Below are 57,671 nucleotides of genomic sequence, written 5' to 3' on the forward strand. Positions count from 1 at the left end.
CAGATTCGTACTGCCGAAGCTTGAACTCCCGCTCCTTACGGTCGGAAATATCCTGCTGAATGGCGACGTACGCCTCGGTTTCACCATTGTCGTCAGTTAATGGTGCAATCGTTTGGTGCGCATAGTACACATCACCTGATTTCCGTTGGTCTTGAATCTCTTCCTCCCAGACGTCTCCACTGGAGATTGTCGACCACAATCGCTCGTAGTACTCATCGGACATTTCGCCAGATTTGAGTATACGCGGAGTCTGGCCAACAATCTCCTCGCTTTCGTAGCCGGTGGCCCGCTCGAAGGCTGGGTTTACGTACGTGATAGTGCCATCCGGATCGGTCATATAGATCGAGTGGCCAGCCGATTCGACCGCTCGCTGGAACCGACGAAGCATCTGGTGGTATTCGACGCGTTCGGTCATGTTCTCTTGGAACCCGATGTAGTTTGTGACCTCGCCCGTACTGTCGGTAACTGGTGCAATTGTCACGCGATTCCAGAACTCCGTTCCATCTTTGCGGTAGTTCTGCAGTTCCACAGTCACGGGTTCTTCAGCGTCGATGGCCTCACGCATCTCGGCGACTGGGCTAGGATCGGTGTTCTCACCTTGGAGAAATCGAGTGTTTTGACCGACTACATGTTCTTGCTGATAGCCGGTCAATTCTGAGAACTTGTCGTTCGCGTAGACGAGCGGATTGTCCGGTTGGTTGGCATCAGCTATCGTGATGCCGATGGGCGCTTCGTCGATGGCCCGCTTCGTGAGGCGCAGTTCTTTCTGTTGACTAACATCCCGACAAATGAGAATGACTGCCGGTGCTTCGGCCCACATCACTCTGGCTGCGGTAATCTCAACTGGGATCTGTACTCCATTGGCAGCGATGAGTTTCCCGTTACAGTGGTCGAGAGTCCGAGAACCGGACTGTACTGCATCAAGGAAATAACTGATAGAAGTATCGTCGCCTGAGAGGAGAACGTCCGCTACAGAGTCGTTCGATATCTGACTGCGGTCGCCGCCGTAGATATCAGTTACTCCACTGTCGTTGAGATACGCTATTTCGCCGTCCTGAACGATGGCAATGGTATCGTGTGCAGCGTTGAGGAGTGTTTTGGCTCGTGCTTCCGTATCGACGACATCACGCTGGTTGCGGTAGTATCTGACTGCATCGGTGATGAGTGTCGCAAGGTGATCCCACGGATTCTCGTGCCGTTCTTTGACGATATAATCGGTGACGCCAGCAGAAATAGCACGACTGGCGACCGCTTCGCTCCCCTCGCTTGTAAATAGCATAAACGGAAGTGTCGGGGCCTGTGCACGCACCGCTTCAAGAAACGTGACGCTATCCGCATCTGGCAGGTCGTGATCGCTGACAATGCAATCAATCTGTGTCTCCCTTCCCAATATATCAATAGCTTCTCCGGCCGACACTGCAGATACGACCCGGATATCGCCGTGATCTGGAAGCACACGTTCACAGGCGGTGGCAAATTCCTTGTCGGCTGTAACTATCAAGACGCGAATTAGATCCACGATTCTATACACTACCAAACCTCTGTCTCTCAATCAAGTTGGCTATTCTCTCTTTGGTATCTCTGAACGTGTCATAGAACCATCCTCACGAGATTTGTTCCATCGATATTCGACTGAAGCACCAGTTCGGTAAGCACGCACACTGAGCAGTTGATTCGCTTGATCAAGCTTGAAATAAGACAACTTCGGTAGTAACGACTTATTATATATCTGGTAATCGGCCAGCAATGCCCTTACGAATTATTCAGTACCTGTCAGTACCGGCGCGACCGATACAGAGGATGGTTGTAACACCCAAGTTACGTTCAACTCGCCTGAGCCAACCCTAAGTCACATTTGCATAGTTACAACCACCACAAGCAGCAATTCATTTATATCACATTGAAATACTGAAGGCTAGCAATCAGCAGGATAGAAACAATCAACACAGCTTTCAGCAGCCATGATGGGACATCTTTCCGGATTCTGAAGGCCCAGTCCATACAGTTCAATGATACTTTCGGTAATTATATTTCACGAAAGAGTTCTTCGCTACGGGGACAAGAAAGTACGCCACCCCTCCAATCAGTCCTGTCACGACCCCACTAAAGACGGCTAGAAACCCCGGTTCCAGCTCGCCGACCGGTCCCGCCGTCGTACGCTGTGCAGCCTCAGTCATGTCCCTGTAGCCGCCCGCTCGTGGGTGGTTCTCGACCGGCGTGGATCCAGTGTACAGCGGACGGTCTTACTCATGCTCTCAGCCCCTGAACGAGATCGTCAACGAGCGACCCACCGACGTGTGGGCTGATATCCCAGCCGCGTTCGTTGTTCGTGTACTCACACCACTGTGCGAGTGTTTCAAACGGCGTCTCGGCGAGTACGACTTTCTCGGCGTCGCCATTGGTCGCAACAACGGCCGTCGCGAACTCGTAGCTGTCCCAGTAGTGGGCTACGCCTTCACCGTCGACGCCCAAGAACAGGGGGCGACCCTGGGTGAGGAGTTCGTGAGCGGGACGGTCAGTACAAAACGGATATTTATTAGCGCTGTTACGACGAAAACCGAGTGTCAAGAAGATATTTATTCTGCGGACCACCCACCGCTATTATGACTTCTAGAAGTGGATCTTGGTTCCACGGCTACGTATCATGGTATCTTCGAGCTGTTATTTGGTTCGTACAAACTGCCATCGTGGGGGCGGTTTTGCTAGTCATTCTCGGGACGGAAGGATTACTCGGAACAGTCGGGACTGTTTTGGCTGGACTTCTCACCGCACTCCTCCTTTTCAGACAGGTAGATATGCACATTCAACAGGAGATGAAAAACTGAGCTTACCGACACCGCGGTCCATATGTATGTGTGCTGAACGTTAATATCAGTAAGTTGAACCCCACTCCTATCTAGCAAACGCACTGACCGTGCTTGAAGCGGGTATTCCGTTACTGAACTGTCGACACAAGCCCAGAGTGGCGGCGACCTTTCTGGAACGACTCGACCCAGGCGAGGCACAGGCCGTAGCCGTTGCAGAGACCGTCGATGGGACCGTCATCACTGACGACGGCGATGCTCGCACAATCGCGACCCAACGAGACATCAGGTTAGCCGGATCGATCGGCCTCCTCGTCCGTTTTGTCGAGAGCACTCTGATTTCTGCGGCGAGTGCAGATACGCATCTCAAATGCTGGATCGACGAAGCCGGGTTCCACTCGCCTGCCCGCGAGTTTGAGACATTCCTCTCGAACTGGGACCGGTTTCGTTCCAGCAGCTCCTGAACGACGCCAGCCAATAGTCTAATCCGCCGTGGACTGGTGTTGCTGAACACGCTCAGCAATGGCAGACTGGAACGCAGATAGCGAGGCGACAAACTCGCCATCCACGAATAGATCCACATATGCCTCGCGGGCCACATTGGCGACGAGCCGGTCACGTATTGTGTCGACAGTCACCGAGTGTCCATCTGCCTGCAGCTCAGCAATCGTCTGCTCGATTCGCTTGTCAGTCGCATACTCCGCTGCTAAATCCACCGCTGCCTGTGGTTCGGGAGCAGTCACTGTGTTTTGTTCTCGACACCATTCGGCGGCACGCCCACCGGATTTGTCTCGGATCAGCACACCAGCGGCGTGCCCCTCTCGCCACTCTGACTCAGGGAATCCAACTTGGTCTTCATACCGAGCGAAATCAGCGTGTACAGCGGCCAGCTCCTTTTCAATGGCTGGTAGCGTCGGCAACCCCAACTGCTTGAATACGCCAGCCGCCGCATCCGGCGGGAGAAACTGGTCCTTACGATCGGACCAGATGTCGATGCCGACGAACGCCGGGACTGTGTGCCAGTCGTACTCGACCCCCTTATTTCGAGTGGCAATCCCGCAAAACGTCACATCACTTGGGTCGTCCGTAGCCGCTGCAAGTGCGTCACGGTCCAGTCGCTCGTTGATTAGTTCGGCTGCCAGACGGAACTGCGGTGGGACAGTGGCGGGTGTATCGAAAGATTGCTGGGCTGTAGCGAACGTGACCAGCCCCGACGCCGTCACTTGAAACCGGAACTTCCCACCGGTGGGGAGTTCTTGCACCCAGACGTGTCCAGAGAACTCAACCTCGTCAAGCGCGGGCGTCTCGGGACACTGCTTCACGTTGCAACCCACACAGGCTACGATAGTAAAGGAGGTGGGCTACTCCGATGCAATTGGACGCCCTGCGGTTCTCCGCGTCCAGTAGTGGTCTCACATAGGACCGTCCGTGAGGTCGGCCAGAGGGCAGTACTGCTCAACTCTGGAATTACACCAGTGATCGGTTCTCTCCGCTCGCAACTGTCTCATCAAAACGCACGTAGCGATACATGTTGAGTGGATCGTTGAGGCTCGCCTCGATAACCTGCTTCTGACTGTCGGCTAACTCCGCAACTGGAACGAGGGTCAGTGGGATGTTGCGTCAGGAAGTATCCGCTCGCCATGCCATCGAGCGTGACCCTCAATACTGACCCCGATTCCAGTATCGTGGATTCGAACACTGAGTGAGCAGCCTGATATCGAAGCCTATGAGATCGGTAATCAGACCTAATGCTGGGATGTACAACGCTCAAACGTACTTTTGAGCGTTCGTAGCTACAGGTGAACCACTCACCGCGGGTTACATAGACCCGACTCAAAATAGGTCGATAACAGCACTAAGAGCAAAACCGACCCCCAGTGCAAGCGTTGAGTAAAGGGCATATCTGCTGGTAGCGCGAAAAACACCGGAAAGCATTATGCCGATTGAACAACCGAAGAGGAGACCATGAATTACCGTCTCCTCACTGCCGACCGGCGCTGATGATGCGACGACGTCAACGAGGATTATGCCAGCGAAGCCGAGCAAAAAGAGGGTCCCATCTCGCCGTATGTTCCGTTCTTGCCGCTGAATCATACAGTACTGTTGAAATGATACTTGAATAGGCTTTGTCACTCTTTTTGCTAAGCTCGCTCGCTTACTGAGCAGTTGTTTCAGGGAAGTACCCGAGCAATAACCTCTGTGGCTTCATGGATGCACTCGGCTACGGGGTAGGGATCGCTGGGATCACCCTGTTACTGCGCGGCGTGTATCGCTTGGTGACTGGGGAAGCCGACGCACGAGTTGATGAGCGGTAAAGTGTCCGTTTGCGGCTATAGCTTCGACCCGGCTGCAGGTTCGGCCACGACCAATTCTGGCCAACATGATGATTTGCGGCCTGTGAGCTACCGAGGAAACAGATAGCAAGCCGATTTGAGTCATTCTGGTTGATCACAAGAGTTCCGAATTTTCGGTCGTTTCTGGGACACCGAGAAGATATTTATTCAAATGAGCAGTCATTTCCCATATGAATCGTCGAGCGCTCCTTGCGGGACTGGGCTCAGTAGTTTCTCTTTCATGTGCTGGCTGCAGTGCACCTTCATCTGATTCACAGACAACTTCTCACCATAGGGATACACCTACCCCTGAGACAGAAACGACGGGCTCTGAGTTCGATCCCGCGGTTGAGCCAACGCTCCGACTTGGGGCTGCATCCGGGCTTACATTCGAGGTATCGCCAAGTCGAGAGTACGAATATCTCGAAGAGAACAACAGTGTCCGGATTACATGGGACGCAGGAGACAGCAGTACAATGCCATTTGCACGGTGGGGAACGCATCGAGCTGTTGACCATGCATCAGACCGACTACAGACTCTCCTAGACGAGAAGTCGCTTACCGGAACGGGCATTAGTGTTGGCCAGGGGCGCTTCGAGTTATCGGACATCGACGTGCCCGCTGATGAGGAGCCACCAACAGACGCAGAATTCAAACGTGCCGTGCCACTTGGCCCCATGGTCTTTCATCAACATCACTATTCACGTGATGGGCTACTCTTATCAGAACCCGATATCAATTTTCAAAAGATCGTTGCGAATACGCCTCGGGTTATGGAGATCACCGTGCTGTTCCCCGAGCAAGAATACACTGCCATCTTGCCTGTCGTATGCGATAGAGGATGGATACGGGATGAATGAAGAGGCGTTATTGCGGTACTCGACGGTGTAACCCGCAATAAGAGAGTCACTGATACGCAATGCAGCCACAACTTGTTCGGCAGGGTTAACCAACACGTCCGGGCGGACATGACCGGTTGTTGGTTAATGCTTTACCACCGTTCGCTTCGTATCCTCGGTACCTGGGCTGGGCCATCGGAGGAATCGGTGTCTAATCCCGTCAACGTACCTTGCTAAACGGCGGCTTGCGAATCGTGAGTTTACCTGCTGGGTCGACGATAATCGATGTCTTGTGTCGGCCATAGTCGTCGTCCTTCGTGACTGTCCATTGCGTCGATGCACTGGATCCGTTCGCAAGCTCAGCAGTAATGCGATACTCACCCCGTCGGTATGTAACACTATCCTGCAAGATACCCGAAGTAGGGCCGAGAGTGTATTCAGTGGAAAATGCCTCAGCAGGAGTGAACGCGCCGAGAAAATCCACTATCACCGATAGTTCATGGGCGTTTGTATCCAGATTATACACTCGATAGCCTGTCGATGAGCCCTCACCGGGTTGTTCGACGTTCTCACCCGGTTCCTCGGCCGAAAACACATCTTTGTAATCCCGGTGTCGACTGTCGAGATCCTCAATTCGAACCGTCAGCCTATCGCCTACGAAGTAGACTGCCGGGCCTTGTCCGTGATCGGCGTGGCCCCCATCAGCGTAATTAGCGTACCCAGTACACGCTGCAAGGGCGTAGTGACCGCCACGAGCGCCAGTATCGTACACACCCGTACAATCGACCGAGACGGTCTCTGCATCGGATTCGTGGAGCGAGTTGTACACTCTCGCATATTCGAACTCTCGAACGTACGAAGAGATGGTTTCAGGACTCAGGCTGTCGGGGCGGTCAGGATACGACTTCGGACCATCTGGAGTTTCGCCAAAGGTTCCGGAGTCGTCATATGAAACGGGCGTCCTAGCATTTTTATCCGTGATTGGGGAGGTACATCCCGCAAGGTACGTGCTGAACGTGACGAGTCCTGTCTGGAGTACCGTTCGCCGGGAGGGCACAGTGGTTCGGTAGAATTCGGTTCCGGTGATAAGTTTTCTGTCGGTGAATACACGCCACCTGTGCTGATTATAGAGGCTTGGTCTATCGCGGTACCAATCGCAGGGACTACCCACGTTATTGTGTGAAGAACTCCACATCGAAGTCGGGCCCCAAGCTGATTATCAGAGACTTACTTGTCTTGCCAGTCGGATTCCATTGAGTGGTGTGTGGATCGCTCTGTTGCTCCGTCTCGGTGGACTCGAACATGACTGTTACCTCATATTCACCGGGAGGAACGACATCGGTGAGCGTCGAACGATAGGACGTTGTTGGTGGTTGTCTGGTTCGCGTCTGATAGACGGTTTGCGGGTCCGAAAGTAGTCCTCCCTCGCTCTGAATAGAGATCTCTTTCCACACTTCCTGGCCGATCTGATTAGCAATCTGGATGTTGCCACTCTCAGACGAAGAGAACGAACACCCAGAAAGTGGAACAACTCCAGCAGCAGCGACGATAACGGACCGCCGTTTCATTACGAGCCGTTACTCGGCTGGGGCCTAAGTGAGTAATCGTTCCAACCCGTCTGTGACCGACTCGCACTACTCGCTCACAAGCCAGTGTAACCTCCGACCGACCACGCCAGACCCGCTACTCAACACAGCACTATCTACAATAATTGTCTCGGGAATATCGGCAAGAACTGTCCCGGTTCCAAGGACTATGACGGAACAGCAGCAGGTCGGAGACATGCGATTCGAAGCCCTCCTGCTGGCGGTCCTCCTGATACTGGCCGGCTGTGGCGGATTCACCGATGGGACGACAACTCTGACACCCGACGGGACGGAAGAAAGGCCGGTCCGGTACGGAGTCGCGGTCCAGAGCGACTACGCCGACGAGCGGACGTTCAGTATCCGCATCCGGGCCGACGAAACGACACTGCTGAACCGCTCCAAGCGGCTCGCAGCCGGCCAGCGGTGGCACGTCGTCAATCTGAGTTCCGAAAACTACGGCAAACGGGAGTACGAACTCCAGCTCCTCGTCGACGGTGAGGTCCGTTCGAGGTCCACGTTCAGCTTCCAGGAGTCAGGGAACGTTGAGCGACGGAGTGGCGCCACGCTGCTGGTACAGGGACCGTCGTCCGGTGAGACCCACACCTGCGGTGGAAACGTCACCTGCTATCGGGCTGTGGTCGAGAGGGCGGTCAGTACGAAATCGATGGGGAGTTCAAAAAAGAGCGAATGATGACGTTGTTCGACGATTCGGACGCTGTCGTCCCCTGATCAGAACGAGATGAACTCCTTGAGGCCGTGAAGTGACCAACGGAACGTAGCTGGCACATATACTAAAACGGTCAGTGCAGGCGGTTCATGACTCAGCTATGTCGCCGATAGCTCCAGCCATGCCAAGAAGCATGAGTCCATACCCAGCAAGTCCAGCGGGGATTGATGCTTGGAGAAGCAAATACCCAGTAAATGCGCCAAGGCCTCCGATAATAGCCCCTCGCTTTCTCGCCGACCGGGTGGTCTTGCCACGAGACAGAGCGAGCCACTGTTGTTTGTGTGCCAAAAGCATCGACGTTACTGCACCGTAGAGTGGAAGAAGCGAGACCATGATCAGGTGGTCCGATGTGGCGAACTCTGCTGCAAGAACTGTGATTACTACTCCAACAGTTAGTGAAATGGTGTATCGGAGGGCGGGACGCATAGACTAAATTACAACTACCAGAAATAAGTACGGCACGAAATCTGAACACAAAATTCGCACGCTTACCGAGCAGTCGAAGCGGTCAGAGAGTTCCTGTTGGGTGTATTGCCGGCCGGGGTTGGCGTAGAGCAACTCAGCGGTGCGGAAGAAGGTCTCTGTCTTCGCTTCGAATTCCGCCCCGAACTCCGACGGCACCTGCGCCATGCCGCCCCGTTGGATAATTGGACAAATAAAGGGATAAACTATGGCTTGGCGACGATACTGGGGTCCCTTGATTGCTGTCGACCCCCAGTAGCGGCTCTATATCGCTGAGCGTTGCTGAATAGAGTCGGCGTGTTTTCAACTACTGCTATTACAGCAACTCCAGAGAGGCTATCCACAAGATTATTGCCGAGGAGGTTGGTGTCGCTCCTACAACTGCTTGGTCTCATCTCCGGACAATCGAAGCACGAGTGTTTGAAACGCTAGTACGATAATTATCCTATTCACCTCAGCCAGCCAGTAGTGGCAAGGCGGTAGTGAGCGAAACGAAAATCCCGTGAACAAGCGCTGGAACGACGATATTCTCTGTTTTGGCATAGATCCAACCAGCAATCATGCCGAAGCCACCTTGGGCCATATAGAAGAGTAGGTCACCGAGAGCAAGGGCGGCGGGGTCAGCATGAGACATTCCAAAGAGTATACCACCAGCAGCGATAGCTGGCCAGAGACCGATAACGTCTTCCAGTGACCGTTGGATGATACCATGGAAAATCACCTCCTCGGCTGGGCCGACAAGCACTAACAACGTCACTACCCGGGCGATTCGGACACGCTCTGGAAGTGTTAGTAGCATCGTGCGCTCCAGTCCAAGGACATTCTGAATCAGAACGAGAGAACCGACCAGCCAGACGAACGCCAGCACGACGCCCAGAAGGATATACGCCCACTCCCAATTCCTCGGACGGCGCACACCCATCCATTCGAGTGGGGATGAAATATCGAACACCCGCACGGCTAGCAGTGTGAGTACGACAGCGAGGAATCCACGGAGGAGTTGGGCGCTCACGTCACGGACGACTGGGAACTCGCCAAGCAGGAGCGGTCCTGCCCTCGGGGAGTGACCGAGTAAGATGGCAACGAACTCCAGATATATCCACACGGCAACGGTTATAATTACGGCCACGCCAAGACGAGAGCTGACAGTGCCACGGTTTTTTCGAGTGGACTGTGTGGTACTCATTTCGTCGATTACTATCCACACAACTGACAAAACAGGAGCCGCAGCACTTCTGGGGGAGAAGCCAGACCGAATATTTAACAAGCACTATTGTGGGGACAGTAATACCGAGTACCGGGCAGGCGGGATGAATCGACTCAAACCGTGCACAGAGTCTCTATTCTTGAAATGTTGCGTGGGTGTTTATTGAATACGTGTCTGGAGTAAGACACAATGCACCTCAAACTGTCACAGGATAAATCTCAATGGTGTGTATAATAATGCAGTTGTACGATGCGGTAAAACACCTCCTCTTTCTGCTCCCATTTCACCCGTAAGTTCACACACCTACCGAGCAATAAATGACGGTCAGAAAACGGAGTGGGAGAAGTGGCTAACCAGCACTCATGGCATTACCCACCATTTGTTGGTTAGCGCTTTATCCACCAATACCGTCGCTACCACGTGCTGGTACTCTGCTTGCGACGGCGTCGGGTGCAACGTCAACCCAGCAAGTGCCAACTCGCTAAGAACCTCCAGCGGCACACCCTCTGAACCACATAACACCGCGTCGAGCGTCCAAGCGTCGTACTGAGTTCGATACGGAAGCATTGGCTGTTGAGGCTGCAGTAATTGCTGTTCTTGGGACTCAAATCATTTCATTCGAAACAGCGTGGAGTATGGATTGGATATTTGAGCTGGCCTTTGTTGTAACAATAATATTTTACGCGATTCGAACAGCCTCTCTGATGGCTGATGACCCCAAGCAGAGTGCTCTTAGACTTACTATCCTCTGGAGTCCAATCAGCATGCAGTTCTGTGTAATTGGTGTGATTGCTGGTCTTGCAGTCGATATTACCCAAGATCACCCATTGTTAAAGGTGCAGGCAGAAAAGAAATTTAGACATCAAATTAAAACATGACCAAGAAAAAGCCAGAAGAAAAAATAGAAGAGGAGTTTACGAAGTTTTTCTTTGGAGTGTTTATTCCTGCAATTATTTGTTACACCATCTTGCAGATTCTATTTATGACGCGTCTGGATCAGCCATTGCAACAAGCTGGCTTTCCACCGATGGTGCTACAAGATGGACCCGGTGCAAGATCGTCCGGTCATGGCCGATTCTTCCTTCTCATTATTCTCTCATCCTCGGTCACACTCCCGTTTTACCTTCTGTATCACCGGTTTTTCTACTCAGAGACATAGATATTGATACACTCGGTCGGTACAGCGTGTTCCTGCCACTAATATGAGTAGTGATAGAATCACACTGAATTTAAGATTGGAACATCGCTATCCAACCTAATGGGAGATTTCCAAGAACAGACCGTGGAGATATACTCTTGGGAAGACGCTCAAGATAAACTATTCAAAGGGGCATGGCAGTCTAACCTGAACCGCTATCGGCCATCTCACGCCTTTCGTGGCCTCTCAGAAGAATATGATACTCTTCCGACATCTTTGATTCGTTTAGGTCAGCAAAACTCGGATGGTATATTTGATGCCAGTCATGGAGCAGATGTAGAGTCGGATATACTCCGAAACTTCATCAAATATGCGGAAGACCGGTCACTCTCTGACAAATCTATCTGGCATCAACTTTCCGTCGCACAACATTATGGCCTACCCACAAGGATTCTTGACTGGACGTACTCGCCACTAGTCGCATTACATTTTGCCACAGAAAACATGAGTAAATTGGATGAAGATGGCTTGATTTGGCGTGTTGATATCGACGAAGCACATGCGTTACTCAATGACACCTGGACTAAGGAGAAATCTGGACATGTATTCACCATTGATGAACTGACTGAGGTTGCCAGTAATTTCGATGACCCCAACGCCATATTTGAGCAAAACGAGACAGATGGTCCGCTGTTCTTTGAGCCACCGTCTCTTGACGGACGAATCGTAAATCAATTTGCTCTGTTTTCTGTGCTGCCAGACCCCACACAACGATTTGACCAATGGCTTGCAGATCACAGGAATATTTTCAAACGCTATCGAATTCCGGCATCCGTAAAAATGGAGATCCGAGATAAATTAGATGCCTCCAACATTACTGAACGGGTCCTCTTTCCAGGATTAGACGGATTAGCAGAGTGGCTCCAACGTTACTACACGCCGATCCGAGAGACAGAGACACAACCACCCTAAATTACAGTTACGACACTGGAGCGAACACGGTACCTACATATCGGTCCCTTCGGACCAGCGGGTATGAGCGAGTGGGTCGTCGACGCCCGTGGGGGCGTCTGCCACCAGTGCGACAGCGAGTATCAGCGCCTTGCACAGCACTGGTCGCGGAGCAAGCGCTGTTCGTATCGTGATGTGAGTGATGCCCAGCACGAGGCGATTCGGGGCTGTCTGGTAGGTGACGGGAATCTCAGCAACCCGAACGATGGGCCGCCAGCGCTACGGATATCCTCAATGCGGCGGCCCCATCTCACATGGGTTCGTGACCAGCTCGGCTGGATTGTCCGCGGGATTACTCGCGACGATACTGGTGCCTACCGGCTCCGGACACTCTCACATCCAGCTCTTGGGCGCTACTGGACATGGATGGACAGCCCACCGTCGGACTGGACGCTAACGAAACCGATTGCACGTATCTGGTATGCCTGTGACGGTGGGTTAGAGTGGCCCGGAAGTTCAACGCAGCCACGGGCCACCTGGACGATCACCGACGACGGGAAGCGACAGGCGTGCGAGCAGGCGCTTGCCGAGCAGGGCTACGAGGTCATGGTGTGGGATCGGCGCTGGCATTGCCATTCGCGGAGAACGAGCGGTTTCTGCAGTGGCTTGGAGACCCGACGCCGGGCAGTGCATACGAGTGGGCGTTGGAACGCGAAGAGTACGAGCGGCGGCGTGAGGAAGTGTAGGCCGGGAATGGTGGCGTAAATTATATCACTGGATAGGCAGTGCGTACGACGGTTCCAAGCATCTGCGGGGAGGTGACTTTCACTTCCCTGTGTACCAGATTTCTGAGCTACAGCGTTGTCGCTGATAACGCTTTACGCCGGGCTGTGTTTCAATAAACTGTCTCGTTATATCACCAAACTACAAGATTATTGGAACGCTCTTCGTGGGCTGTGGCGACAGTCCTGACAGCATGGGACTCCTATCGGCATATAATCTGACCCTCACTCAGTTTAATTTTCAACCCAACTGGACGAGGATGTTGGCGCAGATACCGATACTATAGACGAACATGGTGAAGAGGATGACTGTGGACCAACTGAGGAAGTTGCCTTCACGAACGTTCTCGATATGGGTTCGGACCTGTGCTTCGATGAGGAAGAGGAGATTACGAGTGCCAATTGCCATTACGGCCGCTGGAAGAACGAAGAATAAGACGAAAAGAACGATTTCGGGCTGGCCTGCGTTCGGAGCAACTGTCTCAAGAGCACTGTTAAAGTCCAGAACTCCAATTCCTACATCAATACTGTTCCCGATAATGGTCAGGAATGAGGACGAGAGCAATTTATTCAGTGTTTCCGTAGCGACACTCTCAAACAATAGTAGAAGTCCCACTATTGAGATGAAGAGGATAGACCCATTTCCCAAGTAGTCTCTGGCGTGATTCCACGCTTCCTGTCGCTGCTGATCGCTTGGCGGCCTTACCCGAGATTCCTCTTCTGAATCGTGTGTTGTAAACGGCGGTGTATCTCGGTTCCAAATATCAACGTAGGTGTCCCGACTCCAGAATACGAGACGGACGGCGGAAACGAGCAGAAGGGAAAAGAGGACTACGCCATAGGTTAGAACAACGAGGAGGCCGACTATCCAGATGTGGCCGAGAAGCCATGGGAGTGAATTGGAGAGTATAGGGAACGTGCTCCCCATCTTAGCAGCGTAGACAAGACACATTCCAAGTGTACCAATAGTGAAAGTTATAATGATGAGGGTAATCCAGAACCCGAGCCACTTCTCCAAGAATAGGATGAATGCAGAGGGGATAAAATCGGCTCCTTTCCGTTTGGCTCCCTGAATGTCGTATCTGAAGTCCTGAATAATACGCTGAATTGCTTGTCGGGAGATGGATGAAACGTCTCCTCGCCCTTCTTCATCAGCCTCTGTCATAACCGTTGTATCTCCCTATATTGGTAAGTAACTTGGGCAGTCAGGTCAGTCTAAATGACACGACGACGTTTGAAGACCTCGATCAGAAGAAAACCTATCAACTCGGAGTTTGAGTTCACCGTATTCTCAGTCGTCTGTGGTTGCTTTTTCCTCAATAGCCATCTCGTACTGTTTGCTGAGGGTTTCTGCTTCCTCTGGGTTTATCATTACTTCATATCCTGAATCTTCTAATGTCACGATTACCTGCTTTGCACTGGTCTTTGAGAGATTAATTTCTGTACCATCTGGTAGCTGAATTTCTGCTTTATTTGATTCTTCCTTTGTATCACTATCTCCTTCAAAGACCTTCCTCTGATACTTATTGTACGCGTGAATCATAATTAGCGCCTGAGCAATTCCGTCTATATTTTCCAGTACAATTTCAAATAGAGCAACACCAACCTGCGACTTTTGTATCCTAAAGCGGTAACTCACTTCTCTATCTTTGATTAGATTATCAACAAAACCTGCCTGTGAACCCTCTACTGACAAGGTAATCAAATCGTCCGTTGACTCAAATTCATCCTCCGTGACATTCTCGTATTTAACTCCTTCAATACTCAGACCCCCGAACTCGCCATCATTAATTCGCTCTACTGCGTCTTGATGCCCTTCATAGATGCCAGCAAGAGCAGATAAGAAGGCAGAATTTCCATGACTAATGACGCGGGCGTCTACCCATTCTCCCACTGGTTCTGAAGAATGGTGGAACGTCAGTGGGATAACGTTGCTCTCGTCCCTAATCTGCCCTGCCCACTTCTCAAGAGCTTCTTTTGGCACTTCATGCCCATGTCGATCTTCCGTTGTAGATGAAATAATACCGGGAACGAACTCAATAAACTCTTTATTAGCCATGTTTGGCCCTATGTGTTCGAAATCACAAATAGGTGTTTGAGATGTTAGCATCTATTAGTGGATGCTGACTTCTCGGGTTCTTCATTCTACTTTTCCCGACTGGACTATGCTGACTTCACTCTCTCTAATCATCACTCTGAACTCTCTAGTGTCAGACTTCAAGGAGCTGTTTCACTGGGAGTCAATGAGCCATTCTCTACTTGTATTGAGACCGCCCATTCTCCATAGTAGCACATCAGGGAATTAGGTCATAACCAGCTTGCAGTCCGGCCATAGTTAGTTTCACTCCAACCTGTGTACCGATACCAGCACCATACTGTTTTGCTCGCCCAACGAGATCGCGGAGTCGGGATTCATCCGTGTTTGCGTCTTCTATTTCATTCTGGAATTCACGAATGAGTTCTTTCAATTCCTCTGCTTCCTCATTATCAAGCATCGCCTGATCAACTTGGTCGATGATTTGAGTGTACTCTATTGACTGAGAGACCTCTGTTTCCTGATTTACATCCGTATTCTGTTGAATAACGATAGGACGCATCTCTGTGGCTTCATCGACCTGCTCAAAATCAGCAACATCTATATCGAATAGATCCGCAATTTGTTCCGTTCGAAGCTTGATTTCACGTAGATCCTCATTAGCGGTCTCGACACTGTGCATACGCGTAATTGATGCCGTTGTCCCTTCTACGCCCTCAATTTTGTGCAGACGTTCGTTCTCTGGATACTCTTCTTGGAATTCTTCAAGAATTTGGTTAAACCGATCAGCTATCGTTTCTGAGGAAGTTGGTTCTTTCATCTTCAGCGTCTCAGCAGCCTGGTCATGAACACGCTTCAGGGAACGTACCAGGTATGAATCGATCATAACTCAGCATACCAGCCCTTGTGAATAAATCCCCGTACAGTATTGATCAACTGGCGTCTGACGAGTTGCGTTCAAATACCTGCTTGGTCTCTGACGGTTCGGTCGGAAGTCGAAGGTCGTGCGGGTCGTCCTCGATGGCCTGCATCATCTCACCATCGGTCAGTTGCTTCCCCTCAATCAGTTCCTCGCCCATCTCCCTTGCCCGAATGGTGTCCGCCAAGATGTTAAAGAGTGAGCCGCGAAGTTGACGTAGAACGTCCGCCTCGCCGATTCGGGCGAGCCTGACTTTGGCAAGAAATCATGCTTTATTTTCCGAGTATACCCCCACTCTCACCACTGCACGTTGGTTAGCTAGTCCCCACTCCGGAAGTACAAGCTCATTTTAATAGCCAGTCTCCCGTATTCGGTTGTATATAGCCGCAACAGAGGCCCAGACGGTCGAATTGCATGATGGGACTGAACTCGCCGTCCAGTACCTTGGTGCAACCGGCGACGACACTGCGGAGTTCGAAGTCGAACCCAAGGCCGAGGACGATACGCGCCGCTGGCGGCTAGAAATCCAACGCACAGGCGGCTACGAGATCGTCGAGGCGTGGGAGCACGGCGTTGCAGCTGACCTCGACGCCCCTGACTGGGTGCACGAACTCGTCGACCGGGCGGTCTGAGGTGGCTGTTCGAAATTGCTTATCACGCTCTGGCCAGTCGTTGCCAATCTGGGTTCTTTGGGCAGTCGTAGTGATGAAACGCCTGTTCAGTGCATTTGCGAGTTGAGTATGTTGTGTGGGTAGTGGCAGAAAGGTTGGTGCACACTCACCGTTGGGACTAGACGAACGCCGTGTCGAATTGTAACAATGAGTCAAAATCATTAATGCATAGACATGAAATTGGGTGAATATGTCAGAAAATATTTCTGTGAGTTCAGGGATAACAGACCTCATCCATCGACTTCTGTATGGCTCAGAGGATACGCGGCTACGGGCCACTTGGCGGGTCGTTATTCCGGTATTCGCCGCTCTTGTAACCTATCTGGGCGGCCGGATCGTAATGAGGATAGCATTCCAATCAGTTATTGGGAACGTTTCTAGAACGAGTGTCGTCCTTCAGACGCTGACTCCGCTCATCCTAACAGCTACACTCATGATTGCAAGCGGACTCGTTGCACTCGCCGTCGCCTCACGGCTTGATAACCGTCCACTCACCAGTTATGGATTCGCTTGGTCTACACAGTGGGTAGTGGACTTCCTCGTCGGAACAATAATTGGCGTAAGCGCTTTGATCTGTACAGTTCTCTATCAGGTAGCGAGAGGATATGCAACTCTTCGCACAGACCTGACTGGCGTTGGAGTTGATTCGATACCCCTCGGAGTTCTTGTCGTCGTTGCGCTGCTGGTGTTCTCTCTCTCAAATAACGTATTCGAAGAGATTGTATTTAGGACAATATTCATTCAGAATGCCGCAGAGGGTCTCGTAAAACGGTCTGTAGGGAAAAGAACAGCAGTCATGCTTGCACTCGTTGCAAGCACTCCGATATTCGGGATTTGGCATTTATTAGGTGGTGGATTGTCTGCCGTGCTCACTAGCCTTGTCGGAGGTTTTCTATTCGGAACAGCCTACATATTGAGCGGACAACTGTCGTTGCCAATTGGCGTCCACTTCGGAGGGGTGGCACTCTTAATACTGACTCAACAGCCCTTCTCGCAGAATCCAGAGTTGACGCTCCCCTCGCTTTTCGTTGTAGAAATTGCAAATATATCGCTTGCGCAATCCATCGAGATATGGGTTGTGCGGGCAGCAGTCGGTATCGTCCTTATTTGTGCGTGGGTGTATTATTCCGCTGGTGAAATTGCGATTGCTGAGGAGGTACGTCCGTAGTCGGTCACACGACAAACGTCTATGTTAGTGCACAGTTGCTGTGCCTGTTCTCTGTCTTGACAATCGCTGTTACAGCAGTTTTCAATATATCTCTCCAGCGCTCTGACCGGTTGCTTTAGCGGAAATAAATCGCAGAGTAGACACCCTGTACTGATCGAATAACCGGTTCTGACTAACCAACAGTTGGCCGGTGCTGCCACCGCGTGTTAGTTAGCGATCTCTCCCCCGGAAGTCTAAGGGGGGTTTACATACCAGTCGCTCGTCAGCTACAAACACATACTCGCGCCATCATGGGGCCTGTTTGGGGCAGGCCCAGTCATGACTCTGCGGTCAGTACACACTATTCAGCGACCGACTGTTTCAAACAGTGCTGAATTTGAAGATACGGAGTTCCACAGAGCCAGAAAAGAGTGGTTTGTGGGTCTCAACACTCCACAGAAGAGTCGACGTACTCTGCCATCTGTCTGATAGCCATGATAACAGCGATGTCCGGGGCTCCGCCTGCTTCTTCATATATTTGATTTGTCAACTCCCGTGCCTTCTCAGCGTCCGTCGTCGGTCTTTGACCACGACGTGCTACAGACCCCATCTCTCCCCTTGGGAGATCGGGAGACTTCGCCGGCACCTGGAAATCTGGAATTCCATCGATATTTCTTATTTCGCCGTCAACCTCCATCTCATGAATAATCTTGTCCCGGCGGCGGAATTCACTCATCCGACTGGCTAACCGGTCAAGATACTCCTCGCTGCAGGAATTGTGAAGCACAACATTGTCTGCATTATGAAACTGCAGAAGATTCACTTCATCCACAGTTTTCTGAGACTTCAACAATACCTGCCTACGAGAGTTGGACTCGATATCGTAAACTGTCGGGTCGTAGAGCAGAAGAACTCGTTTCGGATCTATCGGGCAGTATAGTTGAAGCCCATGTTCAGCAAACCCAGAGACAACTCTATCCGATTTGAATTGTGGATTGTCTGTGATAATTGGTGTATCCGAGATAACGAATTCTTTATCGGCGACGTTTCGAAGCATAACCGGCTCTAAATCCTCAAGTATTTGGTATCCGAAAATTCCTAAAACAATCATTTCGAGATGGATACCCAGCGTCGTCGCATCAACCAGAGTATCCTCCTTCTCCTCCGGCGTCAATTCGGAGGTCCATTCAATGTGATCATCGTATCTGTCGCTGACTAGGTCGTCTCTAACCCCTTCTCGCAGTAGTTTGTCTCCTTCGTTAATGCTTTTTCGCGTGGACTTCGAGCGGGTTCTCTGAGTAGTGATGAACGACAACAGAAGCAGACGTTCTTGGGGAGTTAAATCTGGAAGATAACCACCGTTTCGAAGCGTCTCTAACGGATCTTTATGCAGGCCTTCTAGTTTGTGGAGTTCTCTTTCGACGTGAGTAGGATTGCCGTACAGGTAGTCCTCGGAACACACCTTGCTGATGGAGGTTTTGACCTGAATTGCTCCCTCCTCGATGTGGTAGACGCTGACTTTCTCGTTTTCGGCCCATCCACGGAGGAAATGCTGTGGAACGTAGTGTTGGTTCTTGTACTCTGGCATTTAATTGGCCGTTGTATTTTCGGTAGTGACTCCAGCGTCCTCTCTGCCTAGGTTACGTGGCCCTTCAATATGGTCTTGGCCATAATCTGTTTTAACGGTTCGTTCAGAAACAAGGATAGAAGCGCTTTGTTGAAATCCTACGTTCCGTGTGCAGACACACTAAACAGCGTTTCTAAGCTAAGAGCGGGGGAAGAATGTGACTTGTGGCGGTGTGCTTCAGGCTTCCGAAGTCATTGAGCTGTTCGGAGACAGTCATGGACGCATTCGATGTGAGGATTTTGTAGAAAATGAATGGCAGTTGTTCTGGAAATGGTGGCAGAAGGTGATGAAAGAGTTGCTATCGAACACGAGGGTGAACTCGCACACATCGGAGGGTACGTTACTATTTGAATAATCCACACTCGCCCGCCTAAACATCTAATTTCAGAACCTCTCTGAATAGAGAACCCATATTACAAAATACTGTTAAGTCCACTTCTGCAAGTCGCTATTGTGCCAACTCTCCGCGAATACAAGGACGACCCGGGATACTACATTTACGCTCGCCCACCGGAAGTAGGTAATATCACCTACGGGATCGACCCGGCTGCATATCCCATTTTCAGCGAGCTTGAGTACGAACACGGCAGCCAAGTTTCGTGGCGGGTAATCGGCGCTTTGAAAGCCTCAGAGTTGATCGAAACCGGCGACAGTGGCAGCACAGGTGATACACTGAACGCCAGCCAAGTCGAGGGAAAGCCTTTAGAAGAGGATTTCGGCCAGTTTTACGAGCTCCTACTGGACCGATTCACATTTTCTGTTGACGAGCAAGATTCAATCGCATCGAAACTCGGTATCGACCCAACCGATGCGGAATCTCACTTCACTGACCGATTAAAGAGAGTCCTACCAGAACTCAAGACAACACATATCCTCAATGCAGAGCATCCCGATGAAACAGCCATAGCCGGGTTTATACCGGAATTTTTCGAGCCTCATACTGATGCTGAGTACGATCTGGCAATCGTAGTTGAGGACCACCGCAGGAAGGTCCCAGACCCCACCGGGATTGAACACATCGTGTATCAGCAGTCTACTGGGTATCATGTCGAAGTCGGGACTTCATCTGAAATAACAACTGAGATTCGTTCTGAGGGTATCCAGCATGTCTCCAAGTTTGACCCACTTATTCAAGATGAACTCGGGTTCGACGACCCAGCCCCAGTCGAGACGAGCATCACCTTCTCTCAGGGGTAAGCGGTAAGCACTCTCCCGGTGCTGAACGAGTCCGTCCATTGGTATCTATCTTGTAGCGAGCAACCATGAGCAAAATTCTGGCTCCAGCTGGTATATAGAAGTTAGTGCTACTCGGGACTCGCACGCACCGTGGTTTGATATATCAGTCGGCAGGCCTACTGACCAGCCAATTCACCGCAATAGTTCTGAAATCAGCCGTCCTGGGGACTGTTCTACGACACCCTCATGACTAACCAACACTGGACCACTTCTGCCACCGAGTGTTGGTTAGTGAATCACCACCCCGGAAGTACAAGCGATGTTTCTCACCTATTCTGACACCACCTGAATATGGCATCAAAAGCGACTCACATAGCCGGCCTGCACATCGGGGCCATCTCAATATTCAAGATCAAGACGTGTCAAATACACTTATTCCTGTCATACTCGCTCCCTTCCGGAAGTCCAAGGGGGGTTTACATACCAGTCACTCATCAGCTATGAATACACACTAGCGCCGTCGTGGGACCTGCCACTAACAGGTCCCGGCGCGGGGTCGCGGTCAGTCAGTTTGAACGTAGGAACCACCGCAACCCATGCAAAGAACGCACGCAACTCAGCAAAAAAGTAGAGGTATCGCTACCCAGCTCAGGCCGTCGCAACGACGTGTTGATGTTCGGCCTGCGAGGGCATCGGCTGGAGCGTCAGGTCCGCAAGCGCCAGCTCCCGAAGCACTTCCGGCGGGACGCCCTCGGTGTCTCGAAGCACGGCATCAAGCGTCCACGCGTCGTGTTCCGAGCACACCGGCGGCATCGTTTCGACCAGCACGATCGGGACGGTCTCGCGGAGCGCACGGGCGGCGCGTTTCACGCGCTTGCGGTTCTCAACCGTACAGCGGACGGTCTCGCTCATGCCTCAACACCTCGAACGAGATCGTCGACGAGCGAGCCGCCGACGTGTGGGCCGACGGACCAGCCGCGTTCGTCCTTCGTGTATTCACACCACTGTGCGAGTGTTTCAAACGGCGTCTCGGACAGTTCGACCTTCTCGGCGTTGTCGTCGGTTGCGACAACGGCCACGGCGAACTCGTAGCTGTCCCAGTAGTGGGCTGCGCCTTCACCGTCGACGCCCAAGAAGAGCGGGCGACCCTGGGTGAGCAGTTCGCGGGCGGTGCGTTCCTCTGGATGCGCGTCAGTCGTGCCGACAGATTTACTAGTCGGCGATGCAGACTTACTCATGGTTCTCGACGGAACCGACGCGCCTACGCTGCTGATGACAGCGTGGGCAACTCGCGTTCTCGAAGACACGAAATCGCCCAGCGGCGCGTCTGTTCCTATCTAAACGGTTGCGCCTCCGCAACAATAAAACTATTGTCTAGGCGCAATGATTGGGTAACAGAAGATGAGTACCAAAGGCCCCGATCCCAAGGTCAGCGACTCCGAATTACTTCAGGCCGTTATGGATACTAACGAACCGTTTGCCACTGCCAAGCAGATTGCAGAACAGGTTGGACTCTCGTCTTGGAGGGTTCGGCAGCGGATGAGTAAGTTAGCAGAATCTGGCGATATTCAGAAGTCTCAGCTCGGAGATGGCCCATATATTTACTGGCGCGACGGGTCGTTCAATTCCGAATCGGAGACCTGACGTCGGCCATCATCAGTCAACCACCACGCTCTGGTCGATCCAAACTTTCCAGATTCAACGAGCCGTATCTCTTCGAGTTGCTTCATCCGTTGATCAATCGCCTGTCTGCTGAGATCAACGCAGTCTGCGATTTCAGTGGTTCCGAGCGCCGGTTTGTAGGCCAAAGCAAGCACGCGAAGGAGTTCTTCGTCACTGACCTCTTGCTCAGGGCCTGGCTTGTCGCCAGCCATCAATATGTTTCATATCTGAGGGTGCATACTTATAGAAATTGTCTACTAATAGTTGCATCTACGCAAGTATTATGTCCAACGGGAGTCACGTATCCAGATATGCGCGACTCACCGGGCCAGGTTGATTCATTGAAAATGGACCACCGGAGCCATGACTCCGTTGGCCCGGTCGCGCACGGCATCATGACCGAGACAATCAGACTACAAAACGATACCGCACAGGACCAACAGGAGCGTCGCCTCCAAGCCGCGAAACGCCTTGTAACGAACGCTGACACCGACGCCGCTGTCATCGAGTACTGCCGGGCTGTCCTCGATCCGCCAAGCTACGAGCGCAGTCACACCCAGGCGAAATTAGACGCCTGCGCAGCCCGACTTGCACTAGCTCAGACTGAGCACACAGCCAGACGCACCCGCGAAGCCAGACAGTTGCTAACTGCCGTCAGCGGGAGCCCACCATGAGCACGCACTACCCGGGCCACCCGCATCTGGTCACCCAACCACTCGAAAACTCCACGGTGTCGATCACGACTGGAGCCCTTCCACCAGCGGGAGTGTCCCACTACTGGTGAACCCACTACCACGCTGGCCGAGGCGACAGTGCATCCAGACAGCTAGTCACCGCCGGCGCGGTGCCACGACACAAATTCACTAGACGGGGCAGGGTTGCCACGAGCCAACTGCCACGTCCAGCAAGCGCCAGCTACGTCAGCAAGAGCCCGTGCTGTGGTCAGCCCCGCTCGGTTCGATTCCGGGGACGGGTCCTGTGGTCACGATGCCACGAAAACCAACCTCCGACGAAGCCACCGAGAGTACAGCAACCGACCAAGCGCTTGCCGATGCCCTCGACATGGACCTCGGACAAGATGACACGGATATCGATGAACTACAGTCCCTCGTCACCCAACTCGACGACGAAGTGTCACCCCCTGTTTCGAGTGTTCTTGAATTGCTGATCGGGACTATCGATGACCTCCAAGAGCGTGTTACAGAACTAGAGAAAGACCTCGAACAGACCCATGACGTTGCCACCACTGCGGTCGGCGACGCCGCCACGAACGAACAGCGTCTCGAAGACCTCGAAGCCCAACAGGAGGCCACCCACGATGTCGCCAAGAGTGCTATCGCCAAAGCACAGCAACTCGAAGCCGACCCCGACCACCAGGAAGACGCCGAAGGACTGCCCGAGGGAATCGAACCTAGTAGTTCGCCGCTGGATTTCTTCGCGAACTGCCGGCAGTCGAAGGTCAAGACAATGTTCGTCGAGCGGTCGAACCGCCAGAACACCTACCGCGCCATCACTGTCGCCAAGCGCTGGCCGGAATTTGCCACGAAGCGAACCGACGGCAGCGGCGTGTTCATGACCAAAGCCGACCTGCAAACAGCCCTGACCGCCGAACTCGGAAAGGAACCACACCGCCAGACAATCAAGCGGGTCTGGGAGACGCTGGTCGAGATCGGCGGCGACGATATCGTCGAGAAGACTAGACAGGTTGGACGGGACCAGACACAGACGGAGATCCTCGCGATAGATATGGAGACCGCTGAAGGGTTGCTTGAGAAACGCTATATCGGCCTCGATCTGCTGGAGCACAGCGACCACAAAGCCACGACGGGTGGCGTCACACCCGTTGTGGTGGAGTCGCCGCCCTAACCCTGTGACACACGCCGACTGAGGCGAGCATCGGCACTGAACAACGCTGATGGACGCGGTGGCACGTGCCCTGCCGCTGCCGACGCCGCTGTCTGCTAGCTGCAGGAACCGGGAGGCCCCATCTTTGCAGGCGTGTAGTGAGTAATCGTAACACGAATGCAGCGGCCAGCGCTATTCGAACCCTCACAACGGGTGTGACGGCAACATCTCATCACACTCCATCTTGACAATGCCATGTAACCGTTCTCATCTTCGCCATCTCGAACATAGAGCCACTCCGTGACCTACTGTAACTGTGACTCATTATGACTTCCAAGAGTGTGCGGTACCATCAATAATATCTTGATACTAATTCAGGCGTCATAACGGCTGGAATAACCATCGTTAGTTATAATTCCAAAGCTGGTAACGTAGCGGTTGTAAATGAAGCATGATGATCAAAGTCGCACGACCCGTCGAAATATCTTGAGAGCCACCGGCGGGTCTATTCTTGGGACTGCAACAATAGACAATATTGGTCGCGTCAGTGCTCAAAGCGCTAATGCGTCCGTTACGCTAAATTCGCAGGATTCCAGCGGCGATACCATCGTTCTCGAATCATTGAATACCGATATTGATGCGCGATTATACATCACACCAGTCAGTGGTGAAGATGATAATCTCATTCACAAGTCACTTTACCTCAGTTCGGGTACATCGTTCACTAACCGCACCATACAACTTGATCGGCCGATAGAAGATTCTACGGAGGTTTCTGCGGTAATTCAGGCTGGGGAGGACTACAGTGAGGTGATTGCTGATGACACCGCACTCATTGCAATTGGTGAGTCGCTCGAGGCGGCACGTGCCAGCATGATTCGGGGTGGCGAGATGGAGATGATCGATGCTGACCCTGACGCTGGGTTCCACTATCCCTATGTACTGTTTAAACCCGACACGGAGCAGGATACAAGCCGGCCGTTATTCGTTGAACCACATAACAGTAGGCCGATCGCATCTCGTGAGGAACTCACTGAGCAACTCTCTCAGCGAGCTGAGTCGTATCTACGGCCAGCAATCACTCTCTCGCTCCCAGGACTCGTCCCAGGCTTCCCACGGACGCCCGAAGACGGCGGTGATTACGTTCAATCGCTAGCACTCGAGATGCTTGACAGTGAGGAGAAACGCGCAGAGATTGCCACTGATGCGTTCCCACCCGAGACATTGCACCGTGTCGATCAGCAGTTACTGAATATGATCAAAGATGCACGGGAGCGGCTCGGAAGCGAACCATATCCGATCGATGAAGGAATCCATATGAACGGGTTCTCCGCATCTGGATCGTTTAGTACTCGATTTGCATTGCTCTATCCGGAGCGCGTCGGATCAATGTCACTCGGTGGTGGCGGCGCACGGCCACTTCCACTTGACTCTAAAGATGGTACCACACTTCCATACCCGCTTGGAACCGCAGATTATGCAGATTGGGTTAACGGCTCATTCGACCGTGAGGCGTGGACAGCAATTGACCAGTATATATACCTCGGTAAAGAGGATCAGCCGCTCCCTGAAACAGATCCACGGAGCTATTATCCAATCTCTGTTCGCTATCAGGATCGGGCTGAAGCTGTATATGGGCGAAATCGCGTGACTGAGCGGCTCCCGGTTACCCGTACAGTGTACAATGAGACTGGGGCAAACACGACGTTCAGGGTCTATGAGGGTGTTGGACACACAATCACGGGCGAGATTCTGCGTGACATAACACAGTTCCACCGACGAACATCAAACGCTCAGCACGCTCTCTTCGAACTGACACTGCAGCGGTCTGCTAATGAAGTCACGGTTGGCACACCTGTCACTGTCATCGTCCAACTTAAGAACCGGCTGTCGGCGAACGCCACGGCTGCAACAACGTTCTCTGTCGATGGGACTGAAATCGACACACGAGAACGTGATGTTGGGCCGAACAACACAGCGGAACTCACATTCGACCACACGTTTGACAACCCAGGCTCATACACGCTTACGATCAATGGCCGTGAGGTCGGTTCCGGACCAGTGTCAGTCATCAAGTCCACGCCGACTGAGGCATCCACCGACGCGAGCCGTGAGACCGGTTCTGTACCAGTGTCTGCCACTGAGTCCACGCCAACCGAGGCATCCACCGACGCGAGTGGCCCCGGCTTTGGCGTTGGAACGGCATTAGCTGGCGTTACCGGCCTGAGCTACTTCCTTCTGAATGAAAAAACGACTAATTGAATTGTCAGGCTCGATATCGTCGACTGCGTAACGGTGCGAGCGGGGGTGAAGAGGAATTGTGCATCGCGTACGCACTCCATCGGCGCGACTGAGACGGTTGGAGTGGTTTACCATCCCGAGATCGACGCGCCTGGAGACTGATGCGGAGGATGAAAATACACTTTTGCGGGTGATTAGCTGCACTGTGGAACCAGAACCGGACAAAAACCTACTACCGGCTCGGAATTGCGTTGGACGCGGTGGCACATGCCCTGCCGACGCCGCTGTCTGTTAGCTGCAGGAACCGGGAGCGACCCCCTGTTGTCGGGCGTGTAGTGAGTGGTTGTAACACGAACGGAGCGACCACAGCGATTCCAGCCCTCACAACGGGTGTGACGGCAAAAGTCCAGCAAGCTCTGGCGATTGCTTCATTAGAATGGATTGTTCGGCGTCTCTAGCCGCGTTATATCATTGACCGCGTCAAAGTCATCATCGAACGAATACAGATATTCAATCCCTTCTCGCTGCATGTACGCGACAATAGTTGCGTCACCGAGGGAGAGTCGATCGTACGTTTCAAACAGACCGAGGGCGTTGGTAAAATCCTTCTGTGCTGCGTGGAGGATCTCAAACCCCGCAGACCGATTGAGCCGCTCGTACGTCTCGACAGCCGTCTGCTGGTGCTTTCGATTGTGTATCCAATTGAGTGTTTCAAGAGCGACGTAGTTTGTTACATGTCCTGTCGGTAGTTCACCGTGATCCATCCCACGAACGACCTCCATGGCGGTACCGTGGTGCTGATCATCGGCATCTGCCATCCCTATGAGGACACCTGTATCCACAGCTGCAACTGCCATCAGTTATCTCCCGTAAAGCCAGACTTGTCCTCATGACCAGCGATGTCATGCGTTTCTTTGCCGTCGCCACCCATCGAGACGGGCTCAAAATCATCGAAGGCACCGTAGTGTTGCTTGACAACCTCGACGACGAGCGTCCCATCATCGTCAGTGTCCCAGCGGAGCTTATCACCCGGCTCTATATCGAGCCGACGGCGTAGCGATGCTGGAATGGTAACCATTCCTCGGTCACTAACTTTGGTCTCTTCAGGAGCATCGTCTGTTGCCATACTCAATTATACCGCCGCGTAGGCCATACATGTTGCGCCACATGTGCCTCTGAATGAGTCACGAAAACTAGCCAATCAGTCACGCCAGAAAATGCTCATCACCTGCAGTGGCGGTCGAAAAAGTGTGCCGGTGACATTGCTTGCCGATTGCCGCCGTATTATATGTTCGTCGACGGACTGCTGTTCTGTACTCATGTTCGGAAACCCCTCACCCAATTGGGGCTCACAAAACGAGGGGCGAGTCTCCCCCCATCAGACTAGGATTGCTCTAGCGGCTCGACCCATTCGGGAGCAGCGTCGTGGGTGCCACCGTAGATCGAGTTCTCGGGATACTGGTCATCGTCAACCTCGACAGCAACGATCACGTTGCCGCCGGAGCGCGAGATACCAGAGACGATTCCAATGACCTCGTCGAGTGGGCTGTTGCCGTCTGTCCAGTCAACCCGGACGCGGTCACCACGGTCGAAGTCGTACTCCTCGAAGGAAGGTGTAGTACTCATGATCTCCTCCGGCTACAAGGAGACACAAAACCGCTGGCCAGCCAGAGTGCTGGTGCTTTTCGCCGACATAAAAGGAGGACCGGGTTCCGGGTCCGGAAACCCGATGGCTGGACAACAGTCTCTTTTCTTGACGCAGTCGACTCAATCTCGGTCGTTGGCGGCAAAGTCGATGGTCAGCTGTGCCTGACCCTCAGCGGCGAGTGGGAAGACGGCCCCCGCATCATCGAAACCGGTGTCCTCGACATCGATGAAAGCGATGAACACCTGTTGGAGAATACAGTGCCCCGGATAGAGGACGGGACGAGTGTCGTTTTGGATCGGCTACTGCCGAGTTAGCCATAGTACATATGGTTTATTCACTCATTTTAGGATGTGAAAACATATCGATAAGTCTGCGTTCTGAGCACCAGTGACTGATCCTCGTCCAAATTCGGTCATCCAATCGATACGGACTTATCTCGAATACATTGCTTGTCTTGATAGAGAGCTATCACAAGCATCTTTACTGGTAGCTAATTTGTGCTGATATGATCAACCACCCTCAAGATTTCCTCCCTGCGGTAACACTGGTCGTTGTCATCCTCTTGGCCGGTTGTGCTGGGGTGCCTACCACAGACCAACAGGCCCCGACTCCCGAATCGACGGTGGAGAACTTTTCCTATCCACGGGGGTGGTCTCAGGAGGGGATTACTGCCTCAAACGTCTCTACTGCACTGCAAACGCACTCTGCGACAGTGAAGAATACCTCTCGGAAAAGCCGGTTGGTTACTATCAGCGGAGGCACGAACCGCACGATAGTGCGAACGCTCGATGCCGATGCTGGCACCGCCGAAATACGGTTTGTCGATACGAGGTTCGATACGGACTCACACACATATTACAACGCTAATGGTGTGTACAAGTATGATCGGATAACAGGTGAACTGGACCAGCGTCCCGGCGAGGATTGGGAACGAGACCGTGTCGCCTCGCACGAGGGACTTCGACGGCCCTTGCTGAGTCTCGAAGTAAACGCGACAGAGACTGTCAGCGTTGAGGGGACGACAGCTGTCAGGTACACTGTGACTGGTCTCAGAGACCCTGACTCAGTCCCATCCAATACCGCAACCGGGCACATCATCGTTGCCGAGGAAGGATACATCGCAGAATTCAACATCACGAGAGGAAACGATGAGTTCACTCGGCAGACGATATACGACGTTTCTGGGTTCGGAAACACGACGGTAACCCGGCCAGCGTGGATGCCCGAGGAGTAGCTTCAGTGCCACTGTTGAACCTGTTGGTCAGACGCTGTTCTCGGTGAAATAGCCGTTCAGTGAGTCTGCGAACCTACCTTTTCCTGCCTCGGGCGTGGTTCGCTTGTGTCCGGATGCTCACTGTACCACCTGTATTGACTGAGTCTAAGACCTGAGATCGGTCGGGCCTGAGTAGCAGGGCGTGTCTCAGAGATTGTCCAGCGTCATTTGTTTCATTGGGCCGCCAATATCGGTGTGCCCATCATTGAACTGCTCAAGATTGAGCGAGCCGGATCGCAGAGTATTTATTCTCTCTCTGTCATTTGAATCCAACTCAAAGCCGTAGACAGCTTCTTTAAGATAATACCCGAGTGACTCGCTCAAGTATGGGGGAACCGCGTTGCCTATCTGTTGTCGTACAGAGACCAGACCACCGTCGAAGCGGTACCAGTCGGGGAACGTTTGGAGTCGAGCCCCTTCGCGTGGTGTGAGCCCACGATCTTGGAACGGATGGATACAGCGAGCGCTCGAGGGCTTCGACATATTTGAGGTGATGGCAACTGCGGGCTCCCGAGAGTCCAGCCTGGAGTAGGAGTTATGATATCCTGAGGAAGGAGCCAACTCGTCTGGAATCTCACTCCGGTTACCGCCATCGGAGATGTGCGAAATCATCTCAACCATATCATCGGTGTGGTTGGCTGCCTGATGGAGTGTCAACTCTTCATTCCCGTTCCGAAGGTCTTGCTGGAGAACCGTTTCCGGATCTGAATCGTACGCTGTCGCTTCTTTTCCAGCGCCTACGTGCGGAAGATCGCCGATCCCGTCCATCACCCCGGGAGTCTCAACGGGATCAATCTCGAACCCATCGATTGAGTGAGCTGGAGCGCTACCCTTGAATGCGAGTACGATTAGACGTCGGCGGTGCTGCGGGACCCCGAAGTCCGATGCAGTCACGACGTGTGGTGTCACCTCGTAACCGATGTTGTTGAACGATTCCTTAACAGCGTCTAGGAATCGACCGTCGTCGGTGTTCTCCATTCCACGGACGTTCTCGAAAAGCGCTGCCTCGGGTTGAAGTTCGTTTACCCACTGGATGAAATAAGTGAAGAGATGGTTCCGATCATCGGAGCCATCGGGACTAACGACTTCTGAGAATCCCTGGCATGGCGGCCCACCGGCAACCAAGTCAACCGTGTCATGTCCCACGAGGTCTGTAATCTCAGAAGTATCAACATCGCGGATATCCATCGTCATCTCTTCGGCCTTGACTTCGTCGCGGTTGCGTGCGAACGTTGACCGCGCATCGTCGTCGACTTCGACAGCGTGCACGAGGTCGAATCCGGCTTTCTCAAGGCCCAGCGACAGCCCACCAGCACCGGCAAACAAATCGACGTAACTCAGTCCCTGAGAGCTCATCTACTACGGCATTGTGCCAGATTGTATTTAATCGTTCGTAGTCGCCAGATAGATGACTCTGCTATTCGTAGATAGATACCATTTCGTAATCTTAAACCGAATAGTGAGCCTCACCGATACTATCGCTACATGGCCATGACGGACGACAATCACTCGACGACTCTGCTGTCAATATGAACTACGAACGCTCGGACGAGGAGCAGGCGGCAATCGAAGCGTTCCTTTCCGACTACTTCCCGGAGCTGTACGACGACGAGGTCCAGACAACACTGACTGAGAGTGCATCGGAACCAAGGGAGATATCCGATGCCGAAGACGCGGAAATTAGGACCCTCCTCAAATCAGTAGATGAGGAATTCGGCACCTCGAAGGGAACGCTGGGCTTGGCAATCGACTTTCTGATGATTGCCGAGCAGCTCTCACGCGAAGACGACCGGCTGTCTGGGTTCCAACCCGATATTGACCGCGAGACTATCCTAAACTGGTACGAAAACACCGCGAAGACGACACTCACACCGAAGTACGACGGAACTCGCTACGGGATTCGACCAGTTCACAATGACGTAATCGAACTGTTCCGATCGGATTTACTCCGAACGAACTTCCCTAGCTCACCCGGACACCATACCGGCGAGTGGGAGCGGTACGATCACATGCTGGAGTCGAGTTTCCGACTCTCCAGTGAAGGCCGTCACGAGGCTGTCCAGCAAGTCTTCGATCTCGGCCTGGACCGGCTGGCCGCGCGGGACTTCGACAAGCGTGACCCACCCTTCCCGAACCCGTTTGTCGAGGTTTTGAACCACTACCAGCGGTCGCACCCAGACGAAGAGGGAGGACTCACCTACCAAGCGATGGCGTACGGCTACGTCCGTACCAACTGGTCGCACCTCTCGTTCCGGGCCAGCAAGGTCCGAACTGGGTCAGCTCGACAGCACCGTCAAGGCGACATCGACGGCTACTACGGACCCGACCTGATGCTGTCCGTGGAGGTGAAAGACCGCCATATTGACGATTCGACCGTCTACAAGGAGTTCGAGGCGATGATGGATCTCGCGGAACGGACCAACGTCGTAGTTGTTGGCATCTGCACCTCCGTGACTGAGAACGCAGCGGCCACGCTTGAAGAAGCCGGCGTCGAAATCGTCACCGACCAAGACCTCGAGGACGAACTGCAGGTCTGGGACTATCACAAACAGAACCGGGCAATCCAGGGGATGGTCCATTTCCTAAGCAGCATCGAAGAGGATCCTGCAGCTGTACAGCGGCTACTTCGGTTCATCCAGAGTGTTGATCCAGAGAATCCGGCGCTAGCGCATCTTTCGGATTGATTTATACCAAAGGCAGTAAACCTGAGTGAGATTCGAAATTGAATCAGGGACTGATTTAGTAGCCAGTAAATTCAAAAATCAAGCACGGGCTGTTCAACAGTCCATTATTAGGAATTTCCATTTATCTCTTTGGCAAGAAGGGAGACATACGTTTCACCAGCAATGTTAAAATACTGTAACATTGAGAAAGAGATAATGAATATCGCGAATGACGCAGTTGTGGTAATGAACATTTGCTCCGATTGCTCAATGCTGAACTGAATTCCAGATGACAGAATTAGAATTACTATACCAAAATTTGATATTCTTAAGTTTTGCATAAACTCATGAACTGTCTTTTGCCACGCCGTTCTTCGGCTAAGATCTAAGTCCAACAGTATAAGATCATAAAGATGGTCGGCATTGCTCGGCTTTATTTCGATGGGGTAAGACGAGAGTTCCTGTTCAAAGTCAACATTAAGTTCTGATTCTACTCCATTCTCAATTTCCCATTCATGGCCAAGTTTGGATTGAAGTCGCCTGTTCACCTTACTCCAAAGTGGTAAATATGCCTCCTCTCGATAAACGCGATATAATAGTCGATTGAAATCGGCTGGGGTCTTGAAATACGTAGCTCGAATCTGATCAATGAATATTCCGGCAACAAAAAATACCAATATTCCTATTACGATATTGACGTTGTCGGTAGCTGGTGCTATATTTGCACCCAGATACAAGGAGAGAATTATGGGGCTCAGAAGGAATCCGCCAGGGATTGCATATACAAGGATTTGGCCAATATCGAACCCGAATGGACTACTTTCACTCATTTTTGACCTAGTTAGTATGTTTCTCACTATCCAAGACGAGATTTATAGTAGGCTGTGGTAAGTGTCTCACGTTCAACTGTTCACTCGGCTCTCGCTGGTTTCGGTCTGCGGTTTCGTGTACGGCCCCGTGGATTTTAGTGACGAGTCTGCCGTGACGAGATATCAACAGACCTCTTGACGTAATCAACGACTTCTTGTACGCTTTCGATATTCAAAGACGGCGATGAAAAGTTTCTCTGGGTAGGTCTTTAGGTATCTGTCCACTTTCTCTATTTGACGTTATATTTGGTAGAGAATTACCCCTCCTTACTGGGTTCTTGCCCTTTAGGAAGTTATTGAAAACATCCGTTTTGGAAATCGCGTCAAGCTAATCGTCATATGTATTTATTTCGCCATTCAAATACTTTTCTCCACGTTCTGTAATATCGTAGACCCCATTTCCAATCGGTCGCAATAGAGCGTAGTCAGCCAATTTTCGACATCGACGCGAGACCGTTGCATTCGAAACCTTAACTGATTCAGTGATGTCTCCGACAGAGGCTGCACCATTCTCGCTCAAGAATTCCATAATGCGGTCGTCCCAGATTGTCATCCACGCCCCAGATTTTCGCATTGATTTCTACTCTGACGCCATCTTTCGTATTTGTCTTGCTATTTACTCTGAAGCAATACTATTCCAGATATGGCTAAGCGTTACATTCTTGTAATTCTGACTTGGATATGTTATTGGGAGCCACTTGCTGTTCACGAGCTAGATGCTCTACACCATAGAAAACGAGCCTGTGCTGGAACAAAGACCCTGACAACGTGGTTCCTGAGGACCCGAATGACAGAAACCACTCACGCGGGCCGTTTGGCCCGTACTGGCGAATTCGCATGGTACAGTGTAAAAAACATGATTTCATGTCATAAGACGGGGGTCAGGCCATGAACGGCCTCAGCGACGAGGCGCGAGCGTTTGCAGCCGATTTGCTACCGCTGCTCAGCCGGGCTGACGCGCCGTTACCGGAGTTATTCCATGCAGTACTGCTTGAAGCCGAGCAAGACCCAGAGTATGACTACGACGGGACAACAGAGTATACTCCGGAAGGCGTTAGGCAAACCGCCGATGGGCCAGATCTTTTCACAATTGCCGTTGATGACGACCTCTCACAGGAACTGACCAGCGACCCTGATGCTGTTGATAAGTCTCGGGCAGCGCTCAGGTTGCGGTTCGACGGTGTGGAGATGCGGTCCGACTGAGAGGAGAATACGACAATGTGCCATATGTGATATTATCGGGCTATTACGAGACATTCGGGGGTGGTCTAGCTAATATACCTGTTCTGCCCTCCGGTGTTATACAGTCTTGCGACTATTTCTGTTCCGGCACCAGCGAAACCTATACCTAACTGAATGTCTCCTCATATAAGAAGTCGATAAGCGCCGATGCAAGAGTGAAGACATTCGCAGTCACAAAAATAGTCTGCGTTCTCTAGCCCCAGAATCTGTAGAAATTAAACTGCGTCATTTTTCGCCGCCGTCTCTTCGTTGTACTCCGGTTCATAGACTTTAGAGCGAAGATCGCCTTGAAAATAATCCGTTGTATTCTCAGTAAGCGTCTCATTTGAATAGCTGACATATCTGTCCAAGGCCCTACTGAAACTTGTGCCTCAACTTCTCCGTTCTCCAACAATCACCTATGCTGACCGTCCATCAAGAATCAAATAGTGGCTGTGAACAGTTCTGTGACACGCTGTGTTTTCACAGTAACCGTACGCTCTGCCGATACGACAGCTACCGTTCCCACGGGAAGGAGCCATGACGCTCGCGATAGGCTTCGATCTGGTCCAGAAACTCCTGCTCCTGGAAGTCAGGCTCGTCGCCGTGGATATCCTCCGGTGAGACACCGTCGGGAAGATGCTCATAGCCTGTGGCCTCCTCCGTGTCATCCTCCTGTTCGGGCTCGTGTCGGTGCTGTCCACACTCCCTGCAAATCCAGATCAGCCGGTCAAGATGTGAATGGCACTCGAACCCGTCGAGCCCGTGTGACTCGTGTCCCGTTATGGCGCCACACTGCCGACAGTGGAACTCGACCCCAACTGTCCCCAACTCTGATCTCGCCTGATGGCGCTGCACGATGCCGGGAACAAGCCAGTACGTGCCGTTGTCCTGCTGGAACTCGTCTCTGAGCCGCTGGAACTCCGAGCGGTCGGTGACCGACGACCCGTCCTCAAGATAGACTCGTGGCTGGACATCGGACTCGTCCCAATCGGTCTGCTCGTCGGCTGTCTCTAAGAGCATCTGTCCGCGGTCCTCATCAATCATGGTTTCGGTCGGAAGCTCAGGCCACCCTTTGGTGAGATTGGTGGCTGGCTCACTGCCGAACGCTGCACGGCACTTCACCGTTCCGTGAGAGGTGTCCTCGCCGCTCGCGATACTATCAGAGATGGAGAAGGCCGCAGCGCCGAGGGCTCGTGCGTGGAAGGTAGTGTTCGCCTCGACGAGCGCGAGCACGACTCGGCCGAATGTCCACTCTTCGAGTGGGCTGTCATCTTGGTCGTCGGTAGGCGTCTCTGAGACGCTTGTGTGAGCGCAGAACGGACACTGGCGTTCATCCCGAGGGATATCTTTCCCACAGGTCGCACAGGTTCGAGAAGCATCTTCCGTCCCGCTTGGGTACCTACGGGATTCGAGGACACGTTCCCGCCCGTTCCCCCTCGATTTAGGGTCCGAACTTGCTGCACCACGGATGTCTGCGGGGTCAAACTCGGGGTTCCGATCCGTCACACACATAGTTGCGTTCATCATCGTATTTAAACCTCCAGCTTAGAGGTGGCGCAAAATAGACCGAGGCCGTCTAGGACGTAACTGCCGTACGGCCGTGTCCTGTTGAGGAACTCATTGACCCGCTTCTGATGGGACGCCGTCCTGATTCAGAAGCGCCTGTGGGGACGCTGCATGGGCAAGACCGATTAGTAGTGGTTCAACTGCTGCGAGCGTGAGTGGATGGCCATACGGACTGGTATCAGCTCCGGAATGCCAAGCATGGACCCATAGATACGTCGGCTGGGACAGTTGGCGAGATTCGGATTCGAACAGCGCATCTGCCCAGTGCTGTTTTCGCTCATCATCGCCCAGCAGCGACATCGAGAGTTCACCAATGTGCCAGTAATCACCATCACCCCAGCGGGCGAAGCTCCGTGTCGCAGGTCGATCCTGTGCGATTTCAGTAAAATTCGAACTCAGCTCTCGCTTCTTGCCGTAGGCTTCTGCCTTCCCGATGTATTGAGGACTGATATCAGCCGGCGTCGCTTCGTCTACTGGGGCCGTGAGCTGGTACATGATGTACAACAGCCCATCATACCCGTCGTCTCGAATACCAGTCTCATCAACGCACTTGCGGCCTTCACGACGAATCCGATCATCAATTGTATCTGATCGTGCGAGGCGTCCAGTATCGGTCAATCGAACCCGACCGGACTCATCCGCATCGAACAGGTGAATTGGGTCGTTCATCTCAGGGTCACGGAGATCAGAAAGCAGGTAGTTCTCTAACCAGTTGTTCCACAGTTCCAGTTTTGAGGCTGATGGCTCCTGTTCTCTCTGATCGGGTGACCTTACCCGCTCTAAGGTGGGATCCTCCTCTGTAATCCAGTCGGGACCGGCCTTCCCGATTTCGTAGAGGGTCCGATTGGGAACGAACTCCCGGTTCGCGAAGACACGATCATACTGCTCCATCGATTCGACAAGACCAACGAGCTTTGCTTCCAGTTCCTGTCGATAGGTCGGATGTCCGTACGGGCCGCGTGTGTTCTCATCGAGTTCGTATATCCACGCATAGAGCGAGCCTGATGCCTGTTCGTAGACAGTTGCCATATGGTCGTACTTCGAGAAGCTTCCCCAAGAGCCGTCGTCAGCCCACGCTTCCAGTGGTAGTGACTCCCGAATCTTCCGGGAGTGCTGCCCGAGTCGCGAACTGATATCGGTCGACTCACCGATGTATACGGGAATGACATCGCCGGGATCCGTTCCGTCACCATCGAGCAAATAGAGCAGATACAGATATTCGCCATCATTCTTGCCCCATTTGTAGCTCCCGAGCTCATCGCTCGTAGTAAGACCGTCGTCCGTTTCTGCAAGAAGCGGAACTGGGTCTGGCGTCTCTGACTCAGCAATGTCTATGATGAGCGTGTCAGCAAGCCACTGCTCCCATCTGGCGACGTGTGCGACCATCTATCTTGGCCAGAACAGGCCGTCAGAAAAACGTGTTTCGTCAGTCTGACGACTAACTTGCCGCCGCGACCGTAGAACGCATCCACGGCGCTATATCCTCGGAACAGGCCGATGAGGACCACCACTCACGGTATCCGAAACCGCTAGTAGTCTTTCGGCTCGTCTGTCTCGAGTGACTGGAGTAGGTCTTGGGTTGTATCGATGAGTGTCGACAGTCGGTCTTGATCGAACGACGTGATCTGTCCTGTCTCGGTATCGTAGGTGATCACGCCTGTCTTTTCGAGGACTGGCAAATGCAAGTGGTGCAACGCTTGCTCCGGGCTACTGGCGGACTGTGTCGAGATACTCGGTTCCTCTGGGAGTTCATCAGCAAGTGCCGCACGGTCCATTGGGATATCGCTCGGTGACAATTCCTCAATGATCTGGATTCGAGTCTCGTGTCGAAACATCTCGAACCCATAGATAGCATCCTGCGTAGACGTATTGGCTGTCATTTGACCCCCACCTTCGTGAGCGTTGCTGCCCGACTGTTTTGACTGGGAGCGACCAGCCCAAGACAGGGTAACTGGCTAGGGTGGTCGGCCCGCTGGTCGTCCTTCGCCCTATGAATAATATGGCTGTTCGACTGCATCTCGTCGCGTATCGACTGTGTCTGTGACTGCACAGGTACTTGGAGCGGGTGTCAATGAATGAGTGTTAGTACGGCAGTATCGTTACAATCATTACTATTTGAATGGTCGGCCAGTATGCCGTATAATTCAGGCCGCGTCTGCGATGGCCACTGCACCTACAAGCCGAACACTGGCCCACCATGGACTTTCCAGAGAATATTCACATCATGCCGTTTGGGTTTGAGAAGGACCGAATCGTCGAGACAGCGCTCGATTCGAACGCCGATAAGGTCGTCTTGTTAGACTGGCTCGATGGAATTGAACGCCCACCATATCATGCGGATGTCCGCACGGCTCTCGCCGAGAGTCCTATCGAAACAACGGAAATCGAGTGCAATATTTTCGACCTGTACGAGACAATCTCCGTCATCGCCGATCTGATCGTCAGTGAACACGCAGCCGGCAACAGGGTCTACGTCAACCTAGCTACGGGAAGCAAGATCACCGCAATCGGTGGAATGATCGCCTGTATGGTGACCGGCAAGGCTGCACCGTACTACGTTCGCGCCGAGGAGTATGCGGCCGGTGACGAACCCGTCGGCCATGGCGTCGAGACGAAAATGGATCTCCCACAGTACCCCATCGCAAAGCCAGACCCACAGCGGATTACAGTCCTTGGATATCTGGTTGCGGAACAGGACAATCTACGCGAAGGGCTCAGTTACTCCGTTCGCAAGAAGGATCTCATCGAGTTTGGTGAACAGGAGGAACTGCCGTTTGCAGTCCATTACGATGGCGATTCCTACAATGGCTACTATCGTCGGCTGGAAAATCACATTCTCGACCCGCTATTGGAGAAGGAGTATATTGAGATTGAGGAGCGAGGCCGCCAGAAGATTGTCAAGCCAACCGAACTCGGTCGGAAATCGTACGTGGCGTTTCAGTATGTAGATGGTGGGGACTGATTTCGGTGACTGCGTAATTAGAGCTCTTGATAGAGGTAGTATGGGCCAAAAGCCAGTGGAAAGATAACTATTGAAGCAAGCTCACCATTGGAGAGAGATGCCTCGGGTACTGCCTTTGTATACACATACGCTGCGATGGGAATGAGCACCCAACCAACCCACATAATCGTGCTTGAAAACGCATACTCGGTAAATATCCCAGTGTAGAGTAGAAGCGTACCGAGCCCTATGCCTGCCAAGTACGAAGCTCCCCTCGTCAACCGTACCCGAGTAATGACATCGTCGCAGAATTCGGCTGGGGAGAGAACTTCTCCTTGGCTTTGTGTTGCATGCGTTTGTACGGAATCAGCCGCTTGGTTGTTTTGAACCATTTCGACAAGATCCTCTCCATCAACCAATTCCACGTCAAGCTCTTCACCTCGATCTCTTGCCGGGTCTGTGAACGATCCGGTCGTTACAATCGCGACGATATCGGCATTTTCCTGCTTTTTCAGCGCATAATATTGTTGCACATCAGCCGTTCCAACCCGGTTATGAGAACTGTATCTCTTCGCCTGTATGACCATCTTCTGTGAGACGGGATCATCTCTTTCAGCGATGACATCGACCCCACGATCATTGCTTTGCTGGGTAACAGTTGTTTCCCACCCATCCTTTTCCCAGAGATCTGCTACAAAATATTCAAACTTTTTTGGATCCATCGCCAGCAAGTTCTCTTGTATAACTGGTTCAGAAACACCCATTATCATACATGGTTCTTTGGAGGTACTTCTAATATTTTATCGTCAGTACCTGATATGTAATATGCCACAGATTCTTGCGTAGGTTCGTCTCCTGTGTCTCTGTAATCGAGACCATCTTAGCTGCTGATTATGTCATAGTCGTTATCTCACACGAGTCTGGAGAAAAGCTTAGAGAACGGGGTCGCGTCGGCGAATATAACGACCGAAACGGTCTAATCTACCTATATCCCGAGGTTATAGATATTGATAACCGAGACAAAATTATACGGTACCATGATATGTATGTCTATATTGAATGACTGAGGAATATGTTATCGGCGATCAGGTCTCATTCTATGGCGGTCGTGGGACGATCGTTGAGGTGGTTAATCGTTCGCCAGAACCCTCATTTCAGGTCCTGACCGATGAAGGGACCACCCGCGAAATATCGCCAGACCTCCCGATGTTTCGAAAGGTAAGTGAGACAGAGGCAGGCGAAATGGTAGATTTTCTCGGTGGAGAAGCGACTGTTATTGGGCGAGAGGAACGGTCTACAGATGTCGATCTGCTATACCTACGGACAGCTAATGGCGAATTTAAGAAAGTACCAGCGGATTCAAAAGGATTGCATCCTGGTCGATCAATCTCTGATAGACTGGCTGGTGGCGAATTCAATGATCCAGCCCGTTTCAGTCTCCGTGAACGTGCCGCTCGGTTAAGTCTCGCCTATGGATCGGATCGATTCCTGTCACTCTCTGGGAGCCGGATTAGAATTGAACCGTATCAGGTGGACGCAGCACACGAAGTCCTGACTGCTTATGAACCCCGGTATCTGATCGCTGATGAAGTCGGACTCGGCAAGACAATTGAGGCAGGCATCATCATTGAAGAGTTGTTGGCCCGAGGGCGAGCAGAGCGCGTACTGATCGTGACCCCGGCATCGCTACGTGATCAGTGGCAAGCAGAGATGCAGGACAAGTTCGGCCGGGAATATGTGGCATATGACAGAGGTATTGTCGACTCACTCAGGCAGGCACGACCCATGCAGAACGTATGGGAGACGGAAGACCGTATTGTGACCTCAATCGATTTCGCTAAGCAGGACGACATGCTTGCGGCACTTGAGCAACTTGATACTCCTTGGGATGTAGTTGTATTCGATGAGGCACATCACCTGACCGCACGCGAGGGGAGTGACGGGATTAGCCGGGCCGATCGGTATCGTGTTGGTGAGGCAGTTGGTGATAATACCGATGCGCTCTTGCTCCTGACCGGGACGCCGCACAAGGGAAAACCCGATCAGTTCTATCACCTGCTTCGATTACTTGACCCATACCGATTTAACGGTCCACAGGATGTCAAACCAGAGAAAATTGAGGACCTGATGATACGCCGGACAAAGAGCGACGATAGCATGATTGATGCTGACGGGGAACCGATGTTTCCTCCACGCGAAATTCAGACATTGGGTGTAGACCTCACCCCGGCAGAGCGAAGATTGTACGACGACCTCACAGAATACATTTCCGCAATATACACTGCGAGCGCCGATTCCGACCAACACGCAGCCGGGTTTACGATGGTGATCTATCAGAAGCGACTCGTCTCGAGTATTCAGTCGATACGGGAATCGCTTCGCAACCGTCTCGACGATCTTGATTCAAAGAGCACTGCCGACGAGATTGTAACAGAAGAACTGAATTGTGTTGACGACACTGCAGAAACAGAGGCGGAGGTTCTCGAGCAACTGATTGCAGCAACTGAAGCCATCGGCTTGGACTCGAAAGGGAAACGTCTCCGAGAATTTATGGATGGTGTTTTTACAGAAAACCCAGATGAGAAGATCCTCGTTTTCACCGAGTACACTGATACACTCGACTATCTGCGTGATACCGTACTTGAGGATCTTGATGTTGCAGAAGTTCATGGAGGAATGGATCAGGACTCTCGTCGGACCGAAATGGAACGGTTCGAGGACGACTGTCAGGTTCTGTTGGCAACCGACGCTGCGCGAGAAGGACTGAATCTCCAGTTCGCACACATCATGGTCAACTACGACCTGCCCTGGAACCCAATCAGAATCGACCAGCGAATGGGTCGGCTTCACCGCTATGGACAAGACGAGACTGTACACATCTACAATCTGTTCATCCGCAATACGCGAGAGAGTGATATACTTGATCTGCTCGTTTCGAAACTCCAGCAAATCGAGTCTGACACCGGGATGCACTCTGATGTTCTCGGGACTGTCCTTGATGACTACGACGTAGAGGGAGCGATTATGGATGCTGTAACGGGGGCACGTAGCTCAGATGATGTGAAAGCTGATCTGGAAAACGCGATTGATGAACGTAAGGAAGCAGTCGAACGGATCGAAAACGAATTTCTCATTCGGGACAAGTTCGATCAGACTGCACTGGACCATATTCAGGATCTCATCGATCTGAGCGAGACACGGCCGATCGGAGAGGATGACATTGAACGGCTTGTTCACCAGTTTGTTGCCGAGTTTGGTGGCGAGATTCGCAATGCAACAGCTGGGCCTGCCCCAAACAGTCATCCGCTATACTCGATTGACGTTCCAGAGATTCTAGCACTGGACGATAGTGTGAAAGCACGATATTCCAAGGTGACGTTTGCTCGAGAGACCGCTCTCGAGCGTCCGGAAGCCGAGCTTGTCTCGCTGAATCATGCTCTGGTGCAGCAGATCGTCGACTACTGTCTTGATGGAGACTGGATCGATGGACAGGTTGCAGCACTTGTCACGGGTGAAACAGAGGCTGCACCGGGGATTCTTGCAACGTATCAACTTGGCTACGTGAGCGGTGACGGCGAGCTACCAACTGAAGATTACGCGCGGATATATATTACTGAGGAGGGAGAAATAAGCCAAGAACCTCCTCGACTGGCAGGAGCGTTACCGCCTGCAGTTGCGACTGCACATCCTCAGTCATACACGCTGGCAGAAGAGGCCGAATCACTGCTCGAAACGACTGAGTCAGTGGCTCGTGAGCGAGTAGAAGAGCTTGCTTCTGATGTTAAACAGGAAAGGCAAAAAGACGTAGATATCAAGGAAAAGCACGCTCGTCGCTATTTTGAGGAAAAAATTCGGGAGCAGGAGGACCGTCTCAGAAAATACGAAATGAAGCAGACGGACACGGACAAAGACATGACTATTGCGATCCGGGGGGCTAGGAGCAAACTAGAGGAACTCGAGACAGAATGGGAGTCTGAACAGGATCGACTCGAACGAGAACGGATGGTGATTCCTGATGAACCTGAGCTAATCAACACCGCCGTCGTAACTAGTCAGATTCCGGCTATTACTGAGACAATTCTGACAGCGTCAGACCAGAATGACTTTTCTGCACTTGCCAGTTCACTGGCTATCGATACGCCCGAAGAAGCCGAGGCTCGATTGACATTTATCGATGGGTACGACCAGATAGAGCACAGCACAGACTTGGGGTCCGCAGCGCGTCTCTTCCGTACTGGCGTACCACAGGAGTCTACAGCATTCAGCACTCGGGAAATTGCAGGCGAAGAGATTGCAGTAGCAGGCGAGTGTCACAGTTCCGAGCTAGAGATCACCGAGGCACTGGCGGAGTTGAGTGGGTTGCTGACAGCGTTCGACACAGCGTTGACTGTGCAACCCTGCCTTACGAATGAACCCGCTGATGCGTTCTATACAGACGACAAACTGTTCGTCAACTTGGCAGTGTGGCACCAGCATCCGCGACGGTATTGGATTACTGTACTTGCTCGTGAACTTACGATGTACGACTCTGGTACTGTTCCAGAACAGATCTACGAGCAGATACGGGAGCGGCTGCGGAATGCGGCTTAACCTTGCTCGATAACAGTCCGGATCGCTCTGCCAGCGCTCTCGGCCAGTAACGGTGGCACAGCGTTTCCAACCTGTCTGTATGCAGCTGTACGGGACCCGGGGAACACGAATCGGTCAGGGAACGACTGAATTCGAGCCGCTTCACGGACGGTAAATGAGCGGGCCTGACGTGGATGAATATGCATATGTCCGTCCTTATGAATATGTGCCGTCACCGTTGAAGACGGTCGATCACCCTGCTGTTTCGTGTAATTATCGGAAAACACATCCTCACGGTAGGGCTGGAGCTTATCGGGAAGGTCTCCAATTCGCCAGCCAGTCCCTGCACCGAGCAATGAGTAGAGCGACAGATCTGCGAGGTTATGATAGCGTGCCTCGTGGTTATGCAGTTTCTCATGCTTGCCATTCTCCGTAGAAACCGTCGGTGCATCTTCTCGGGCCCATTTCTGATACTGGGTCACTGGTGGCAGTTCATATCTGTCGGCTGCGGCTGGTGGATGTAGGTCTGATGCTCTGTCACCTCCTGGTGAGAGGGGTGGAAGATCGGAGATCGCCTCTGCAACAGTTACCCAAGGAACGCGCGATTGTGGCTTTGCCGGACTGGCTGCATCTGTATTGGCCTCAAGATATTCATCGAGTGTTTCCTGTGTCTGCTCGCGTTCTGGCTGTGATACAAACCGGGCGGTGCGCTCTCTGTCGGATTTGGGCTCCCGATGTGTGCGCCACTCTTCAAGTCTCGGGGGGCGTGTATCTTTTTTTGTCCCGATAATTAGGAGTCGCTTCCGTCGCTGTGGGACGCCGAAATCAGCGGCATCCACGACCCAGTGGTCGACACTGTATCCGAGATTGCGAAATTCCCCACAGATATGCTGGAGGACAGATTCTCCAGCGTCGTTTTCCGCTGATGCCATACCCTGCACGTTCTCCATAACGAATGCGTCTGGGTCGTATTTTGCAACAGCGTCGCGGAGTCGCTTCCAGAGCTGTGTTCGACTGTCTGTCGTTGCATCGCGGCCATCGAGGGAATCCAGCTTTGTTCGACCGACAATTGAAAACGGTGGGCAGGGAGGTCCACCAGCGACAAGATCAATTGATTGGTCTAACGCGGGTAATTCAGACGTGGTGATATCCGCTGTCGTGCAGTCCACCGAAGGGTGGTTTTTACGGTAGGTCTCGGTGGCAGCGTCATCGACATCATTGGCCCAGCTAATGTCGTATCCTGCCCACTGAAGTCCGGTTGAAATCCCTCCAGCACCACAGAAGAGATCGATTGCAGTTAGAGACTCAGATGGCATATCTCCTATTGACACGCGACCAGCAAAGAAGGTTGAGAAGCTGGATCTAGTCGTCCGATTTTGCTGCAAGGGAGTCTGACGCACTGGCTGCCGCAGGACTTCCATTGCTGATGAACTTGCCGAGTACCGAAGCAATCCGATCTCCCAAGACTGGGGGAACGGCATTGCCGATCTGCCGGAACTGGCTAGTGAACGGGCCTAGGAATACATACGAATCAGGGAACGACTGGAGTCGTGCCGCCTCCCGAGGCGTGATACCTCGACTCCGAGTACTATCCTGTTTTGTTACGTCAGGGCGAGCATATTCGTAGTAGTCGGGAAGAATGAAGCTATTTGCGTCTTTTTCGAGATGCGCAACGATAGTCGGCGAGGGTTCGTCCCAGTGTAACATCCGGTACTTGTCCTTGAACTTGGGGTTCTCCTCTGTCCCAACATCATATTCGATAAGATGTCCGTACTCGGTCCCGTATTTTACATCCCAGCCAGTGTCACCAGGTTCCATCACATCGCTGAACAGTTTCCGATCTTTTTCCATTGGATGTTCACGAGCCTGATGATTGTACGTTAGTTGCGTACCATTGTGGAGTTCGTTGTCGCGAACGTACTCACTGGCTCGACCCCGGTGTCGCCCTGCAACCACGTCTCCACCCTCACCACGTCGAAGCCGTGGCAGATTCGAGAGGGCCTGATGTATCGTTGTCTCTGTGTCAGTGTCTGGAATAAGTGCTCCAAAGAATTCTCCAACCAGTTCGTCCGGCTCCGGGACAGTTTTGCCACGCACACCGAACAGTATGACGCGGTCACGTTCCTGTGGAATCCCGAACCTCGAACAGTCAATGAGCCGGTGATCAGTAGTATATCCCAGTTCTGACAGCGCAGCCTCAACATCATCTATAACGCGCCTGTCACTGTCACCAACCGGGCTCCGGATTCCCTCGACGTTCTCCATGATGATGTACTGTGGCTCGAGTGTCTCAAGTAGCGAAACGTAGTGCTGATACAGCTCCGTCCGTGGATCATCGATCACGCTATAGGAGTCATCGTCAGCTCGCCGAGACCGGTAACCCGCTACCGAGAGTGCTTGACAGGGGGGGCCACCAACGACAAGATCGACATCTGGAGCGAGCTCTTCAAGCTCATCTGCATTCTCTGCAAGATTCCCGATATCGTCACACTGGATCTTCTGATGTGGGATCTCGGGATGATTGAGCCGATATGTGTCCGTTGCTGCTTCATCTTCATCGACCGCCAGTGCCACGTCGAATTGCGGACCGGTAACCCCCCGTGTAAATCCATGCGAAAGGCCACCAGCGCCACAGAATAGATCCACGACTGTTGGCCTCTCTGTCCCCTCGGCCGATACCTGCCTGTCAATTCGATGTGACAGCGTGAACTGCTGCAGTTCGCAGTTCGAGGTTGTGTGGTCCTCATCACAGTAGCTCACATGCCCTGCGAGTGCTCTGTGCAGTGCCGGGATGTGACGGTCACTCAGTTCGGACTCCAGTATTCTGTGTCGACCGTTCTCCGGTGTATTCTCCGGACCAAGCAGGCCGAGTTCTACAAGCAGTGCGTCTACCTGTTTATCTGCAGGCCAAACTGGCTTATCGAGAGCAGTGAGCAATAACCACCAAGCACTGGTATCGTCAATGCCTGGGAGTAATACCATCATTTCCTGCAGGAGATCATAGGCGACTGTCGGAAGGCTGGTAAGCGTATAGCCCTCTGTGTATCGGTGGTCCTTGATTATCGAAAGTGCTTCCTTGAGTTCTGAAATTGCCGTGGCATCTAGGACACGTCGTCCCGGGGCAGTACGCGAAACCCGCTCGATGGTTTCGGTTTCTGCAGCCACAATATCCTCCCAGTCACCAATCTGGTCCCGGAGAGCGGCGACAATTGCCCGCTCGGCATTGGTGTAATAGTGGTCAACAATCGACTCTGCATTCGAGAGTACTGCAGCTGCGACCGCATCGAGCGGATCATCGCTACCGCAGAGTGGATCACCACAGACGCATGTATCTCGCTGGCTATCGCTGGATGGTGACCAAACCCTGCCGTAGCAACACTGATAAGAATCGTCAGTAGAACTCCGTTTTCGCGCGAGAGAGTTCGGTGTTGCCTGTGGACATCCACTGGGAATATTCCACTGTCGATGCCGCTGCTCTGCTGCGAGCGTTTCGGTCAGAAACCCAATGTGCCTGAAAAGGAATGCACGGTGCTCTGTCTGTTCATTTTCGAAACCGTCGACTGTCCGCCGCAGACAATCAGATATTTCAGTGGATCGATAGTCACTCATGGCTCCACTTCTCCAAGGGCCGCATAAACTTCACGCGCGAAGGCAGGACTCGCGAGCGACGTTATCATCGCAACCATCTATACACCGTTGCTAATTGGCTACAATAAAGAGCTTGTGTCATATCACGGTACAGCGATGGGAATACTGATGATATTCTGTAATAGCGACTAGATTATGTTGGTGTGAAATCCGATAGACGACGGTTCAGGTAACGCTGATTCCTTGGTCGGAAAGATGACCACTACAGCCATGGAAGTAGATCGGTACGTCGACCAGAATATCACCTCTCAGCAAATTCGACGGAATGAGATCCGGTCTCTTGAGCGTCAAACTCATAGGTTTATCAATCAGGTCCCATCGCTCTGTAGTGGCTAGAAACATACGGTTCATCCCGCCATAGTAACAGACTACCGCTCTTTGGAACGCATGTTTGTCTGAAGTCCTGTTTCAGCGGACCGGGCAGTGCCGTCGATGAAATTTACGACCAGCTCTCCGCTTGCTGTCCAGATGCGAAACTCCTGTAAGAAACTCCAAGTGATGAGATTCAGACTATGATTATCACTCTCAGGGAGTGGTCAGTGGCCAATCACGACCGCAACGTTGACCAGCTCGGGTTCATCCGGGACGACAATCTCTTCCTCGTCCAGTCGCGAGAGTTCTTTTTTTCGCTCCTTGCGCAGGTCCTGAAGCGCTCGATTCGTCTGGTTGATGAGCACCTGCATATCTTCGTCCGGCTCGCTGGCACGCTGCTCATAGCGTTCAAGCCGCTCCTGCTGTTCGTCGATTTTGCTTTCGAAGTACCGCTTTGCGTGATCCCGTTTGATCTCGATCTCCCGTGAGCGCTCGGCCTGTGCCTCCTCGGCAAGCTGGTTGACACGGTCCCAAGCCTCGCCTTCAGCGACTTCGAGCAGGTCATCTGCAACCTGCGTGATTGTCGTTACGTCATCGAATGACTCGGTCTGCTCCGGTGGAATCCCACCGACGAGTTCGACAGATTCCTCGTCCAGTACGGTTCCATCGGGACGAACGTATAGCTGGATGAGCCGCTCGGTAACGGTATCGCCTCGACCCGACTGGTATCCGATGCGGTAGTTACAGAGCAGTCCGGGCGTGGGTGTATCGTCTGATCCGACCCTGACAGCAGTCTGGCCACCCACAATATCGGACTGCAACGAGAATTCGATGATGTTCTTCACCAGTGGATGGTCGAGTGCAAGGAACGTGATCGCCTCTTTTTCCCGTGCAATCTCCCGAGAGAAGGTCGCCTGGTCGTACCGCTTCTGGACCTCACCGCCTGCGATCACATCTGGAACCGTGAGCTGGAACACATCCCCTTCCGTGCGGGCCGGGCCCGGATGGGTCCCACTGATATCGCCATCGTACAGCTCGAAGAATGTCCTGACAAGCGATTCGATATCCGTCTCACTGACCTGCTCGTCTTTCGACTCCTCTATCACATCAAGGATTTTCCGGTCTTCCTCACTGAGATCGAACCGGTCACGAATCAGGAAATCCGTCTCGAGACGCTGGATCGCCTCGGCATGTTCCTCGACAGTCTGGTCAATAACCTCAGCGAACTGTTCGGTTGACTGGTCTTTCGAGATTGCAGTCATAATCTGTTCTTCGAGATCAAACTCATCCAGAACCATCCCGAGTACATCAGAACTCATACCCAGCGTGGATTCGATCTCATCGACTTTGTCCATGAGCAATTCGAGGATATCGCTCTCTCGGGTATCGGTAACGAACAGATTGCGAATCTCGACAGTGTGCTCTTGCCCGTAACGATGGAGTCGCCCGATCCGCTGGTCGATCCTGATCGGGTTCCATGGGAGGTCGTAATTGACCATGATATGGGCGAACTGCATGTTCAGCCCCTCCCGTGCGGCATCGGTAGCAAGCATGACGTTCGCCTCCTCGCGGAACTTTTCGATCTCCTGCCGGCGCTGGGACTGGTTCAGATCGCCGTAGATCTGTGCGATGTCATGATTGCTGAACACCCGATCACGGAGGTATTCGAGCGTATCTGTATACTCCGTGAAGACAAGGATCTTCTCGTCTGGATCCTCCTCGAGGATGCGGTCCACAAAATTACGGAGTTCCCTGGCCTTGGAGTCAGTCTGGATCGCTTTTGCCTGGTTGTAGAGGTCCTGAACAATAGCCAGTTCCTCCTCGATAGCCTCGCTGTCCCGCCCCAGCGTGACGTCTTCGAGCTCCTCCTCCACTCGATCTCGCTGTTCATCTGTCAGCATGTCCGGGTCAGCGCGGTACTGGTCCACCATACTCCGGACGACCGACGAGAGTTCGCCTGGGTCTTTCCCACCAGTCTTGAGCGTTTCCAACCGCTTTTTTAGCGACTGTCTGATGGCATAGATACTGGAGACGAGGCGTTTCTGGTAGATGGACATCGCGAAGCCGACGACGTTACTGTCCTCTTGGTCGGCAAGGTTGTAGCTCTCGCTGATATACTCCGTGACGTTATCGTAGAGCTCGCGTTCCTCGTCAGTGAAGGTAACCGGGAGTGTCTCGATGTTCTTGTCGGGGAACATTGGCGAGCCATCCTGCTCGTACATGTTCTCTTTCAGCCGCCGGATCATCAGGTCCTGCAGCTCCTCTTTCGTGATGTCGTATTCGTCCCGGAAGCGGTAGGGAGCAAGCAGGTCGATCATGAAGTAGAACTGATCCGGTTTCCCCTTGTGCGGGGTCCCTGTCAGAAACAGCAGTCCCTCTGAATTACGAGCGACTGCCTCTCCAACACGATACCGGTCGGTCTTCTCGACTGTATCGTCGCTTTTGCGTCGAGCAGTCAGGTGATGGGACTCGTCGAACACTGCGATATCCCACGATTCCTCGAGGTTCTCGAGGGCGGCCCGCATGTCGTCCTGCTTGGCGAAATCGATCGAGGTGATGATCCGGTCGTCGTGTGTCCAGACGTTCTTGTTCGGGTGTGCCTGTTTTTTCGCCTCGACGTACTCCCGGTCATACACCTGATAGGTGCGGTCGAATTTGTCGCGCATCTCTGCCTGCCACTGTTCGGCCAGCGGTGCTGGCGTCACAATCAGTACCCGGTCAGCCCGACCCCGAGCGATGAGTTCCTCGATAACGATCGCTGCTTCAATGGTCTTCCCGAGGCCGACCTCATCCCCGATGAGATAACGGTGGTCCACTGAACTGAGGATATCGTAGGCGGCTTTGACTTGGTAAGGTTCGATATCAATGCGGCTCCCGGTGAGTGCGACAAATCGGTCCTGTCGATGGGCAAGCCCGAGCTCGGCGGCCTTCAATCGCAGGTCAAATCGTTCAGGCGAATCGAACTCGCCCTTGCTAACGAGATCAGAACCGGTATCCGTTTTTTCGATTGGCAGGGCAGTCGGCCGTTTGGTGAGACCACCGTCGGTATGAATGTAGAGAAGACAGGGGCCACCATCCCGGTGGTCGATCTTGGTAATTTCTCCCTGATTGCCGGGGAAACTGACCTGCTCGCCAACCTCGAAATCGCAGTCGCAATCGGTCACTGGTTTCTGTAGTTATAGCAGCCGGTCTTATGTCTGTCGGACAGACTATGACGCTACAGACATACCTGCCAAAATAACGGAGCTATCAACAGCTATTTTCTCCTATCGGGTGTGACCGGTGCTCATCTTGATTGATTTCACTCTGGCGCTTGCGAGCCTCTTCAAATGAATGCGTGAAAAATTACTGTTTGAGGCAGGTAGTTACCTGTTCTTGGAGATGGGCGAACACACATTCAGCGACGTCAACGTCGGGGGATCCTGTGACGACTACCTTTCCGTTGGCAAACACCAAGAGAACGGCCGGGTAATCAGCAGGTCGATAGATGAGACCGGGAAACTGTTCTGGCTCATATTCGACTGATTCTAAACCTAGCGCGACAGAGAGCGTATTCAGATCTACTGGGTCATCTAGCTGTGCCGTACAGACAACATTCTGTACCGTAAATCCGGCTTCGGTATCTGCGTCTATGATGTCCAGCTCGGATAGTGTCGTGAGGAACCCGTCATTTGTTTCGTACAGCTGTTCGAACGCAGAGCACCCACTGATGATGTACTTCCCACTCCGATAGACCGTGACGAGCGGACCATCCTCAATAAGCCGAAGGTATAGACCGTGGTAGTTCGAAGGATCGTATTCGGTGTACGGTAGATCTAGATCGGACTCGACCTTGGCCACATCGAGTTCCACACCCAGATCTCCCGACCCGACAGCGTTCACGATAGAAATCATTCGTCTTGTGCCTCTGTAGGAGAAATGACGTACGTCGCTATTACTAATTCCGGTTCCTGAGGAGTGACGTGTTTCTCTTCCTCAAGCCGGGACAGCTCTTCTTCACGTTCGCGTCGCAGACTCTCGAGCTTCTGTTTCGCGTTCCCAATCGGTGCGGACATATCTGCACCCTGCTCAGCCCGCTGCTGGTACTGCTCTAACCGCTCTTCCCATTCTTCGATTTGCTCTTCGAAGTATCGCTCAGTGTGCTCTCGTTTGATCTCGATCTCCCGTTCTCGTTCGGTTCTGGCTTCCTCGGCGAATGACTCGACGTGGGTCCACGCCTCCATCTCTGCAGCCTCGTAGAGGTCCTCGGCCATACTCGAGAGCCGATCAACCTCCTGTGACGATGGGATATCGCTGGGAGCTGTCGTCTTGGAAAACTCGGGGACCTCAGTCGTTACACTACCATCCGGACGAACATACAATTGAACGAGCTTCTCGGTCACCACATCGCCGGCACCGGAGACGTAGCCAAGACGGTAATTGAACAAAAGCCCAAGGGTTCGAGACGCCGTTGCAGCGACTTTCGTCGCGATTTCGCCCTAGATATGGGTACTGTCCAAGCAAAATCCGATGAGCGACTCGACGAGAGGATGGTCAAGTGAGATGAACTCGACATCGTCCTCCTCCATCGCGATATCCTTGGTGAAGGTGGCCCGTTGGTATTGCCGTGCCACTTGATTCCCACTGAGGACATCGGGGACTTCGAGCTGGAACACGTCCCCTTCCATCCGGGCGGGCCCTAGTCGAACGCCCTTGATAGAGCCGCCGAATTCGTCGAAGAACACTCGCACGAGGGTCTCGATGTCGTCCTCAGACACCTCGCCGTGTTGACTGCGTTCGATCACATCGAGAATCTCGTCATCCTCGCCGGAAAGGTCGAAGCAATCGCGAATCAGGAACTCGTTTTCGACGGTCTGGATCGCTTCGTGTTTCTCCTCGATGGTCGCCTCGATATCCGCGACGACACGTTCTGTCGGTTCCCCCTCAGCGATGGCCGCCATAATCGTCTCGTCGAGGTCGACGTCCTCGAGGACGCGACCGAGGACATCCGAGCGCATCCCAAGGTCCGACTCAATCTGGTTCGTCTTCTCGATGAGCAGGTTGAGAATCTCGCTCTCGCGAGTGTCGGCGAAGAAGAGATTGCGAATCTCGACCGTGTGCTCTTGGCCGTAGCGGTGGAGTCGCCCCATCCGCTGGTCGATGCGGATTGGATTTCACGGGAGGTCGTAGTTCACCATGATGTGGGCGAACTGGAGGTTGAGCCCCTCCTGAGCGGCGTCGGTCGCGAGCATCAGATTGGCCTCCTCCTCGAATTTGCTCATTTCTTCCCGTCGACGGGATTGCTCAAGGTCGCCGTACACCTGCGCGACGTCGTGGTCAGCGAATACCTCGTCGCGTAGATACTCCAGCGTGTCCGTGTATTCGGTGAAAATCAGGATCTTCTCGTCGGGGTCCTCTGAGAGAATGCGGTCAACGAACTGCCGGAGCAATCGTGCCTTCGAGTCCGTCTCGATGTTCTTGGCCTGCTGCCAGAGCTGTTTCACGCGGTCCAACTCTTGCTGGACCTGCGACTGGTTGAGCGTAATCGTGACCGTCTCAAGTGCCTCCTCGACACGAGCACGTTCTGCGTCAGTCAGGGTCTCGGGTTGGGTACTGTACCGCGGAATGAGGTCCTGTACGTCGTCAGGGAGGTCCTCAGCGACGGCGTCGTTCTGGATCGCCCGCATCCGATTTTCGAGGGACTTGCGGATCGCGTAGATACTCGACACCAGCCGCTTCTGGTAGATGACCATCGTGAACCCTGCCGCCTGATTCTCCTCCTGCTGGGCGAGGTTGTAGTACTCGCGGATGTACTCCGTAACGTCATCGTATAGCTTCCGCTCCTCGCGAGTCATCTCGACCGGGAGTGCTTCGATGTTCTTCTCGGGGAACATTCGGGTCCCGTCGGCTTCGTACACATCATCCTTCAGCCGCCGGATCATCAGGTTCTTAAGCGCGTCGGGGCTGATCTGTGATTCGTGGCTGAAGCGGTACGGATCGAGCAGACTCACGAGGAAGTAGAACTGGTCTGATTTCCCCTTGTGCGGAGTCCCCGTGAGCAACATGAGCGCATCGGAGTTGTCGGCGGCGGCCTCCCCGGCCTGGTATCGCTGTGTTCGTTCGATGGAATCGTCACTCGACCGTCTGGCCGTAAGGTGATGAGCCTCGTCGAATACCGCGACGTCCCACTCCTCGTCGAGATTCTGAAGGGCATCGAGGACGGAGACACGGTCCGACTCGGGGTCGTCCGTCGTCTGCTTCGCGAAGTCGATGGAAGTGATGATGAGGTCTTCCTGTTTCCAGACGTTCTGGTTGGGGTGGGATTTCCGGTGAGTCCGGACCGTTTCGCGGTCGTAGATGACGAAGTTACGGTCGAACTTCCCGCGCATCTCCTCCTGCCACTGGACAGTCAGCGGCGCCGGCACAACGATGAGCACCCGGTCGGCCCGGTCGCGTGCGATGAGCTCCTCGATGACGATGCCGGCTTCGATGGTCTTCCCGAGGCCGACCTCGTCGCCAATGAGGTAGCGGTGGTCGTAGGAGTTGAGGATCTCGTAGGCGGCTTGGACCTGATATGGTTCGATCTCGATGCGGTTGCTGGTCAGGGAGAGGAACCGGTCGTACTTGTAGGCAAGATCGAGTCGGGTCGCCCGCTCACGGAGGTCGTAGTGAAGCGGTGCGTCGGATTGGCCCGCTGCGAGGCGGTCGACGAGCGAATCGAGTTTCTCGATATGGGGGAGGCCGCTGGGGAGTTTTCGGAGCTGTCCCTCCGAAGTGTATACATGGAGGAGGTGGCCACGTTGGGGCGTTCCTCGATTTTCGTAATCTCTCCACGCCCGCCGGCGAACTTAATGTGGTCGCCGACCTCGAAGTTAGTCATCGTTCACTGCTGACTCGATAATATCGATTTCCTCGTCAGTTAGTCCGTAGAGATCGTAGACAATTTCGTCGATGAGTTGGTCGGTTTTCTCGATTTCCTCTTCCAGCTGGTCAGCACGCTCTCGCACTTCGATGTACTGTTGTAATCCAGTTTGAACCTCGTCGATAACAGGGAGCGTTAGATCCTTCAGTCGGTCTAGCGGCGAGTTCGTCTTGGTCGCGTCCTGTCGGAACCCAGCAAAGCCCTCAGCCTTCTCAACGGCGACAGGGACGAACTCACGCAACAGGGTCTCTGCGGCCTCGGAGAGTCCAACAAAGGCCATCGCCCCGTAGGTCTCGAACTCCGATTCATCAAGTCTGTTCCAGCGGTCGGTCTCGCGGGGGTCGTCTTCGTCCACTTTATAACTGATATCCACAGACAGCACCAGTCGATCGGGGTCATCTTTGAAGATGACATCCTCAATACGAAGGCCCTCATACTCGTCAGTAGTCTCGGCCAGTGGCGTGTCTGCGACGCCTGCGACCGGCATCTGTAGGTCCTCCAGAGTGTCGCCCCTCTCCGATTCAGGAAGTTCATCGCTAGGAATACCGAGGTAATCAAGCAGGTTGAGATTGAGTGCATCTCTTTGACTCTGAAAGTCTACCATCTTATCGGCTAGACTGCTGAGGAAGTCATGTGTCACTCTGTTCTCGCCACCCAATTTATTACGAGATTTGACAAATTGAACTGGTTCGAATTCAGCGACCGAATCAAGTTCTTCATTATATTCCGTAAGGAGGCCAGAGTCCACAGATTCACGATCATCGGAACGTTCAAGCATAGACGGAATTGGTAATTGTCCAACGTACTGAGTCTGGAATCGGTAGTAACCTCCAGACAGCTTCGGACTTAAGGCTGTGAACATGAACCGGAGAGGAGAGGAATTGAACAAAGCACAGACATATTGGACATCTTCCTGAACTTCAGATTTTAAAACTGCCCCATATGCAGTATTGAGTATCAGCGTCTCTCCCGTTGAGTCAAAGGTACAACGAGGTTCCGTGGAGATATCTGGGAACAGAATTTTTGGGCCGAGAAGATTCTCGCTGGTATAGGGGAACTCAAACCACTCTTTGCCCATCTCTTCTATCGTTTTTTCGTAGAACAGACGCTCACTTAGCTCTTCCTCAAACTCTAAGAAGTGTTGTTGAGTTTTCGGGTACTCAGAGAGATTGATCGGATTTAGCTCCGAACCCGACTTCTCGTATGGATATATAATATATTTGTCATCGCGCGGTCCAGAATAGCGGCGGATGTCTGCCCCGTCAAGAACAGGCCTGAGGAGATCCTGCTCAACAGGGATATTATCCGTATCTTCTTCAAACACATAGGCCTCTTTCAAATTCGTCTTAATTCCTGTCGAAATATCCTCAGAGATATCTTCTAATGTAGGATGGTGATTATTCCGGAGAGTGTCAACAACCTCTGCCTCACCCTTGGTGGGGAAAATCCATGGCCTATTCGATGTCAGTTTTTGGGTCTCAATTCGGTTTGTTGTCGGCTCCCTCAGGAACTCTTCAACATCTTCACTTGTAGCATCTTCCAAGTGAGCATACTCAAATTCCTCCGGCATCTGGCTCGATAAGAGTAGAATTAGTGGGTATGTTGTTGTGCCTGAGAATACATTTGCATCTTCAAAGTCTAGAATAGTCCTGACACCTACATTATCTATCAAGAACTCTTTAAGACCCTCCCCATAACTACTGGACAAGAATTTATTTTGAATAATATAGCCGAAGAAGCCGCCTTCTTGTTTTAATAAGCCAGCTGCTTGTTCGACGAAAGCAACGTACAAGTCGTACTTTTCAATAGCAGAATCGAATTTCTCCCGCTGATACTCCCTCTCATCATCACCAATCCGTTGGAAATCCATCCATGGCGGATTTCCTATGACAGCGTCAAAACCGGGATCTCGAATCTCACCGCCGTTTTTATCATAGAATACCTCTGGATATTCCAGTCTCCAGTGGAAATATTCATGCTTAGTGGACCACGTCTGAGCATCTTGGAACCAATCCGTTTCAGCTAGTAGCTGCCATCCCTCATCATCTTCCAGCTTAGCGGCCATTTGTTCATAGGCATCATCTGGAACATTGTCTAGCCCGAAATTCTCAGCCGTGCGTACATTTGCCATTGACTCAAGCCGCTGCCGAAGCTTGTTACGCTCAAACTCGTCATACTTGTCTTCCATCTGCTTGATGTCATCGAGATCTTGATTCTCAATCGCGATGAAATCTTGATAGATCCGCATCAATTGTTCAATCGTCCCTTTCCTAGCTATACCGAAATCGGCGAGCGAAGCATTTTGATCGTCCCCACCGCTCTCGGATTCTAGCTCATCGATTTCCTCGATGTCACTGCCGACCAGCGAGTTCCCCGTTTTTAAGTGGTGATCCAAGAATGCGAGCGGCTGTTCAGCCGCGAGAGTCCGGAGCCACAGCGAGACCTTGGCGAGCTCAACAGCGAGTGGGTTCAAGTCGACTCCGTAGATACAGCGCTGGGCGACCTGCCGTCGGGCCCAATTAATGTCGTGTTCCTCATCGACGGTCTCGATACCTTGTTGTGCGGCCTGACGCTCCTGTGCGTCGATGATCTCACGCGCTAAGTAGTCGATGGCGCTCGTCAGGAAGTGACCACTCCCCATCGCGGGGTCCAAGATCTTGAGATCGAAGATACGCTCAGCGAATTCCGCCGCGAAGCCGCCTTCATCCCGAGCACTCTGAGCCATAAGGTCCTCTGAGATGTCCGTGACGAGGGGTTCCAGCGTCTCTTCGACTATGTACTCGACGACATACTCCGGCGTGTAGTAGGACCCCGTCGCCTTCCGTTCACCAGAGCCAGTCGTGAGGTGGACTTCTCCCTCCTCAACGATCACTTCGTCACCCTCGCCGGCGGTGACGTACTCACTGTCCTCCAACGCGAGCGGCTCATCGGCGACATCGAGCTGATACTCGAGAAGTCCCTCGTAAATGCTCCCGAGATGTCGGACGTCCAGCGACGAGTAGTCGACGAAGATCTTCCCACCGCCGTTGCCGTTCTGACTCCGCGTGAGGAGTTCGATGACCTTAGCTAGGTAGGCGTCGCCCACTTGGTGATTCGCGAGGAACCGGGCTTCGACACTGTCGTCTTCGTCAGGGTTGGTTCTGAACAGCCCACCGTTGTACGCCGGGATGTAGAGATCCTCCTCCGGAATACCGCGGGACTTACTTCCTTGGTCGATGAGTTTGAACAGCTCCTCCAGTCGGTCCCAAAGGTTGTCTTGCCAGTCACGATACTTCGGATTGGGACTGTCCAGTTCCTCGGCGACGTCCTGCTTGAGTGTATTCAGACTGTACGACTCCTCGTAGATCTCGTTGTTCGTATCAAGCAGGTCACGGCCCTCACTCTCTGCGTAGAGGACGAAGATGAGCCGATAGAGGTAGATGAGCGAGCTGTCGTGAATGAGGTCGAGATCCTCTTCGGAGAGGTCGTTGTCCGGGTACTGCATGAACCCCTCCGAGAGGACCTTGATGGCCTCATAGATGTTGTCCTGCAGGTCCTCTCCCAACTCTTGGGCGAAGACATTGGACTCGTCGTAGACGTCGTCTAGGAAGCACTCGCCGCTGGAATCCTCGAGGAATGCGCTGTGCCTGAAGAAGAGGTAGAAGTATTTGAAGTCCTTAAGATCCCCCTTTTCGAGGACGGTTGGCAGGTCGATCTCGTAGTAGGAGTCGAGCCGGTGGCTCGTCGGGCCGTAGTAGAGCCGCCATTTCTTCCCGTCGGTGAGGACGGCCCACCGCGCCGGCGTCTCCTGCAGATAGACGTGAATCTGGTAGCTCGGGTTCTCGAAGTCACGCTCGTGTTCCCCGCTCCCACGGGTGTCGAGCGGTCGGCCCCAGCGCTTGGCGTCCGCGACGGCCACAGCGTTC

51 protein-coding genes and 3 pseudogenes (2 of these 54 cut by a window edge) are annotated in these 57,671 nt (G+C 52.8%); 22 read left to right on the forward strand and 32 right to left on the reverse strand.

What is annotated here, in order from left to right; all coding sequences use genetic code 11:
* A protein-coding gene (locus tag RBH20_RS19555; RefSeq protein ID WP_306711848.1) for a PAS domain S-box protein crosses the window boundary here: on the reverse strand, positions 1-1,531 show its 5' portion. It extends 983 nt beyond the left edge of the window; the window shows 1,531 of its 2,514 coding nt (coding positions 1-1,531); its start codon is at positions 1,529-1,531; its stop codon lies off the left edge, out of view.
* 716 nt (positions 1,532-2,247) lie between these two features.
* The gene (locus RBH20_RS19560; protein WP_306711850.1) at positions 2,248-2,568 is read right to left on the reverse strand and encodes a hypothetical protein; all 321 of its coding nucleotides are present in this window, start codon (positions 2,566-2,568) and stop codon (positions 2,248-2,250) included.
* A gap of 35 nt (positions 2,569-2,603) precedes the next feature.
* Here RBH20_RS19560 and RBH20_RS19565 point away from each other — a divergent pair, with 35 nt between their 5' ends.
* Both RBH20_RS19565 and RBH20_RS19570 read left to right on the forward strand, forming a co-directional pair.
* Positions 2,604-2,825 (forward strand): hypothetical protein, encoded by a 222-nt coding sequence (locus RBH20_RS19565; protein ID WP_188980937.1) that lies wholly within the window; start codon positions 2,604-2,606, stop codon positions 2,823-2,825.
* Between the two features lie 137 nt (positions 2,826-2,962).
* On the forward strand, positions 2,963-3,268 hold the full coding sequence (locus RBH20_RS19570) for a hypothetical protein (protein ID WP_306711853.1): 306 nt from the start codon (positions 2,963-2,965) through the stop codon (positions 3,266-3,268).
* Between the two features lie 18 nt (positions 3,269-3,286).
* On the opposite strand, the gene RBH20_RS19575 is transcribed toward RBH20_RS19570, so the two are convergent.
* The 3 genes from RBH20_RS19575 to RBH20_RS19585 form a co-directional block, all read right to left on the reverse strand.
* Positions 3,287-4,126 carry a hypothetical protein gene (locus tag RBH20_RS19575; RefSeq protein WP_306711855.1) on the reverse strand — a complete coding sequence of 280 codons (840 nt, stop codon included), beginning with the start codon at positions 4,124-4,126 and terminating at the stop codon, positions 3,287-3,289.
* A 511-nt stretch (positions 4,127-4,637) separates the two neighbouring features.
* Positions 4,638-4,898: a hypothetical protein gene (locus RBH20_RS19580; protein WP_306711857.1), complete on the reverse strand. Its 261-nt coding sequence runs from the start codon at positions 4,896-4,898 to the stop codon at positions 4,638-4,640.
* A gap of 1,298 nt (positions 4,899-6,196) precedes the next feature.
* On the reverse strand, positions 6,197-7,033 hold the full coding sequence (locus tag RBH20_RS19585) for a hypothetical protein (RefSeq protein ID WP_306711858.1): 837 nt from the start codon (positions 7,031-7,033) through the stop codon (positions 6,197-6,199).
* Between the two features lie 725 nt (positions 7,034-7,758).
* On the opposite strand from RBH20_RS19585, the gene RBH20_RS19590 reads away from it, so the two are divergent.
* A complete protein-coding gene (locus RBH20_RS19590; RefSeq protein WP_306711860.1) occupies positions 7,759-8,253 on the forward strand; it encodes a hypothetical protein in 495 nt (164 codons plus the stop codon).
* Positions 8,254-8,718: 465 nt separating this feature from the next.
* On the opposite strand, the gene RBH20_RS19595 is transcribed toward RBH20_RS19590, so the two are convergent.
* On the reverse strand, positions 8,719-8,919 hold the full coding sequence (locus RBH20_RS19595) for a hypothetical protein (protein WP_306711862.1): 201 nt from the start codon (positions 8,917-8,919) through the stop codon (positions 8,719-8,721).
* A 158-nt stretch (positions 8,920-9,077) separates the two neighbouring features.
* On the opposite strand from RBH20_RS19595, the pseudogene RBH20_RS21400 reads away from it, so the two are divergent.
* A pseudogene (locus RBH20_RS21400) lies at positions 9,078-9,191 on the forward strand (helix-turn-helix domain-containing protein); the annotation flags it as partial.
* 14 nt (positions 9,192-9,205) lie between these two features.
* On the opposite strand, the gene RBH20_RS19600 reads toward RBH20_RS21400, so the two are convergent.
* Both RBH20_RS19600 and RBH20_RS19605 read right to left on the reverse strand, forming a co-directional pair.
* The gene (locus RBH20_RS19600; RefSeq protein ID WP_306711864.1) at positions 9,206-9,880 is read right to left on the reverse strand and encodes a CPBP family intramembrane glutamic endopeptidase; all 675 of its coding nucleotides are present in this window, start codon (positions 9,878-9,880) and stop codon (positions 9,206-9,208) included.
* 438 nt (positions 9,881-10,318) lie between these two features.
* Positions 10,319-10,519 (reverse strand): annotated as a pseudogene (locus RBH20_RS19605) (hypothetical protein); the annotation flags it as partial.
* Between the two features lie 5 nt (positions 10,520-10,524).
* Here RBH20_RS19605 and RBH20_RS19610 point away from each other — a divergent pair.
* From RBH20_RS19610 to RBH20_RS19625, 4 genes are all read left to right on the forward strand, one after another.
* On the forward strand, positions 10,525-10,836 hold the full coding sequence (locus RBH20_RS19610) for a hypothetical protein (protein ID WP_306711866.1): 312 nt from the start codon (positions 10,525-10,527) through the stop codon (positions 10,834-10,836).
* A complete protein-coding gene (locus RBH20_RS19615; protein WP_306711868.1) occupies positions 10,833-11,117 on the forward strand; it encodes a hypothetical protein in 285 nt (94 codons plus the stop codon). The genes RBH20_RS19610 and RBH20_RS19615 overlap by 4 nt, the downstream gene beginning before the upstream one ends.
* Before the next feature lie 99 nt (positions 11,118-11,216).
* Entirely contained in the window at positions 11,217-12,068 is an 852-nt protein-coding gene (locus tag RBH20_RS19620; protein ID WP_306711870.1) for an FRG domain-containing protein, read from the forward strand.
* A 63-nt stretch (positions 12,069-12,131) separates the two neighbouring features.
* On the forward strand, positions 12,132-12,812 hold the full coding sequence (locus tag RBH20_RS19625; RefSeq protein ID WP_306711872.1) for a hypothetical protein: 681 nt from the start codon (positions 12,132-12,134) through the stop codon (positions 12,810-12,812).
* Positions 12,813-13,070: 258 nt separating this feature from the next.
* Here the strand turns inward: RBH20_RS19625 and RBH20_RS19630 are convergent, their stop codons facing one another.
* A complete protein-coding gene (locus RBH20_RS19630; RefSeq protein ID WP_306711874.1) occupies positions 13,071-13,994 on the reverse strand; it encodes a hypothetical protein in 924 nt (307 codons plus the stop codon).
* 126 nt (positions 13,995-14,120) lie between these two features.
* Entirely contained in the window at positions 14,121-14,888 is a 768-nt protein-coding gene (locus RBH20_RS19635) for a hypothetical protein (RefSeq protein WP_306711876.1), read from the reverse strand.
* Positions 14,889-14,945: 57 nt separating this feature from the next.
* On the opposite strand from RBH20_RS19635, the gene RBH20_RS21405 reads away from it, so the two are divergent.
* Positions 14,946-15,116 carry a hypothetical protein gene (locus tag RBH20_RS21405; protein ID WP_373567989.1) on the forward strand — a complete coding sequence of 57 codons (171 nt, stop codon included), beginning with the start codon at positions 14,946-14,948 and terminating at the stop codon, positions 15,114-15,116.
* Between the two features lie 7 nt (positions 15,117-15,123).
* On the opposite strand, the gene RBH20_RS19640 is transcribed toward RBH20_RS21405, so the two are convergent.
* Positions 15,124-15,750, reverse strand: coding sequence for a hypothetical protein (locus RBH20_RS19640; RefSeq protein WP_306711878.1), 627 nt, complete (start codon positions 15,748-15,750; stop codon positions 15,124-15,126).
* A gap of 46 nt (positions 15,751-15,796) precedes the next feature.
* A complete protein-coding gene (locus RBH20_RS19645) occupies positions 15,797-15,943 on the reverse strand; it encodes a hypothetical protein (protein WP_306711880.1) in 147 nt (48 codons plus the stop codon).
* Positions 15,944-16,157: 214 nt separating this feature from the next.
* Here RBH20_RS19645 and RBH20_RS19650 point away from each other — a divergent pair, with 214 nt between their 5' ends.
* Positions 16,158-16,415 carry a hypothetical protein gene (locus tag RBH20_RS19650; RefSeq protein ID WP_306711882.1) on the forward strand — a complete coding sequence of 86 codons (258 nt, stop codon included), beginning with the start codon at positions 16,158-16,160 and terminating at the stop codon, positions 16,413-16,415.
* Between the two features lie 229 nt (positions 16,416-16,644).
* A complete protein-coding gene (locus RBH20_RS19655) occupies positions 16,645-17,622 on the forward strand; it encodes a CPBP family intramembrane glutamic endopeptidase (protein WP_306711884.1) in 978 nt (325 codons plus the stop codon).
* Between the two features lie 424 nt (positions 17,623-18,046).
* Here the strand turns inward: RBH20_RS19655 and RBH20_RS19660 are convergent, their stop codons facing one another.
* Positions 18,047-19,189, reverse strand: a complete 1,143-nt coding sequence (locus RBH20_RS19660; RefSeq protein ID WP_306711887.1) for a DUF4238 domain-containing protein — start codon at positions 19,187-19,189, stop codon at positions 18,047-18,049.
* 492 nt (positions 19,190-19,681) lie between these two features.
* Here RBH20_RS19660 and RBH20_RS19665 point away from each other — a divergent pair, with 492 nt between their 5' ends.
* Complete coding sequence (locus RBH20_RS19665) at positions 19,682-20,425, forward strand: hypothetical protein (RefSeq protein WP_306711889.1); 744 nt, start codon at positions 19,682-19,684, stop codon at positions 20,423-20,425.
* A 627-nt stretch (positions 20,426-21,052) separates the two neighbouring features.
* On the opposite strand, the gene RBH20_RS19670 is transcribed toward RBH20_RS19665, so the two are convergent.
* Positions 21,053-21,316 carry a hypothetical protein gene (locus RBH20_RS19670; protein WP_306711891.1) on the reverse strand — a complete coding sequence of 88 codons (264 nt, stop codon included), beginning with the start codon at positions 21,314-21,316 and terminating at the stop codon, positions 21,053-21,055.
* Positions 21,313-21,642 (reverse strand): hypothetical protein, encoded by a 330-nt coding sequence (locus tag RBH20_RS19675; RefSeq protein WP_306711892.1) that lies wholly within the window; start codon positions 21,640-21,642, stop codon positions 21,313-21,315. Before RBH20_RS19675 ends, RBH20_RS19670 begins: the two co-directional genes overlap by 4 nt.
* 220 nt (positions 21,643-21,862) lie before the next feature.
* Here RBH20_RS19675 and RBH20_RS21410 point away from each other — a divergent pair, with 220 nt between their 5' ends.
* The gene (locus RBH20_RS21410) at positions 21,863-22,048 is read left to right on the forward strand and encodes a winged helix-turn-helix domain-containing protein (RefSeq protein WP_373567991.1); all 186 of its coding nucleotides are present in this window, start codon (positions 21,863-21,865) and stop codon (positions 22,046-22,048) included.
* On the opposite strand, the gene RBH20_RS19680 is transcribed toward RBH20_RS21410, so the two are convergent.
* A complete protein-coding gene (locus tag RBH20_RS19680; RefSeq protein ID WP_306711894.1) occupies positions 22,006-22,278 on the reverse strand; it encodes a winged helix-turn-helix domain-containing protein in 273 nt (90 codons plus the stop codon). The two genes, RBH20_RS21410 and RBH20_RS19680, sit on opposite strands and share 43 nt — an antisense overlap.
* Before the next feature lie 99 nt (positions 22,279-22,377).
* Here RBH20_RS19680 and RBH20_RS19685 point away from each other — a divergent pair, with 99 nt between their 5' ends.
* The 3 genes from RBH20_RS19685 to RBH20_RS19695 all read left to right on the forward strand — a co-directional run bounded on the left by RBH20_RS19685 (position 22,378) and on the right by RBH20_RS19695 (position 26,173).
* Positions 22,378-22,740, forward strand: coding sequence for a hypothetical protein (locus RBH20_RS19685; RefSeq protein WP_306711896.1), 363 nt, complete (start codon positions 22,378-22,380; stop codon positions 22,738-22,740).
* Positions 22,741-23,053: 313 nt separating this feature from the next.
* Positions 23,054-23,932, forward strand: coding sequence for a hypothetical protein (locus tag RBH20_RS19690; RefSeq protein WP_306711898.1), 879 nt, complete (start codon positions 23,054-23,056; stop codon positions 23,930-23,932).
* A gap of 423 nt (positions 23,933-24,355) precedes the next feature.
* Positions 24,356-26,173, forward strand: coding sequence for a hypothetical protein (locus tag RBH20_RS19695; protein ID WP_306711900.1), 1,818 nt, complete (start codon positions 24,356-24,358; stop codon positions 26,171-26,173).
* 410 nt (positions 26,174-26,583) lie between these two features.
* Here the strand turns inward: RBH20_RS19695 and RBH20_RS19700 are convergent, their stop codons facing one another.
* From RBH20_RS19700 to RBH20_RS19710, 3 genes are all read right to left on the reverse strand, one after another.
* Positions 26,584-27,009, reverse strand: coding sequence for a type II toxin-antitoxin system VapC family toxin (locus RBH20_RS19700; protein WP_306711903.1), 426 nt, complete (start codon positions 27,007-27,009; stop codon positions 26,584-26,586).
* Entirely contained in the window at positions 27,009-27,278 is a 270-nt protein-coding gene (locus RBH20_RS19705; protein WP_079980890.1) for an AbrB/MazE/SpoVT family DNA-binding domain-containing protein, read from the reverse strand. The genes RBH20_RS19700 and RBH20_RS19705 overlap by 1 nt, the downstream gene beginning before the upstream one ends.
* Positions 27,279-27,535: 257 nt before the next feature.
* Positions 27,536-27,778 (reverse strand): hypothetical protein, encoded by a 243-nt coding sequence (locus tag RBH20_RS19710; protein ID WP_306711906.1) that lies wholly within the window; start codon positions 27,776-27,778, stop codon positions 27,536-27,538.
* A 33-nt stretch (positions 27,779-27,811) separates the two neighbouring features.
* On the opposite strand from RBH20_RS19710, the gene RBH20_RS19715 reads away from it, so the two are divergent.
* Entirely contained in the window at positions 27,812-28,114 is a 303-nt protein-coding gene (locus RBH20_RS19715; protein ID WP_306712025.1) for a hypothetical protein, read from the forward strand.
* A 461-nt stretch (positions 28,115-28,575) separates the two neighbouring features.
* The gene (locus RBH20_RS19720) at positions 28,576-29,034 is read left to right on the forward strand and encodes a hypothetical protein (protein ID WP_306711908.1); all 459 of its coding nucleotides are present in this window, start codon (positions 28,576-28,578) and stop codon (positions 29,032-29,034) included.
* A gap of 186 nt (positions 29,035-29,220) precedes the next feature.
* On the opposite strand, the gene RBH20_RS19725 is transcribed toward RBH20_RS19720, so the two are convergent.
* Positions 29,221-30,429 (reverse strand): DNA cytosine methyltransferase, encoded by a 1,209-nt coding sequence (locus RBH20_RS19725; RefSeq protein WP_306711909.1) that lies wholly within the window; start codon positions 30,427-30,429, stop codon positions 29,221-29,223.
* Between the two features lie 173 nt (positions 30,430-30,602).
* Between RBH20_RS19725 and RBH20_RS19730 the strand changes: the two genes are divergently transcribed.
* Entirely contained in the window at positions 30,603-31,757 is a 1,155-nt protein-coding gene (locus RBH20_RS19730) for a hypothetical protein (protein WP_306711910.1), read from the forward strand.
* Between the two features lie 107 nt (positions 31,758-31,864).
* Here RBH20_RS19730 and RBH20_RS19735 read toward each other — a convergent pair whose 3' ends face one another.
* Positions 31,865-32,566: a hypothetical protein gene (locus RBH20_RS19735; protein WP_306711911.1), complete on the reverse strand. Its 702-nt coding sequence runs from the start codon at positions 32,564-32,566 to the stop codon at positions 31,865-31,867.
* 367 nt (positions 32,567-32,933) lie between these two features.
* Positions 32,934-33,179, reverse strand: a complete 246-nt coding sequence (locus tag RBH20_RS21415; protein ID WP_373567990.1) for a winged helix-turn-helix domain-containing protein — start codon at positions 33,177-33,179, stop codon at positions 32,934-32,936.
* A gap of 314 nt (positions 33,180-33,493) precedes the next feature.
* Here RBH20_RS21415 and RBH20_RS19740 point away from each other — a divergent pair, with 314 nt between their 5' ends.
* Complete coding sequence (locus tag RBH20_RS19740) at positions 33,494-33,808, forward strand: hypothetical protein (protein ID WP_306711913.1); 315 nt, start codon at positions 33,494-33,496, stop codon at positions 33,806-33,808.
* 534 nt (positions 33,809-34,342) lie between these two features.
* Here RBH20_RS19740 and RBH20_RS19745 read toward each other — a convergent pair.
* From RBH20_RS19745 to RBH20_RS19755, 3 genes are all read right to left on the reverse strand, one after another.
* Positions 34,343-35,356 carry a hypothetical protein gene (locus RBH20_RS19745; RefSeq protein ID WP_306711914.1) on the reverse strand — a complete coding sequence of 338 codons (1,014 nt, stop codon included), beginning with the start codon at positions 35,354-35,356 and terminating at the stop codon, positions 34,343-34,345.
* A gap of 90 nt (positions 35,357-35,446) precedes the next feature.
* Positions 35,447-36,781, reverse strand: a complete 1,335-nt coding sequence (locus RBH20_RS19750) for a GIY-YIG nuclease family protein (protein ID WP_306711916.1) — start codon at positions 36,779-36,781, stop codon at positions 35,447-35,449.
* A gap of 143 nt (positions 36,782-36,924) precedes the next feature.
* Complete coding sequence (locus RBH20_RS19755) at positions 36,925-37,275, reverse strand: hypothetical protein (RefSeq protein WP_306711918.1); 351 nt, start codon at positions 37,273-37,275, stop codon at positions 36,925-36,927.
* Between the two features lie 344 nt (positions 37,276-37,619).
* Between RBH20_RS19755 and RBH20_RS19760 the strand changes: the two genes are divergently transcribed.
* A complete protein-coding gene (locus RBH20_RS19760; protein WP_306711920.1) occupies positions 37,620-38,357 on the forward strand; it encodes a DUF6293 family protein in 738 nt (245 codons plus the stop codon).
* A 17-nt stretch (positions 38,358-38,374) separates the two neighbouring features.
* On the opposite strand, the gene RBH20_RS19765 is transcribed toward RBH20_RS19760, so the two are convergent.
* Positions 38,375-39,106, reverse strand: a complete 732-nt coding sequence (locus RBH20_RS19765; protein ID WP_306711923.1) for a restriction endonuclease — start codon at positions 39,104-39,106, stop codon at positions 38,375-38,377.
* A gap of 289 nt (positions 39,107-39,395) precedes the next feature.
* Between RBH20_RS19765 and RBH20_RS19770 the strand changes: the two genes are divergently transcribed.
* Entirely contained in the window at positions 39,396-42,926 is a 3,531-nt protein-coding gene (locus RBH20_RS19770) for a helicase-related protein (RefSeq protein ID WP_306711925.1), read from the forward strand.
* On the opposite strand, the gene RBH20_RS19775 is transcribed toward RBH20_RS19770, so the two are convergent.
* The 6 genes and pseudogenes from RBH20_RS19775 to RBH20_RS19810 form a co-directional block, all read right to left on the reverse strand.
* Complete coding sequence (locus tag RBH20_RS19775) at positions 42,923-44,236, reverse strand: DNA cytosine methyltransferase (protein ID WP_306711926.1); 1,314 nt, start codon at positions 44,234-44,236, stop codon at positions 42,923-42,925. The genes RBH20_RS19770 and RBH20_RS19775 overlap by 4 nt on opposite strands.
* Positions 44,237-44,267: 31 nt before the next feature.
* Positions 44,268-46,070 (reverse strand): DNA cytosine methyltransferase, encoded by a 1,803-nt coding sequence (locus RBH20_RS19780; RefSeq protein WP_306711928.1) that lies wholly within the window; start codon positions 46,068-46,070, stop codon positions 44,268-44,270.
* Positions 46,071-47,089: 1,019 nt separating this feature from the next.
* The gene (locus tag RBH20_RS19785) at positions 47,090-50,029 is read right to left on the reverse strand and encodes a helicase-related protein (RefSeq protein WP_306711930.1); all 2,940 of its coding nucleotides are present in this window, start codon (positions 50,027-50,029) and stop codon (positions 47,090-47,092) included.
* Between the two features lie 181 nt (positions 50,030-50,210).
* Complete coding sequence (locus RBH20_RS19790) at positions 50,211-50,759, reverse strand: TATA-box-binding protein (RefSeq protein WP_306711932.1); 549 nt, start codon at positions 50,757-50,759, stop codon at positions 50,211-50,213.
* A pseudogene (locus RBH20_RS21420) lies at positions 50,756-53,724 on the reverse strand (DEAD/DEAH box helicase). Before RBH20_RS21420 ends, RBH20_RS19790 begins: the two are co-directional and overlap by 4 nt.
* A protein-coding gene (locus RBH20_RS19810; RefSeq protein WP_306711937.1) for an Eco57I restriction-modification methylase domain-containing protein crosses the window boundary here: on the reverse strand, positions 53,717-57,671 show its 3' portion. Its footprint extends 353 nt past the window's final position; the window shows 3,955 of its 4,308 coding nt (coding positions 354-4,308); its start codon lies off the right edge, out of view — the gene reads right to left on this strand; the stop codon is at positions 53,717-53,719. The pseudogene RBH20_RS21420 and the gene RBH20_RS19810 overlap by 8 nt, the downstream one beginning before the upstream one ends.

This window comes from Haloarcula sp. H-GB4 (assembly GCF_030848575.1).
In the GTDB taxonomy this organism is placed as follows: Archaea; Halobacteriota; Halobacteria; order Halobacteriales; family Haloarculaceae; genus Haloarcula.

Bases quoted from the DNA above. Each gene is read 5' to 3' on its own strand.
- RBH20_RS19565 (WP_188980937.1), top strand. From the start codon at position 2,604: ATGACTTCTAGAAGTGGATCTTGGTTCCACGGCTACGTATCATGGTAT.
- RBH20_RS19580 (WP_306711857.1), bottom strand. From the start codon at position 4,898: ATGATTCAGCGGCAAGAACGGAACATACGGCGAGATGGGACCCTCTTT.
- RBH20_RS19590 (WP_306711860.1), top strand. From the start codon at position 7,759: ATGCGATTCGAAGCCCTCCTGCTGGCGGTCCTCCTGATACTGGCCGGC.
- RBH20_RS19595 (WP_306711862.1), bottom strand. From the start codon at position 8,919: ATGGCGCAGGTGCCGTCGGAGTTCGGGGCGGAATTCGAAGCGAAGACA.
- RBH20_RS19615 (WP_306711868.1), top strand. From the start codon at position 10,833: ATGACCAAGAAAAAGCCAGAAGAAAAAATAGAAGAGGAGTTTACGAAG.
- RBH20_RS19620 (WP_306711870.1), top strand. From the start codon at position 11,217: ATGGGAGATTTCCAAGAACAGACCGTGGAGATATACTCTTGGGAAGAC.
- RBH20_RS19625 (WP_306711872.1), top strand. From the start codon at position 12,132: ATGAGCGAGTGGGTCGTCGACGCCCGTGGGGGCGTCTGCCACCAGTGC.
- RBH20_RS19630 (WP_306711874.1), bottom strand. From the start codon at position 13,994: ATGACAGAGGCTGATGAAGAAGGGCGAGGAGACGTTTCATCCATCTCC.
- RBH20_RS19635 (WP_306711876.1), bottom strand. From the start codon at position 14,888: ATGGCTAATAAAGAGTTTATTGAGTTCGTTCCCGGTATTATTTCATCT.
- RBH20_RS19640 (WP_306711878.1), bottom strand. From the start codon at position 15,750: ATGATCGATTCATACCTGGTACGTTCCCTGAAGCGTGTTCATGACCAG.
- RBH20_RS19645 (WP_306711880.1), bottom strand. From the start codon at position 15,943: ATGGGCGAGGAACTGATTGAGGGGAAGCAACTGACCGATGGTGAGATG.
- RBH20_RS19655 (WP_306711884.1), top strand. From the start codon at position 16,645: ATGTCAGAAAATATTTCTGTGAGTTCAGGGATAACAGACCTCATCCAT.
- RBH20_RS19660 (WP_306711887.1), bottom strand. From the start codon at position 19,189: ATGCCAGAGTACAAGAACCAACACTACGTTCCACAGCATTTCCTCCGT.
- RBH20_RS19670 (WP_306711891.1), bottom strand. From the start codon at position 21,316: ATGAGCGAGACCGTCCGCTGTACGGTTGAGAACCGCAAGCGCGTGAAA.
- RBH20_RS19675 (WP_306711892.1), bottom strand. From the start codon at position 21,642: ATGAGTAAGTCTGCATCGCCGACTAGTAAATCTGTCGGCACGACTGAC.
- RBH20_RS21410 (WP_373567991.1), top strand. From the start codon at position 21,863: ATGGATACTAACGAACCGTTTGCCACTGCCAAGCAGATTGCAGAACAG.
- RBH20_RS19680 (WP_306711894.1), bottom strand. From the start codon at position 22,278: ATGGCTGGCGACAAGCCAGGCCCTGAGCAAGAGGTCAGTGACGAAGAA.
- RBH20_RS19685 (WP_306711896.1), top strand. From the start codon at position 22,378: ATGCGCGACTCACCGGGCCAGGTTGATTCATTGAAAATGGACCACCGG.
- RBH20_RS19690 (WP_306711898.1), top strand. From the start codon at position 23,054: ATGCCACGAAAACCAACCTCCGACGAAGCCACCGAGAGTACAGCAACC.
- RBH20_RS19695 (WP_306711900.1), top strand. From the start codon at position 24,356: ATGAAGCATGATGATCAAAGTCGCACGACCCGTCGAAATATCTTGAGA.
- RBH20_RS19700 (WP_306711903.1), bottom strand. From the start codon at position 27,009: ATGGCAGTTGCAGCTGTGGATACAGGTGTCCTCATAGGGATGGCAGAT.
- RBH20_RS19705 (WP_079980890.1), bottom strand. From the start codon at position 27,278: ATGGCAACAGACGATGCTCCTGAAGAGACCAAAGTTAGTGACCGAGGA.
- RBH20_RS19710 (WP_306711906.1), bottom strand. From the start codon at position 27,778: ATGAGTACTACACCTTCCTTCGAGGAGTACGACTTCGACCGTGGTGAC.
- RBH20_RS19725 (WP_306711909.1), bottom strand. From the start codon at position 30,429: ATGAGCTCTCAGGGACTGAGTTACGTCGATTTGTTTGCCGGTGCTGGT.
- RBH20_RS19730 (WP_306711910.1), top strand. From the start codon at position 30,603: ATGAACTACGAACGCTCGGACGAGGAGCAGGCGGCAATCGAAGCGTTC.
- RBH20_RS19735 (WP_306711911.1), bottom strand. From the start codon at position 32,566: ATGAGTGAAAGTAGTCCATTCGGGTTCGATATTGGCCAAATCCTTGTA.
- RBH20_RS21415 (WP_373567990.1), bottom strand. From the start codon at position 33,179: ATGCGAAAATCTGGGGCGTGGATGACAATCTGGGACGACCGCATTATG.
- RBH20_RS19740 (WP_306711913.1), top strand. From the start codon at position 33,494: ATGAACGGCCTCAGCGACGAGGCGCGAGCGTTTGCAGCCGATTTGCTA.
- RBH20_RS19745 (WP_306711914.1), bottom strand. From the start codon at position 35,356: ATGATGAACGCAACTATGTGTGTGACGGATCGGAACCCCGAGTTTGAC.
- RBH20_RS19750 (WP_306711916.1), bottom strand. From the start codon at position 36,781: ATGGTCGCACACGTCGCCAGATGGGAGCAGTGGCTTGCTGACACGCTC.
- RBH20_RS19755 (WP_306711918.1), bottom strand. From the start codon at position 37,275: ATGACAGCCAATACGTCTACGCAGGATGCTATCTATGGGTTCGAGATG.
- RBH20_RS19760 (WP_306711920.1), top strand. From the start codon at position 37,620: ATGCCGTTTGGGTTTGAGAAGGACCGAATCGTCGAGACAGCGCTCGAT.
- RBH20_RS19765 (WP_306711923.1), bottom strand. From the start codon at position 39,106: ATGATAATGGGTGTTTCTGAACCAGTTATACAAGAGAACTTGCTGGCG.
- RBH20_RS19770 (WP_306711925.1), top strand. From the start codon at position 39,396: ATGACTGAGGAATATGTTATCGGCGATCAGGTCTCATTCTATGGCGGT.
- RBH20_RS19790 (WP_306711932.1), bottom strand. From the start codon at position 50,759: ATGATTTCTATCGTGAACGCTGTCGGGTCGGGAGATCTGGGTGTGGAA.